This is a genomic window from Rhizobacter sp. P5_A1 (genome assembly GCF_056400745.1).
The window spans coordinates 1-43,849 of the sequence record NZ_JBFUKR010000037.1; the positions used below are offsets into that span (position 1 = coordinate 1).

Genomic DNA, 43,849 nt, shown 5'->3' on the forward strand with positions numbered 1-43,849 from the left:
GGCCCGGCCGGTGCGGCCGGCGCCGCTGCGCTTCCGAGCGTCGTGCAGGTCACGAGCCCGCCCCCGGCAAGCGCCGCCGCGTCGCTACCCGAGAGCGTCGGCCGCCGCGTCCGGCCGAACGCCGCTGCGCCGCTGGCGCCGTCGCGCCGCGACGAGGCGCTCGCTGCCGGGCCGACCAGCGCCCGCGAAGCCTGCGGCGAGCGCGGCTTCTTCGCGCTGGCCCTGTGCATCGATCGCGAATGCGAGCGCTCGCGCTATCGCGGCACGCCCGAGTGCGTGCGCCTGCTCGAGGCCAAGCGGCGCCGCGCCGAGCGCTGAGTCACGGCGGCATCGGGCAAGGGGTCGATTGACCCGCTCGAAAGATCCCTGGGCCGACATCAGCCGACCTGTGCGTTAGTCCGGATCTGCAAGCGCAGCGCTAGACTTCGCGTGACTGACGGAGCGCGCCGTGACCGACTCGACACTGCGGGAGACGCTGGCAGCGATTCTCGCCGCCGACATGGCCGGGTACTCGCGCCTCATGGCCTTCGACGAGCTCGGGACCGTGGCGGCGCTGGATGCGGCGCGGGCCGCGTTCGCGCGCTGCATCGAAGCCCACCGCGGCCGCGTGATCGACATGGCCGGCGACTCGGTGCTCGCCGTGTTCGGCACCGCGGCCGGCGCGCTGCGCGCGGCCCTGGCGGTGCAGCAAGCGCTCGACGCGAACGCAGCCACCCAACCCGAAGCGCTGCGCGTGCAGTTTCGCATCGGCGTTCACGTGGGCGACATCATCGAGAAATCGGACGGCAGCGTGTATGGCGACGGCGTCAACATCGCCGCGCGCCTGCAAGCCCTCGCGAACCCGGGCGGGATCTGCATCTCACAGGCCGTGTACGGCACGGTGCGCGGTCGGGTGCCGGCAAGCTTCGACGACGGCGGCGAACAGCACGTCAAGAACGTGGTGCCGGCGGTCCGGGTCTTTCACGTCACATCCGACGACGGGGCGGCGCCCGCGCATTCGCCGTCGCCTGCGACGGCATCGACGCTGCGCCAGACCAATCTGCCGGTCTTCAACGAACCCCTGATCGGCCGCGACGCCGATGTGGAAACGTTGACGCGTCTGGTCGACGAACACCGACTCGTCAGCGTCCTGGGCCCCGGTGGCATCGGCAAGACCCGGCTCGCGCAAGCCGTGGCCCATCGGCTCGTCAGCGACTATGCCAACGGCGTCTGGTGGGTCGACCTGGCCGCGTTGACTTCGGGCGACAAGATCGCTCCGGCCATTGCCAACGCGGCGAACCTGCAGCTCGGCGACGGCGACGCGCATGACCTGCTGTTGCGCGCGTTGGCTCAGCGTGAAACCCTGCTGGTGCTGGACAACTGCGAGCACATGATCCCGGCGGTCGCCACTCTGTGCCACGACCTGCTGACGACTGCGCCGGGCGTTCGCATCCTCGCGACCTCGCAGGAGCTGCTCAACACGCGCGGCGAGCACCTGTACCGGCTGGAGGGGCTGGCCGTGCCGCCTGCCGGCGCCACGCTCGACCTGGCGCGCGGCTTCGGCGCGCTGCAATTGCTGGAAAGACGCACGCAGGCAGTCGACCGGCACTTCGGTGTCTCCGACGCGAATCTCGGTGAAGCGATCGAGCTCTGCCGGCGCCTTGACGGGATTGCGCTGGCGATCGAGATGGCCGCACCACGCCTGCCCCTGCTCGGCGTGGACGCGGTGATCCGCAGGCTCGACGAAAGGCTGCGGCTGCTGCACGGTGCCGCGCGGGATGCGCCGCAGCGCCAGCAGACGTTGCGCGCGACGCTGGACTGGAGCCACTCGATGCTCGATGCCGAAGAGCAGGCGGTGTTCCGCAGACTCTCGGTGTTCGTCGGCAACTTTCGGCTCGAGACCGCGCAGCGCGTGGCCGCTGGCGCCGACCTCGACGAATGGGCCACGCTGGACGCCTTGGGCGCGCTGGTCGACAAGTCGCTGGTGCAGGTGCAGCGACAGGAACCGCCGCGCTACCGGCTGCTGGAAACCGCGCGGCTCTATGCCGCAGAGCAACTGCGCGAACACGGCGAATTCGAAATGACGATGCAGCGGCATGGGCACGCCATCGCGACGCTGGCGCGGGCCGTCGAGCGCGCCTACTGGATCATGCCCGACGCGCCGTGGCTGGACGACTTCGCACCGGACTACGACGACTTGCAGGCGGCCTTCGAACGCGCCTGCGATCGGCGCGACGCCGATGTGGCGGGAGTCGCCGGCAACGCGTTGCTCCGTCTGGATCACCTGCGCAACGTGAACCCGCCCGTGCGCAGCCGTGGCGAGGTCGCCAGTGTGCTGATCCCGCTGGCCCGCGACGATGCGGTGGCGTGGCTGTGGAACTGTGTCTCTCCGCACGGCTTGATTGCCGTCTCCAGCGTGCCGCGAATGACGGCAGCGCGCGAAGCGGTGGCGGCATGGCGCCGGCTCGGCCGCACGCAAGACCTGTACATCGCGCTCGGTTTCCTGGCCTTCGAGTGCGCCAAGGCCGGTGATCACGCGATGAGCGAGCGCGCGCTCGACGAAGCCGCACGCCTTCAAGACCCGGGCTGGCCGGCACGCCGGCGCATGCGCGGCGCCGCTGCGGTCGCGGGAGCGGCGATCTATCGCAAGGATGCGGCGGGGTACAGGGACGCGAGTCGACGCGAACTGGCCCTGGCCGAGGAAGCCGGTGCGGAGCGAGCTGCGGCGTGGGCCAGGCTCAAGCTGGCCGACGCCGCATTGATGGCAGGCGACACCCGGGAGGCGATCGCGCTGGGAACGCGCGCGGTGGCCCAGCTCGACGCACTCGACCAGCCGTCCAACCTCGGTCTGGCGCTGAGCAACCTGTGCGCGGCCTACCTGCTCGCGCACGACCTTCCCGCCGCGCACCGGGCTGCGCAGCAGGCGTTCCCGTTGATGTGGCAGAACGAATGGGGATACCTGCTGTTGGACCAGGTCGCGCTGATCGTGGCGCGCAGCGGCCGGCCCGAGACGGGCGCGACGATCCTCGGGTTCACGGACGCCTGGTACGCCGCCAACCACGAGCCGCGCCAGCCCAACGAGGCGGAGATGGCCAGGCTCGCCGCCGAATCTGTCGTGTCGACCCTCGGCCAGCAGGCGCACGACCGGCTCCGCGCCGAAGGGGGCACGATCGCGAAGGCGCAGGCGCAGCTGCTGTTGCAAACGGCGCTGGCTGCGCCGCTTTGATCCTGCGCGCGGCCCCGGAATGTGGCCGGGCTTGGCAGGCCGCGCGCGTTTGGCCTAAAGTCGCGCACTTCGGCGGTTCCTTGGGCATCCTGCGTGCTGCGCACTTCGGAATCCGCCTTCGGAGCGGCCTGGCGGCTCATGAGGCTGGCGCAGGAGCACTACTTGCCATGGTGTCGATGACAACAATCACAACTCTCTCGTCCCGCCCCGGCCTTGCGCCGCCGCGGCTCACCCTCGCAACTCGGCGTGGTCTGGCCATCGGGAGCTTCTCGATGCTGCTGGCCTGCATCGGCGGCTGCGGCAAGTCGGCCGATGCCCAGCCAGGCCACGGGCCGGGCGGTGGTGGCCCGCCGCCGGCGATGCCGGTCGCCGTGGTCGCGGCGAGGCTCTCGAGCGTGCCGGTGCTGATCGAGGCGGTCGGGCGCGCCGAGGGCTCGAAAGAGGTCGAGGTCCGTGCGCGCGTCACCGGTCTGATCGAGCAGCAGCGCTACCGCGAAGGCGATCGCGTGAAGGCCAATGCGCCGCTGTTCGTGATCGAGCAGGCGCCGTTCGAGATTGCGCTCGCGCAGGCGCGAGCCGCGCTCGGCCAGGAGCAGGCGCGGCTCGAGCAGGCGCGGCGCGAGGCCAAGCGGCTCGCGCCGCTGGCCGAACAACGCGCGATCAGCCAGCGCGAGTCCGACGACGCCGCGTCGACCTTGCGCCTTGTCGAAGCCTCGGTGGCTGCCGCGCAGGCGCAGGTGCGGCAGGCGCAGCTGAACCTCTCGTACACGCGGGTCGTCTCGCCGATCAACGGCCTGACCGGGCGCTCCGAGAAGTCGCAGGGCAGTCTGGTCAGCCCGAGCGACGGCTTGATGACGCGCGTGACGCAGACCGATCCGATCTGGGTGCGCTTCTCGTTCTCCGAGAGCGAACTCGCGCGACTGCGCAGCGGCACGGCCGGCGCGGTCAAGCTGCTGACGGCCGAAGGCAAGCCGCTGGGTACGAGCGGCAAGCTCAACTTCTCGGGCTCGACGGTCGACCCGCAGCTCGGCACCGTGCAGCTGCGCGCCGAGTTCGCGAATCCCGAGCTGGCCGTGTTGCCGGGCCAGTTCGTGCGCGCACAGGTCAACGCCGGCGAGGAGCGCGCCTACATCGTGCCGCAGGCCGCGGTCATCAACGGCGAGCGCGGCAAGGCCGTGTGGACCGTGAAGGATGGCAAGGCGCTGCCGACGCCGGTCGAAGTGGGCGCCTGGGTCGGCGACGGCTGGGCCGTGCGCAAGGGCCTGAACGAGGGCGACACCGTGATCGTCGACAACCTGCTGAAGCTGCGGCCCGGCGCGCCGGTCGCGCCGCACGCGGCCTCGGCGCCGGCCGCAGGCGCGTCCGCAGCGCCTGCGTCGGGCGCGGCATCCGCCGGCGCGCCGGGATCGGCGAGCGCATCGGCATCGGCGTCCACGCCTTCACGCTGAGGGGGCCGCCGTGTTCTCGCGCTTTTTCATCGAGCGGCCGGTGTTCGCCGCGGTGCTGTCCATCATCATCCTGCTGGCCGGCGCGGTCGCGCTGAAGATCCTGCCGATCGCGCAGTACCCGGAGATCGCGCCGCCGGTCGTCACCGTGACGGCCAACTACCCGGGCGCTTCGGCCCAGACGCTCGCCTCCACCGTCGCCGCGCCGATCGAGGAGCAGCTGTCGGGGGTCGAGAACCTGCTGTACTACAGCTCGACCTCGGCCTCGAACGGGCAGGCCGAGATCCAGGTGACCTTCGAGGTCGGCACCGACGTCGACAAGGCCACCTTCGACGTCAACAACCGCGTGCAGCTCGCGACGCCGCGCCTGCCCGACGAGGTGCGGCGCCAGGGCGTCACGGTCCGCAAGGCCTCCAACAACTTCCTGCTCGTGATGGCGCTGAACTCGCCGAAGAGCACCTACGACCAGATCTACATCTCGAACTACGCCACGCAGAACGTCGTCGACGACATCAAGCGGGTGCAGGGCGTTGCCGACGTCTTCATCTTCGGTGCGCGCGACTACTCGATGCGGCTGTGGCTGCAGCCCGAGAAGATGGCGCGGCTGGGCGTCACGACCGGCGACATCCGCACCGCGGTGAACGCGCAGAACGCGCAGTTCGCGGCCGGCAAGATCGGCGCCGAGCCCTCGCCCAAGGGCCAGCAGATCGAGTACACGGTGACCACGCGCGGCCGCCTGCTCGAAGCCGAGCAGTTCGGCGACATCGTGCTGCGCGCGAACGGACCGAACGGCGTGCTGCGGTTGAAGGACGTGGCCCGCGTCGAGCTCGGCGCGCAGAGCTACGACGCGACCAACAGCATCAACGGCCAGCCGGCGATCGCGATCGCGGTGTTCCTCGCGTCGGGCGCGAACGCGCTGCAGGTCGGCGACGCGGTCAAGGCGCGCATGGGCGATCTCAAGTCCGAGCGCTTCCCGCCCGACCTCGACTACTCGATCCCGTACGACACCACGCGCTTCGTCTCGGCCTCGATCAAGGAGGTGATGTTCACGATCCTCGAGGCGGCGATCATCGTGCTGATCGTCGTGTTCGTGTTCCTGCAGACCTGGCGCGCGACGCTGATCCCGATGCTCGCGGTGCCGGTTTCGCTGGTCGGCACCTTCGCAGGGCTGTGGCTGTTCGGCTTCTCGATCAACACGCTGACGCTGTTCGCGATGGTGCTGGCGATCGGCATCGTCGTCGACGACGCGATCGTCGTGCTCGAGAACGTCGAGCGCCTGATACGCACCGAGAAGATGACGCCGATGGCCGCGGCGATCGAGGCCATGCACGAGGTGCAGGGCGCGGTGATCGGCATCGTGCTGGCGCTGTGCGCGGTGTTCATCCCGGTCGCGTTCCTCGGCGGCATCGCCGGGCAGCTCTACCGGCAGTTCGCGGTCACGGTCACGGTGGCGGTCGTGCTGTCGGGCATCGTCGCGCTGACGCTGACGCCAGCGCTGTGCGCGGTGCTGCTCAAGCCCGGCGATCATGACGGCGACCACTGGCAGGCGCGCATGTTCCGGCCGTTCAACCGTGCGCTCGCCTGGGTCACCGAGCACTTCGTGCGCGGCGTGAGCTTCGTGCTGCGCAACCGGGTGCTTGCGTTGCTCGGGTTCGCCTCGATCATCGCGATCGCCGCGGCGCTGCTGTGGCGCGTGCCGAGCAGCTTCGTGCCGCCGGAGGACCAGGGCTACATCGTCGCGATCGCGGTGCTGCCCGACGGCGCCACGCTCGAGCGCACGACGCGCACGACCGAGCAGCTGCGTCACATGATGGACGGCAACAAGGCGGTCGAGAACTTCTTCAGCGTCAACGGCTTCGACTTCATCGGCGGCGGCAGCAAGGCCAACTCGGCGACGATGTTCCTGCCGATGGTGCCGTGGGAGAAGCGGCAGCAGACCTCCGAGCAACTGACCGCCGAAATGAGCGGCAAGGGCTTCGCGCTGAACGACGGCATCTCGTTCGCGTTCAACCCGCCGGCGATCCAGGGCCTGAGCCAGGCCGGCGGCTTCGAGGTGTTCGTGCAGGCGCGCAACGACCCCGATCCGCAGCGCCTCGCGCAGGTCACCGGCGCGTTCATGCAGGCACTGCAGCAGCGGCCCGAGATGGGGATGGTCAACACCTTCTTCCGGCCGACCGTGCCGCAGCTGCAGGTCGAGGTCGACCGCGAGAAGGCGATGGCGCTGGGCGTCAACGTCGACGACGTGTTCACCGCGCTGCAGGCGCAGATGGGTTCGCTCTACGTCAACGACTTCAACAAGGCGGGTCGCACCTACCGCGTGACGATGCAGGCCGACGCGCAGTTCCGCGCCAAGCCCGACGACCTCGGCGCGATCTACGTGCGCTCGGCGACGAGCAACCAGATGATCCCGCTGAAGGCACTGATCCGCGTCGACAACGTGATCGGGCCCGAGCAGCTGCAGCGCTACAACGGCTTCGTCGCGGCGCGCATCCTCGGCAACGCGAAGGAAGGCTACAGCTCGGGCCAGGCGATCCGCGCCGTCGAGGAGACCGCGAAGGCCTCGCTTCCGCCCGGCTACGACATGGCCTGGACCGGCCAGGCCTACCAGGAGAAGCGCACCGGCAACGCCTCGGTCTTCGCGTTCGGCTTCGCGATCGTGATGGTCTACCTGATCCTGTCGGCGCTCTACGAACGCTGGGGCGTGCCGTTCGCGGTGGTGCTCGCGGTGCCGTTCGCGCTGACCGGCGCGCTGCTGTTCGTTTGGATACGCAACATGGAGAACGACATCTACTTCCAGATCGGCCTGATCGTGCTGATCGGGCTGGCGGCGAAGAACGCGATCCTGATCGCCGAGTTTGCGATGCAAGGCATGGAGGCCGGCAAGCGCGCCGCCGATGCCGCGCGCGACGCGGCGCGGCTGCGCTTCCGGCCGATCGTGATGACCTCGCTGGCCTTCGTGTTCGGCGTGGTGCCGCTGGTCACCGCCACCGGTGCCGGCGCCGCGGCGCGGCAGTCGATGGGCACCGGCGTGTTCGGCGGCATGATCGTCGCGACCTTCATCGCGCCGATCTTCGTGCCGCTGTTCTTCACGCTGCTCGCGCGCAAGCCGCGGCCGCGCCACGAGCATCAGTTCCCGCACGCCGACCAGCCGGCCGTGCCGCCGGCAGTCCCGCAGGCCGACACGAAGGGCAGCACATGATGCGGTCGCCGTTCGCTGCCGCGCTGCCCGCGATCGCCGCCGCGCTGCTCGCCGGCTGCGCCGTCGGGCCCAACTACGAGCGGCCGGCGCAAGCGCTGCCGGCGCAGTATCCGGGCGGCGCCGACGTTGCCGGTGCCGCGGCCGCCGCCACGGCCGACGTGCCCGCGCAGTGGTGGACGCTGTACCACCAGCCCGAGCTCGACCGCCTCGTCGCCCAGGCGCTCGAACGCAACCGCGACATCGAGCAGGCCGTCGCGCGCGTCGAGCAGGCCGATGCGCTCGCGCGCCAGGCCGGTGCCGCGCTGCTGCCGCGCGTGGACCTGGGCGCGAGCGCCGGGCGCGCGCACGTCAGCCCGCTGACCCTGCCGCCGAACGGTGCGACCGGCAACCAGTATCAGCTCGGCCTGTCGGCCTCGTTCGAGCTCGACTTCTGGGGCAAGCTGCGCCGCACCCGCGAGGCCGCGCGCGCGTCGCTGCTCGCGACGACGTATGCGCGCGACACGGTCCACCTGAGCGTTGCGGCGCTGACCGCGCAGGCCTGGTTCGGCCTGCGCGCGCTCGACGAGCAGGTGGTGCTGACCCGCAACACGCTGCAGACGCGCGAGGAAGGCCTGCGCCTGCTGAATCTGCGCCTGCAAGGCGGCACGAGCTCGCAGCTCGACGTCGAACAGGGCGAGGGCTTGCGCGCGGCCTCGGCCGTGCTGCTGCGCGACCTGCAACGCCAGCGCGCACTGCTGCAGATGCAGCTCGGCGTGCTGACCGGCCAGCTCGACCTGGCGCTGCCCGAGGCGCCGCTCGCCGGCTTGCCGCCGCCGCCACAGCCGCCGGCCGGCTTGCCCTCGACGCTGCTCGAACGCCGGCCCGATGTGCGCAGCGCCGAGCAGCAGCTCGCTGCGGCAAGCGCCCGCATCGGCGCGGCGCGCGCCGCGCAGCTGCCGAGCGTGTCGCTGACCGGCAGCCTTGGCTTCGAGAGCGCCGAGCTCGGCGACCTGCTGAAGAGCCCGTCGCGCATCTGGTCGATCGGCGCCGGCCTCGCGCAGCCGCTGTTCGAGGGTGGGCAGCTGGCCGCGCGCACCGACCAGGCCGTTGCGGCGCACCGCGAGGCGCAGGGCGCGTACCGCGGCGTCGTCGAAGACGCGTTCAAGGATGTCGCCGATGCGCTGTCGAACCTGCAGGCCGCGAAAGGCTCGCAGGAAGACCTGGCACGCGCCGACCGCGCCGCCGCGAACGCGCTGAAGCTCGCGCAGTCGCGCTACGACGTCGGCTATTCGGGCCACCTCGATCTGCTCGACGCGCAGCGCAGCGCGGCCGCCGCGCAACTCGACCTGGTGCGCAACCGGCAGCTGCAGCTCTCCGCGAGCGTGGACCTGTTCCGCGCGCTCGGCGGCGGCTGGCGCGCGCCGGGGGCCGACGGCGCGGCGCTGTCGGCGCGCTGAGGGCTGCTCAGCGCTGCGCCGGGTTCGTCAAGCGTAGTCGCCGTCGGTGCCGACCGTGAGCGGCCGCCAATGTTCGAGTTGGGCCTGCATGTCGGCGAGCTTGGCCTTGATCGAATCGAAGGCGATCGATCCGGCGACGAAGCGCAGCGGCGGTTCGGGCTCGCTCGCCAGCCGCACCACGGCCTCGGCGAGCTTGACCGGGTCGCCGGGTTGCTGCCCGTGGCGCTGCTCGAACGAGGCACGCAGCGCGGTGCGCTGCGCGTCGTAGTCCGAGACCGCATCGGCGGCGAAGCGAATCGACTCGGCGCTCAGGAAATCGGTGCGAAACGGGCCGGGCTCGACGATCGTGACCCGGATGCCGAACGGCGCGACCTCCTGCGCCAGCGATTCCGAAAATCCTTCGAGCGCGAATTTGCTCGAGCAATAGAGCGAGCCGAACGCCACGCCGCGCATGCCTGCCAATGACGAGACGTTGAAGATGCGCCCCTGGCGCGCCGCGCGCATCACCGGCAGCACCACGCGCGTCACGCTGAAGACGCCGAACAGGTTGGTGCCGAACTGCGCTTCGGCATCTTGCACCGTGGTCTCCTCGAACAGCCCGAGGTGGCCGTATCCGGCGTTGTTGACGAGCACGTCGATCGTGCCGAATCGAGCCACCGCGGCGTCGACGGCGGCTTGCGCCTGCGCTTCGTTGTTGACGTCGAGCTCGACCGACAGCAGCTGCCTGCCGTCGGGCCCGAGGCTGTCGCTCACGGCGGCGCGGTTGCGGCCCGCGGCGACGACGCGGTCGCCGGCACGCAGCGCGGCCCGGGCGATTTCGGCGCCGAGCCCGCGGCCCGCGCCTGTGATGAACCATGTCTTTTGCATCGAGGACTCCTTGGATAGGCAAGCTTCGATTGGAGCGCGCGGCGCACCGCGCCGATAGACCGATGCTGGCGTGCTCTTGCACGATCCTGCCAACCCGGAGCGGTTCGTGCGTGCAGCCCTTGCGCCGCGGATGCGCGGCGGTTACGGTCGGGCCATGGAACCACTCGAGGAACTTCGCCTGCTGATCACCCGCCACGCCGGCTCGGCGCCGGGCATCCTGGCCGCATCCGGCATCAAGGCGGTGACGGCGGATTCGCCCACCGAACTGGCGCACCACGTGCTCGAGCCGACGTTCGCGGTCGTGGCCCAGGGCGCCAAGCGGGCAGTGCTCGGCGACAAGGTCTTCGAATACGGCGCGGGGCAGTACCTGGTGGTGTCCGTCGACCTGCCGATCGCCGGGCACGTGTTCCGGGCGAGCCGCGAGCTGCCCTATCTGGCCGCAGGCCTCACGTTGAAGCCGGCGTCCATCGCGACGCTGCTTCTCGAGATGGCCGCGAGCGAGCGGCCCGGCGTCGAAGCGGCGGGATTCGGCGTCAGCGACGCGCCGCGCGAATTGCTCGAATCGGTGGTGCGCAGGCTGCGGTTGCTGGATCGCCCGCGTGACGCGGCGGTGCTCGCCCCGATGCTCGAACGCGAGATCCTCTGGTGGCTCCTGAACGGCGAGCAAGGGGCGATGGTGCGGCAGATCGGCATGGCCGACAGCCGGCTGTCGCAGGTCAGCCGGGCGATCCGCTGGATCCGCGTACACCATGCCAAGCCGTTTCGCATCGAAGCGCTCGCCGAGATGGCGGCGATGAGCGCGTCGTCGTTTCATCGGCACTTTCGCGCGGTCACGACGATGAGCCCGTTGCAGTATCAGAAGCTGATCCGTCTGCAGGAGGCGCGCGCCAGGTTGCTCGCGGCGCCGGACGACATCGCGGCGGTGGGCTTCAGCGTCGGCTACGAGAGCCCCTCGCAGTTCAGCCGCGAATACAGCCGCCTCTTCGGCGCGCCGCCCGGACGCGACGTGGCGCGCCTGCGGACGGTTGCGGTGGACGCCCCGAGCCTCGCCTGACCGCCCGCCGGCACGCGCCTATTTGCGCGCGAACCGCACGACCATCTCGACGATGCTGTCGCGCCTGGCGCGCAGCGCGGCCGGCGTAGCGAGCGTTCTGGCGAAGATCAGCGCGAAGGTGTGCCGGTTGGCCACGTTGAAGAAGCACAGCGCCGAGATCGACATGTGCAGATCGACGGGGTCGATGCCGCGGCGAAACACCCCGGCCTTGACGCCGCGCTCGTAAACGGTCTGTACCGCGCTGATGGCCGCCATGTTGAGCTGGCGAATCGTCTTGCTTTGCGACAGGTATTCGCCGCGGTGCATGTTCTCGTTCATCACGAGGCGGATGAAGTCCTCGTTGTCGTGCTGGTAGTCGAACGTGAAGGCCACCAGTTTGCGCAGCGCGTCCTCGGGTTCGAGGTCCTCCAGGTTCAGGTGCGACTCGATCTCGCGGATGCGTCGGTAGGACTCTTCGAGCACGGCCAGGTAGAGGCCCTCCTTGCTGCCGAAGTGGTAGTAGATCATCCGCTTGCTGGTCCGGGTCGCGGCCGCGATCTCGTCGACACGGGCGCCGCTCAGCCCCTTCTCCGCGAACTCGGCCGTCGCCACCGCGAGGATGTCCGACATCGACCCTTGCGCGTCGTAGGCCCGTTTCCGCTTGCGTTCATCGGTCGCCGCCGAGGCCGAGGGTTCTTGTACTGTCTGGTTCATTCAACAAGACTAGCACGCGCATCCAAAGGTAAATCATCAGGCATTTAGGGGTTTTCACTGAGATAAACAAGCGAACTAGTTAGTACAGTCATCACTGCGGTCACGCTTCGATGGCCAGCTCAAGGAGACAGACATGACCCAGGATTCCCTCCGCGCAGGGCAGCCGCCCGTCGTCGCCGCCCCGAAGAAAGCTGCGCTCGCTAGCTGGATCGGAAGCGCGGTCGAGTACTACGACTTCTTCATCTACGGCACCGCGGCGGCGCTCGTGTTCGGCAAGATCTTCTTCCCGTCGATCGATCCTCAGCTGGCAACGATCGCGGCCTTCGCGACCTTCGGCGTGGCCTACATCGCGCGGCCGTTCGGGGCGTTCGTGCTCGGCCACGTCGGCGACAGGTTCGGCCGAAAGAAGGTGCTGACGTTCACCTTGCTGCTGATGGGCGTGTCGACCTTCCTGGTCGGTGCCTTGCCCACCTACGATCAGATCGGCATCGCCTCGCCGATCCTCCTCGTCGTCCTGCGCCTGTTGCAGGGCATCTCGGCCTCGGGCGAGCAGGCCGGTGCGAACTCGATGACGCTGGAGCATGCGCCGGCGCATCGCCGCGCGTTCTTCACGAGCTTCACGTTGTCGGGCACGCAGGCGGGCCTGATTCTCGCGACGCTGGTCTTCATCCCCGTCTCGGCGCTGCCGGAGGCCGACCTGCTCGCGTGGGGCTGGCGCATCCCGTTCTTCCTCAGCGCCATCGTCGTCGCGGTAGGCTTCTGGGTGCGGCGCACGCTCCCCGAGACGCCGGCCTTCAAGGCCGAGGAAACGCAGCATGTCACGCCGAAGCTCCCGGTCGTCGAACTCTTCACCCAGCATGGCGTGGACGTGCTGCGCGTGATCTTCGCGGCCCTGGTGTCCGTCGTCAGCACGATCTTCAGCGTCTTCACGCTGTCGTATGCGGTCAACACGGTGCACATCCCGAGAACGACGATGCTCACGGTGCTGGTGCTCGCCAATGTCATCGCGCTGGGCGCGATCCCGCTGTGGGCGATACTGTCCGACCGGATCGGAAGGCGGCCGGTGTTCGTGCTGGGCGCACTCGGCTCGGCGGCACTCATCTGGCCCTACATGTGGGCGTTGAGCACGGCCAACATCCCGATGATCTTCTTCCTCGGCCTGCTGCTCTCCGGCGTGGTCTACAGCGCGGCGAACGGCGTGTGGCCGGCGCTCTACGGCGAGATGTTCGACACGCGGGTGCGGCTCTCGGGCATGGCGATCGGTACGCAGATCGGTTTCGCGCTCGGGGGTTTCGCGCCCACCATCAGCGCGGCGGTCATGGGGCAGGGCCCCAACGGCTGGATGCCGGTCGCGGCGTTCACCACCGCGGCGGCGATGGTCTCTGCACTCTCGGCCTGGTCGGCGCGCGAGACCTTCAACGTGCCGATGGAACGGCTCGGCAAGAAGTCGCTCGTTCCCGCGTTCGCCTGAGCGCGCAAGCCTCGGAGACACCGCATGATCAACGGCAGCACCTTGCTCATCGCGCACCTCGGCTATCCCACCGAGGCTTTCAAGGCGCCGATGATCTACAACCCGTGGTTCGAGAAGCACGGGATCGACGCGGTCGTCGTGCCGATGGGCGTCAGGCCGGACGACTACAGCGCCGCGCTGGCGTCGCTGGCGCGGGTCACCAACCTGCGCGGAGCGCTCGTCACGATGCCGCACAAGGTCACGACGCTGGCCCTGGCCGACGAAGTGACGATGACCGCGCGCATCGCCGGTGCCTGCAACGCGCTGCTCAAGCGGCCCGACGGTTCGCTGCTCGGCGACCAGTTCGACGGTGCGGGCTTCGTGCGTGGTGCGCGGCGCAAGGGCTGCGCGATCGAAGGGGCGCGCGCCATGGTGGCCGGCTCGGGAGGCGTCGGCTGCGCGATCGCCGCGTCGCTGGCGGCCGCAGGTGTCGCCGAGATCGCGCTGTTCGACGCGCATCGGCCGTCGGCCGAAGCGCTGCGCGGGCGCCTGCTCGACCACTACCCCAAGCTCGTGGCGACGACCGGCTCCAACGACCCGGCAGGCTACGCCATCGTCGTCAACGCGACGCCGCTCGGCATGAACGAAGGCGACCCGCTGCCCTTCGACGTCGAGCGCATCGCGCCCACCGCATTCGTCGGCGAGGTGGTCATGAAGGCCGAGTACACGCCGCTGCTCCGCGCGGCGCAGGCCAAGGGCTGCCGCGTGCAGGTCGGCACGGACATGCTCTTCGAGATGATCCCCGCGTACCTCGAATTCTTCGGCTTCGGTACCGCCACGCCCGACGAGCTGCGCGCGGTTTCGACCATCCGCTACTGAACACCAAGGATCCTTGCCATGACCCAGCCCTGCATCATCTCCGTCGCCATCACCGGCTCGCTGCCGCGCAAGCGCGACAACCCCGCCGTGCCGATCAGCGTGAACGAACAGATCGAATCGACGCAGGCCGCCTTCGAGGCCGGCGCGACGCTCGTTCACCTGCATGTGCGCAACGACGACGAATCGCCGACCTCCGCGCCCGAGCGATTCGCCCTCGTGCTCGAGGGCATCCGAAAGCATGCGCCGGGCATCATCACGCAGGTCTCGACCGGCGGTCGCTCCGGCGCCGGGCGCGAACGTGGCGGCATGTTGTCGCTCAAGCCCGACATGGGTTCGCTGGCGACCGGCTCGGTGAACTTTCCGACGCGGGTCTACGAGAATTCGCCCGATCTGATCGAGTGGCTCGCCGCCGAGATGAAGGCGCACGACATCAAGCCGGAGGTCGAGGCCTTCGACCTGTCGATGATCTTCCAGGCCGTCGCGATGCAGCGTGCCGGCAAGATCGTCGGACCGCTGCACATCCAGTTCGTGATGGGCATCAAGAACGCGATGCCGGTCGATCGCGAGGTGTTCGAGTTCTATGTCAGGACGCTGAACCGCCTCGCGCCCGATGCCACCTGGACGGGGGCCGGCATCGGCAAGGAGCAGCTCACGCTGGCGAGGTGGTCGCTCGAGCTCGGGGGCCACTGCCGCACCGGCCTCGAAGACAACGTTCGGCTCGACCGCGACACGCTCGCGCCCTCGAACGCCGCGCTCGTCGCGCAGGTGGCCGAGCTCTGCCGCGAATACGGCCGGCGCCCCGCGACCGTCGAGGAAGCACGCAGCCTGTTGAGGCTGCCCGCCCACGTGAACGCCGACGTCTGAGCGACGAACCATGCGCAAGGCCATCGCCACCGTCTCGTTGAGCGGCACGCTGCGGGACAAGCTCGCGGCGGTGGCCGCCGCCGGCTTCGATGCCGTCGAACTGTTCGAGGCCGATTTCATCAACCACCGCGGCAGCGCGCAGGAACTGCGCTCGGTCCTCGACGATCTCGGTCTCGGCGTCGATCTCTACCAGCCGTTTCGCGATTTCGAAGGCATGCCCGACGACCTCTTCCGTCGCAGTCTCGACCGGGCCGAAGCGAAGTTCGATCTGATGCAGACCCTCGGCGCGCCGCTGATGCTGGTCTGCTCGAACACATCCGCCCATTCGTCGAACGACCGCGAGCGTGCTGTCGCCCAGTTGCATGAACTGGCCTCGCGGGCCGCGAGGCGCGGCGTTCGGATCGGCTACGAGGCGCTCGCCTGGGGGCGATGGGTCAATCGCTACGGCCAGGCCTGGGATCTCGTCAAACGTGCCGATCACCCGAACCTGGGACTGATCCTCGACAGCTTTCACACGCTCTCGTTGCAGGACGACCCGGCGGGCATCCGGGAGATTCCGGGCGACAGGATATTTTTCGTCCAGATGGCAGATGCACCGCTGATGGCGATGGATGTCCTGCAGTGGGCGCGGCATCACCGCAACTTCCCCGGCCAGGGTCAGTTCGATCTCGACAACTTCTTCGAACTGGTTCTCCAGGCCGGCTACGCCGGCACGCTGTCGCTCGAGATCTTCAACGATGTGTTCCGCTCCGCGCCGAACCGGCGCACCGCACTCGATGCGATGCGTTCGTTGCTGTTCCTGGAGAGCCAGGTGCGCGAGCGCCTGGAACTGGCGCATGACACGACGGTGCTCGGCCGCATCGAGCTGGCCGAACCGCCGAAAGCGCCTGCGCTGGGCGGCTTCGCCTTTCTCGAATTCGGTGTCGATGCGCGCAGCGGTCAGTCGCTCGGCGCGATGCTGGAGCAGTTCGGATTCACGCGCTACGGCCGCCACCGTTCGAAGGACGTGACCCTCTATCGCCAGGGCGACATTCGCATGGTCCTGAATGCCGAGCCGGGTTCGGCGGCGCAGGCTCGTTTCGAACAGCAGGGGACCAGCGTTTGCACCGTGGGGATTTCGACGCCCGACCCGCTGATGGCCGCCAATCGCGGCAGTGCGTTGCTGTCGGCACGCTGCGACAGCCCGCGCGGCGCACAGGAACTGGAATTGCCGGCGATCGTCTCCCCCGGCGGGATGGTGGTCCAGTTCGTTCCGGTGGGACAGGACATCGAGGCCGACTTCCTCGACGAGCGGCAAGCCGCGGGCGACAGCCTGCAGGGCTGCGATTTGACGGCCATCGATCACATCGCGCTGGGCCTGGCCGTCGATCAACTGGACACCTGGACGCTCTTCGGCCGTGCGGTGCTCGGCCTCACGCCGGGCGAGAGCCAGGAGCTCTCGGACCCGTTCGGGCTGATCCGCAGCCGCGGCGTCTCGAACGCCGACCGGAGCGTGCGCCTCGTCCTGAATGTCTCGATCGGAGACAACACGCGCACTGCGCGCCAGGTCAGCGCGGCCGGTCGTTCCGGCGGCGCGGTGCACCACATCGCACTGCGATGCGCCGACATCTTCGAGACGATGACCCAGCTGCGCGCTGGCGGCGCACGCTTCGTGCCGATCTCGCAGAACTACTACGACGACCTCGTCGCTCGCCTCGACCTCGACGAATCGCTGGTGCGGCGCATGCAAGCCCTCGACATTCTCTACGACGCCTCCGAGGGTGGGGGTCGCTACTTCCACGCCTACAGCGAGAACTTCGACGACAGATTCTTCATCGAGATCGTTCAGCGCGACCGGTACGACGGGTACGGCGTGTTGAACGCGCCGGCGCGACTGGCATCGCAGGCGCAGAGCTGACGATCCGCTAGGGCCTGTTAACAGGCCCTCTAGTGGATCGACGAGAGGAACTGTTTCAGCTCCGGCGTCTTCGGGTCGCCGAAGATCAGGTCCGGCGGGCCGATCTCGTGGATGCGGCCCGCGTGCATGAACACGAGCCGGTCCGACACCTTGCGCGCGAAACTCATCTCGTGCGTGACCATCAGCAAGGTCATGCCCTCGACCGCGAGCGACTCGACGACGCGCAGCACCTCGCCGACCAGCTCGGGGTCGAGCGCCGAGGTGATCTCGTCGCACAGCAGCACCGCCGGCTCCATCGCGAGCGCGCGCGCGATCGCGACGCGCTGCTGCTGGCCGCCCGAGAGCTGGTCGGGCTGCGCGTCGAATTTCTCGGCCAGCCCGACACGCGCGAGCAGCTTCTTCGCCTGCTCGGTGGCGGCCTCGGCGTGGCGCTTCTTGACCAGCGTCGGCGCGAGCATCACGTTGCGGCCGACGCTCAGGTGCGGGAACAGGTTGAAGCCCTGGAAGATCATGCCGACGTGCTGGCGCAGCGTGCGCATCGCGTTCGCGTTGCCGTGCAGCAGCGGGTTGCCGTCGACGCTCAGCGTGCCTTCGTTGAAGACCTCGAGGCCGTTGATGCAGCGCAGCAGCGTGCTCTTGCCCGAGCCGCTCTTGCCGATGATTGCGATGACCTCGCCGCGCTTGACCGACAGGTCGATACCCTTCAGCACCTCGTTCGTGCCGAAGCGCTTCTTCAGGCCCTTGATCTCGACGATTCCTGTCGCGGCTTCAACGGCGGGCATGCAACTTCCTCTCCAATGACTTGCTCCAGGCGGAGATCGGGTAACACAGCGCGAAGTACATCAGCGCGAGACACGCGTAGACCGTGAACGGCCGGAAGGTCGCGTTGGTGATCATCGTGCCGGCCTTGGTCAGCTCGACGAAGCCGATCACCGACGCGAGCGCCGTGCCCTTGATCACCTGCACCAGAAAGCCCACCGTCGGCGGCACCGCGACGCGCAGTGCCTGCGGGCCGATCACGTAGCGCAGCTGCTCGCGCAGGCTCAGCGCGAGCGCCGCCGAGGCCTCCCACTGGCCCTTGTGGACCGCGGCGACGCAGCCGCGCCAGATCTCGGTCAGGAACGCGCTGGTGTAGAGCGTCAGCGCGAGCGCGGCGGCCACCCAGGGCGACACGTTGATGCCGAACAGGCCCAGGCCGAAGTACGCGAGAAAGAGCTGCATCAGCAGCGGCGTGCCCTGGAACAGCTGCACATAGCCGCCTACCAGCGGCTCGGCACCGCGCAGCTTCGCGATGCGCGCGACCAGCAGCGCCAACCCGACGAGCCCGCCGCCGACGAACGCGATCAGCGAGAGCAGCACGGTCCAGCGCGCGGCCAGCAGCAGGTTGCGGAAGATGTCCCAGATCGAGAAGTCGACCATGGTTATCTTCCGAAGATGAACCGGGGGCCAGCCCAGTTCAGCAGCCGCCGCAGCGCCATCGACAGCGCGAGGTAGATCAGCGTGCCGATCAGGTAGGACTCGAACGCGCGGAAGTTGCGCGACTGGATCAGGTTCACCGCGTACTGCAGCTCGGGTGTCGAGATCTGGCCGCACACCGCCGAGCCCAGCATCACGATGATGATCTGGCTCACGAGCGCCGGCCAGACGCGCTTCAGCGACGGCGGCAGCACGACGCGCGTGAAGACCTGCATCTCGCTGAGCGCCAGGCTTTGCGCGGCCTCGATCTGGCCCTTCGGCGTCGTCGCGACGCCGGCGCGCACGATCTCGGCCGAGTAGGCGCCCAGGTTCACGACCATCGCGAGCACCGAGGCGATCTCGGGCGAGAGCTTCACGCCGATCTGCGGCAGGCCGAAGAAGATGAAGAACAGCTGGACGATGAACGGCGTGTTGCGGATCAGCTCGACATACGCGCCGGCGATTACCTTCAGCCAGCCCGGCCCGTGCAGCCGCGCCCACGCGCAGCCCACACCGAGCGCGACGCCGGCGGTCGCCGAGATCGCGGTCAGCCCCAGCGTGACGCCGACGCCCTTGACGAGCAGCGGCCACTCGGCGAGAACCGCCGGGAAGTCGAAGGAGATCACGAAGGCGTCAGCCGGTCGCGCGACGATTCGATGCGGCGATCAGGACGGCAGGTCGCCCAGCGGCCGGCCGAGCCACTTCAGCGCGAGCTTGTTCAGCTCGCCGGAGGCCTTGGCGGCGCCGATGATCTCGTTGACCTTCAGGCGCAGCTTGTCCTCGCCCTTGGCCACGCCGATGAAGTTCGGCGAATCCTTCAGCAGCAGCTTGTATTCGGTGCTGACCTGCGGGTTCTTCGCCATGAAGTTGCCGGCGACCGACGCACCGACACCCATCAGCTGCACCTGGCCGGCGGCATAGGCGGAGACCGTGCCGTTCATGTCCTCGAAGCGCTTGATGTCGACGCCGGGCGGGGCGATCTTGCCGACCTCCTGGTCTTCCATCGCGCCGCGCGTCACGCCGATGCTCTTGCCGGCCAGATCGGCCGGCGTCTTCACGACCAGCGCCTTCGGGCCGAAGATCGCCTGGAAGAACGGCGAGTACGCGATCGTGAAGTCGATGACCTTCTCGCGCTCCGGGTTCTTGCCCAGTGTCGAGATCACGAGGTCGGCCTTCTTGGTCTGCAGGTAAGGGATGCGGTTGGCGCTCGTCACCGGCACGAGCTCGACCTTGACCCCGAGCTTGGCGCCGATCAGCTCGGCCATATCGACGTCCAGCCCTTGCGGCTTCAGCTCGGTGCCGACGAAGCCGTAGGGCGCCGAATCGGTCGGGACGGCGATCACGATCAGCTTCTTCGCCAGCACGTCGTCGAGCGCGGTCTGCGCGAATGCGGTCGTGACGAAGGCAGGGGCCAGGGCCGCCGTCAGCGCGAGTGCGCCAGCGGCCTTCAGGAAGGAACGGGATTGCATCAACAGGTCTCCACGCGAAATGTGTCCGGCGTGGATAGCAAGGCCCGTGCCGGGCGCGCCGACACTAGGTGTTCACCAGCCGTCGGCTGCGCTGCGTGAGCGGAGCGCGCAGGCGCATCAAGGTGCGCTGCAAGACCTTGGCGTCGGAGCTCGCGCGGTGCCGCGGCAGGCGCATCTCGGTCGTGACCTGGGTCTTCACGACGCGCCAGAACGCCGCCTCCTGTTCGGTCAGCAGCGCGCGCAGGTTCTCGAGCTTGAACGAAGGGCTCTGGCCCGCGGCCTCGAACAGCACGCCGAGCCAGACGTAGTCATGCGCCCAGCCGTCGCAATACACGGTCAGCCCGTGCAGCCGCTCGTTCAGCTGGGTCGCGACCTCGGCGATGTCGCGGCCGTGCTGGATCACCGTCTCCAGCTTGATGTGGTGGATCTTCTCGGCGGCCGGGTCCCAGTGCGTCCAGTTCGGGGCCGGGCGGATCAGCGTGCAGTAGCTCTGCCCGTCGGACAACACGAAGCCGACCTCGATCGGATAGCTTTCGCGGCCGAAGCCGGAGGCCTCGATGTCCAGCACCGCGGGGGCTTCGGGGGTCGGCTCGGTGGAGAGGGTGGCGCTGACCATACCCACAGCTTAGGCGCGACCGGGCCCGAATGATTCGTGAACTAACACCGCTCGAAGGGTTCTTCTCGACGCTTCGCCAGCGGCCGCCCGGTTCGGGTTCCCGCCGTTGGACGCGCTTGCCGGCTGCGCTACCGTCGTTGATCCGCATCACAACCACTTTCGTGGAGCATCCCGTGAACCCGAACGCCGCCGCCGCCCCCGAACGCCCGCACCACAAGATCTGGCCGAAGCGGCTGCCGCGCGCGCTGACAGTGCCGAACACGACGCTGTGGTTCAACCTCGAGGTCTCGGCCACGCGCTTCCCGGACAAGCCGGCGTACCGGTTCTTCGGGCGGCCCCTGAGCTTCGGCGAGCTGAAGGCGCAGGCCGAGGCGGTCGCGGGCTGGCTGCAGAGCGTCGGCGTGCGGGCCGGCGATCGGGTCGCGATCTTCATGCAGAACTGCCCGCAGTACGCGGCCGCGCTCTACGGCATCCTGCGCGCCGACTGCGTCGTCGTGCCGGTGAACCCGATGAACCGCGCCGAGGAGTTCAAGCACTTCATCACCGACCCGCAGACCAAGGTCGTGATCTGCAGCGCCGACCTCGCGGCGATCGTCGCGAGCGCGAACGCCGGCGTGCCGGCGACTCAGCAGCTCGCGCAGGTGCTGGTCACGCGCTACACCGACGCGATGCCGGCGCACGAGATCGACCCCGCCGACGCGCCGCCGCCGGCCATGGAAGCCTGGCTGCGCAGCGACCCCGAACTGCCCGCCGGCCACCTGCGCTGGGACGACGTGCTCGGGCGCCGGCTCGTGCCCGGCCCGCACACCGCGCAGCCCGACGATCTGGCGCTGCTGCCCTACACCTCGGGCACGACCGGGCTGCCGAAGGGCTGCATGCACACGCACCGCACACTGATGTCGAACTCGGTCGGCGGCGGCGTCTGGGGTCACGCGAGCCCGGAGACCGTGAGCCTCGCGGTCGTGCCGATGTTCCACATCACCGGGATGCTGTACGGCCTGCTCGGCAACGTCTACATCGGCAGCACCAGCGTGATCCTGCCGCGCTGGGACCGCGAGCTCGCCGGGCGCCTGATCTCGAAGTACCGGATCACGCACTGGACCTGCATCCCGACGATGATCATCGACCTGTTCGGCAGCCCGAACTACAAGAGCTTCGACCTGACGAGCCTCAGCTACCTGAGCGGCGGCGGCGCCGCGATGCCGCAGGCCGTCGCGCAGCGCCTGCAGGACGAATTCGGCCTGACCTTCGCCGAAGGCTACGGCCTGACCGAGACCGCCGCGCCGACGCACGCGAACCCGTCGGAACGCGCGAAGCTGCAGTGCCTGGGCATCCCGATCTTCGGCGTCGATTCGCGCGTGATAGATCCGCTCACGCTGCAGGAGCTGCCGCCCGGCGAAGTCGGCGAGATCGTCAGCCGCGGCCCGATGGTGTTCAAGGGCTACTGGGGTCACCCCGACGCGACGCGCGATGCCTTCATCGAGGTCGACGGCCACACCTTCTTCCGCACCGGCGACCTCGGCCGCATGGACGACGAAGGCTACTTCTTCATGACCGATCGCCTGAAACGCATGATCAACGCGAGTGGCTACAAGATCTGGCCGGCCGAGGTCGAGATGCTGCTCTACAAGCATCCGGCGATCCAGGAAGCCTGCATCATCTCGGCCCGCGACGCCTATCGCGGCGAGACCGTCAAGGCCGTCGTCGTGCTGCGCGCCGAGTCGAAGGGCAAGACCACGGCCGATGACATCACGAACTGGGCGCGCGACAACATGGCCGCCTACAAGGTGCCCCGCATCGTGCAGTTCGTCGAGGCGCTGCCGAAGTCGGGCTCGGGCAAGGTGATGTGGCGGCTGCTGCAGGACCAGGAGACGCAAAGCGACGGAGCGGCGCGATGAAGCGCTTCGTCACGCACGGGCGCGCCGCGTTGTGCGTCGAGGATTCGCAAACGCCCGGCCCGGCGATCGTCTGCCTGCACGCCGGTGTCTGCGACAAGCGCATGTGGGCGCCGCAGGCCGATGCGCTGCGCGCCACGCACCGCGTGCTCGCGTACGACCGGCGCGGCTTCGGCGAGACGCGGTGCGAACCCGAACGGCACGCGCGCGTCGATGACCTGATCGCGGTGCTCGACGAAGCGCAGATCGACCGCGCGGTGCTGATAGGCTGCTCGCAGGGCGGCCGCGTCGCGATCGATGCGGCGCTCGCGCACCCGCAGCGCGTCAGCGCGCTGGTGCTGGTCGCGTGCGCGGTCAGCGGCGCACCGGACGATGCCAGCGGCCCGTTCGATCCGGCGATCCAGGCGCTGGTCGACGCGCTCGAAGCGGCCGAGGTGCGCGGCGATCGCGAGGCGCTGAACGAGCTCGAGGCGCAGGCCTGGCTCGATGGTCCGGCACAGCCGGCGGGCCGCGTCGGCGGCGCGTTGCGCGAACTCTTCCTCGCGATGAATGCGATCGCGCTCGCCGCGCCCGATCCCGGCGAAGCGATCGAGCCGCCGTCGGCCTGGGGCCGACTCGAGGAGATCCGCGTGCCGACGCTCGTCATCTGGGGCGATCGCGACTTTCCGCATTTCGAGCTACGCATGCGCACGCTCGCGCGGCGCATCGCGCTGGCCCAGGCGCTCGTGATGCCCGGCACCGCACACCTGCCGAATCTCGAGCAACCGGCGCCGTTCAACGCGGCCATCGCGCGGTTTCTGCGAACGATGTCGTCGCGCTGACGATGGTCCTCAGGCGACCTGCGCGTCGCGCAGCGCGCCGATCACCGAAGCCATCGCGTCGCGCGCCGAGGCCGGCTCCGTCAGGCGGCCGAACAGATCCTTCGGATTCGCACCCGGCGGCACCAGCGCCACGTCGTCGCCGATGTCGCGGGCCAGCGCCAACGCGTAGACGTAGCGCAGCGCCGAGTAGTCTTCGAGCGCGAAGCCGACCGAGTCGAACACCGTGACCTGCTGCGGGTGCTCGCGGCCCGCCGCGAGGCCGGCCAGCACGCGCCACAACTCGGTGACCGGGAAGTCCGCCGGCAGCTGCTGGATGTCGCCTTCGATGCGCGTCTGCGGCTCGTACTCGACGATCACGCGACTCGCCCGCAGCACGTCGGCATGCAGCTCGGTCTTGCCCGGGCAATCGCCGCCGACCGCGTTGATGTGCATGCCGGGCTCGATCATCTGCGGCGTCAGGATCGTCGCGAGCGCCTTGTCGGCCGTCACGGTCGTGACGATGTCGGCACCGCGCACCGCTTCGGCGATCGACGCAGCCCGACGCACGCGCAGCCCGGGGTAGGCGGCGAGATTGCGGATCAGCTTGTCGGTCGCGGCCGGGTCGACATCGAACGCGCGGATCTCGTCGATGCCGAGCAGCGTGTGGAACGCGAGCGACTGAAATTCGCCCTGCGCGCCGTTGCCGATCAACGCCATGCGGCGCGACTCGGGACGGGCGAGCTTGCGGGCGACCAGCGCCGAGGTCGACGCAGTGCGCAGCGCGGTCGTCAGCGTGAGCTCGGAGAGCAGCAGCGGGTAGCCGGTGTCGACCTCGGCGAGCACGCCGAAGGCCATCACGGTGAACAGCCCGCGCGCGGTGTTGCTCGGGTGGCCGTTAACGTACTTGAACGCGAAGCGCTGTGCGTCCGCGACCGGCATCAGCTCGATCACGCCGACCGGCGAATGGCAGGCCAGGCGCGCGGACTTGTCGAAGTCCGGCCAGCGCAGGTAGTCGTCGTGGATGGCCTGGGCCAGTTCGGTCAGGAAGCGCAGCACGCCGACTTCGCGCACCAGCTGGGTCATCGAAGGAACATCAAGGAAGCGCGTCATCGGTCTCTCCGGTATCGGGAGAATCTTCCCGGCCTTTGCAGCCAACGAAAAGACAGCAGACTGATCGATATGATCCATGTCTTGTGCAAATTGTTCACGAGAGGCGAACGATATGAACAACATTGACGACACCGACCGGGAACTGCTCGCGCTGTTGCGCCTAGACGCGCGCATGCCGGTCGCGACCCTCGCGGCCAAGCTGAAGGTCGCGCGCGGCACGGTCCAGAACCGCATGAAGCGGCTCGAACGCGACGGCGTGATCGTCGGCTACACGGTGCGCGTCAAGCCGCAGGCCGAAGCGCACCGCATCCGCGCGCTGATGACGATCGTCGTCGAAGGCAACCGCGGCGCCGAGGTGCTGCATGCGCTGCGCGGCCACCCGAACGTGACCGGCCTGCACAGCACGAACGGCCGCTGGGACCTGATCGCCGAACTGCGCGCCGATTCGCTCGAGGCCTTCGATCGGGTGCTCGGCAACATCCGGTTGATCGATGGCATCGCGAGCACCGAGACGAGCTTGCTGTTGTCGACGCACAAGGTGTGAGATGACCCTGCTTGCATGCGTTGGCGGGATCGCCGGCACGGGGTGGCCGCCCGGTGGGCAGACTGCTCGCCCCTCGCTGCGCGAGGGGTACCCTGCGATGCTCGGTCTCCTGGCCCGTCGCCGAACTCGCTCCGTTCGCTGCGCTCACTGCACTCAGACAGCCGCGACGAGTCAGTTGACGAAGCGCGCTGCGCGCGCGGCCACGAGCCCTGCGCTTCTCGGCGTCGCACACAGCCCACCGGCCGGCCACCCCGCACCGGCTCGGGCACCGTCGAGCGCTTCGGCGCCGCAGTCCTCAGCGGTGGTGCAAAGGCGAGAGCGGGCAGGCCGGCGAGGGCATCAGGAAGCCAGCGCCGAGCAGCGCAGCGCAGCAGGGTCGGGCCGCTTGCGGCCCAAGTCCGCGTGTTTGAGGTCCTGTACTCAGGGCCGAGTTTGCGGACTTGCCCTGCGTAGCGAGCAGCGCAGGGTACCCCTCGCGCAGCGAGGGGCGCGGCTTCAGCCCTCGACGGCCTGGTCGCTCTCGCCTTTGCCGCTCCGACGCCTGAAGGCTTGCTCGCCTCTCGCCGCGGCGGTGGACCCACAGAATGGCTGGGGTATCTCCCCGGCACCCCGCTGGATGTTCGGCCTTAGATTCGCCGACGCATGAGCAACGCCGCACTCGCCGACCGCTTCGACCTTCGCCAACTGAGCGATGCGTTCTACGATGACCCGTTTCCGACCTACCACGCGCTGCGCGAACACGCGCCGGTGAAGCGCATGCCCGACGGCAGCGTGTTCCTGACGCGCTACGCCGATGTCGTCGCGGTCTACAAGGACCCGAAGACTTTCAGCTCCGACAAGCACGAGGAGTTCGCCCCGAAGTACGGCCTGAGTTCCGCGCTGTTCGAGCACCACACGACGAGCCTGGTGTTCAACGACCCGCCGCTGCACACGCGCGTGCGCCGGCTCGTCGCGGGCGCGCTGACGCCGCGTCACGTCGCGGCGATGGAGGAGGGCCTCGTCGTGCTCGTCGACACGCTGCTCGATGCGATGCACGCGCAGGCGACTGCGGGCCAGTCGGTCGATCTCATCGAGTCGTTCGCCGCCGCGATCCCGGTCGAGATCATCGGCAACCTGCTGCGCGTGCCGCACGCCGAGCGCGGACCCTTGCGCGCATGGTCGCTGGCGATCCTCGGCGCGCTCGAGCCGGCGCTGACCGACGCGATGCACGCGCGCGGCAACGCCGCGGTGCGCGAGATGCTGGCCTACCTCGAAGGCCTGGTCGCACGCCGCGCGCAGGCGCCGGGCGACCCCGAGACCGACGTGCTGACGCGGCTGATCCAGGGCGAGGTGAGCGCGTCCGATGGTGCGACCGAGCGGCTGCTCGCGAAGGAGCTGCTGCACAACTGCATCTTCCTGCTCAACGCCGGCCACGAGACGACGACGAACCTGATCGGCAACGGTCTGAAATGCCTGCTCGATGCGCCGGAGCAGAAGCGGCGCCTGCTCGCCGAGCCCGAGCTGATCCGCAGCGCGATCGAGGAGTTCCTGCGCATCGAGAGCTCGAACCAGCTCGGCAACCGCATCACGACGGTCGAGACCGAGATCGGCGGCGTCCGGCTCGCGCCGCACACCCAGGTCACGTTGTGCATCGGCGCCGCGAACCGCGATCCGGCGCAGTTCCCGAACCCGGACACGCTCGACATTTCTCGCATGCCGAACCGGCACGTCGCGTTCGGCTCCGGCATCCACCAGTGCGTCGGCATGGGTCTCGCGCGACTCGAAGGGCGGGTCGCCATCAGCAGGTTTCTGGCGCGCTTCCCGAGCTGCCGGCTGGCCGGCGCCGCGGTGCGCTCGAAGCGCGTGCGCTTCCGCGGGCACCTCGCGATTCCGGTCGCGTTGCTCGGCTGAACGAATCCATTAACAGGAAGAAGGAGACATCGAATGAAGTCACGCCCGCTGCTCGCGCTGGCCCTGCTCGCCGCCACTGCGCTGCCCGCGCTCGCACAGATCAAGATCGGCGTCACGCTGTCGACCACCGGCCCGGCGGTCTCGCTCGGGATCCCCGAGAAGAACACGATCGCGCTGCTGCCGAAGACGATCGCGGGCAAGACGGTCGAGTACATCGTGCTCGACGATGCCAGCGATTCGAGCGCCGCGGTCGTCAACACGCGCCGCCTGACGCTCGAGGACAAGGTCGACGCGATCATCGGCTCGACGACGACGCCGAACTCGCTCGCGATGACCGACGCGGTCGCCGACAGCGGCACGCCGACGATCTCGCTCGCGTCGAGCGCCCGCATCATCGAGCCGATGAGCGCGAAGAAGGCCTGGATCTTCAAGACGCCGCAGACCGACACGATGATGGTGCTCGCGATCCTCGAGCATGCGGCGAAGCGCGGCATCAAGTCGATGGGCTACATCGGCTTCAACGATGCGCTCGGCGAAGCGTTCTACGCCGAGTTCGAGAAATTCGCGTCGGTGCGCGGCATCAGACTCGTCGCCAACGAGCGCTTCGCGCCGCGCGACACCAGCGTCACCGCGCAGGTCATCAAGCTGACCGCGGCGAACCCGGAGATGGTCGTCATCGGCGCCTCCGGCACGCCGGCAGTGCTGCCGGCACGGGCGCTGGGCGAGCGCGGCTACAAGGGCAGCGTCTACTTCAACCACGGCGTCGCGAACAACGACTTCCTGCGCGTCGGCGGCAAGGACATCGAGGGCGCTTACCTGCCGACCAGCCCGGTCGTCGTCGCCGCAGCGTTGCCGGCCGAGCACCCGGCGAAGGCGCAGGCGATGGAGTACGTGAAGCGCTACGAGGCGGTCAATGGAGCCGGCAGCGTCTCGGCTTTCGGCGCCTACACCTGGGACGCCGGGCTGCTGTTGAGCCACGCGATCCCGATCGCGCTGAAGACCGCGCAGCCCGGCACGAAGGAGTTTCGCGCCGCGCTGCGCGACGCGCTCGAGGGCGTGCGCGATCTGCGCGTCTCGAACGGCGTGACCAACATGTCGAAGAACGACCACCTCGGGCTCGATCAGCGGGCCCGGGTGGTCGTGAAGGTCGAGGGCGGGAAGTGGAAGCTGGATTGAACCTGCGGGGCCGCGCCGGGCCTCAGGTCGTCAATTCACGAGCACCTGACCGCGGATCTCGCCGCCGGGGTTTTGCGCGGTGTGCACGTTGACGTACCACTTGCCGGCCATCAGATCGGTGAGCTGCGCCGGGGTCAGCGTCGCCTGGCCTTCGGCCGGGCTCGCGGCGCTCGGGAACGGCACGACGACGCCGGCGTTCGCGCCCGGCAGGGCCGGGCCGTGGAAGTGCGCCATCGTCGCCGGGCCGGTCAGGCCCGAGTAGGTCACCTTCCAGCGCAGCACGTTGCTGGCCTTGTCGAAGGTCGCTTCCAGCGTGCCGGTGCCGGGGCTGGCGTTGGCCGGCACTTCGGCGGCGCTCGACAGCGTCGCGCGGAAGGTCTGCACCGGCATCGTCGGCGGCGCGCTGCCCTGCGACATCGGCGTCGAGCTGCAACCGGTGATCACGAGGGCCGCGGCGACGGCGCCGGCGCGAATGAGGGTGGGCAGGCTGATCATGTCGGTCTCCGGGAGTGGATGGAGTGGGCTGCGCTCATGCAGTGCCCCGCGCAGCATGAACCGCAATTCGGTACGCCGCTGTCGGACGAAGCGCCGTCTTCATGCCACCGGCCGCCGGTGACGTTGCCAGGCCTGCGGCGTCGGCGTCGTGCCCGCGCCGGGCTGCATCGGCAGGTTGAATGCGCCGTTGACGACCTCGGCCGGTTCGGTGAAGCAGTGCTTGATCCACGGGATGTACTCGAGCACCGCGACCGCCGGATGCGCATACGCGAGATGCACGTGGACCTGGCTCATGTCGCCGGCGTGCGGCGCGACCGGCAGGCGAAACGCATGCGCCGTATCGCAGACCTGCAGCACCTCGCTCAGGCCGGCCATGCGCGTCACGTCAGGCTGGACCCAGTGGATCGCCTGCTGTGCGAAGAACTCGGCGAACGCGTCGGTCGTGTAGAGCTGCTCGCCGAGCGCGATCGGGATGCCGGACTGGCGTGCGAGCTGTGCGTGGCCCTTGACGTCGTCGTACCAGAGCGGCTCCTCGAACCAGTGGAGGTCGTGCGGCTGCGCGCCGCGGCAAAAGCGCAGGCAGGTCGGCAGGTCCCACTTGCCGTTGCCGTCGACCGCGAGCGTCACGTCCGGGCCGATTGCGTGGCGCACCGCGGCGACGCGCCGCAGGTCGCGCTCGACACTCGAGCCGACCTTGATCTTGACGCCGCTGAAGCCTTGCTCGACCGCACGCGCCGCGCCGGCGACGAGTTCGCCGTCGGGGATGCTGAGCCAGCCGATGTCGGTGTTGTAGGCGCGCACGGTCGCGCGCACCTGGCCGCCGAGCAGCTGCCACAGCGGCTGACGCGCGGCCTGGGCTTTGAGGTCCCACAACGCGACATCGATCGCGGCGTGCGCCAAGGTCGTGATGCCGGCGCGGCCGACCCACTGCAGCGCCGGGTTGCGCGCGAGCTTGTGCCAGAGGCGGCGGATGTCGCGTGGGTCTTCGCCGATCAGCAGCGGCGCGTGGCAGCTCGCAATGCAGCGCGTGATCAGCTGGTCGCTGGCCAGGTGCGCGTGCGTGCCGGTGAAACCGTGGCCGGTCAGCCCGGCATCCGTCTCGATGCGCGCGCCGACGACACCCCAGTGCGAGAGCGTGTGCGTGCTGTCGGCGATCTGCGCGCCGGTGACCGGCACGTGCAGGATGAAGGGCGTGACGGCGGTGATCTTCATGGTCTCGCCGGCATCGACTCAATACGTCGCGCGCCCGCCCGACAGGTCGAATACCGCACCGGTGCTGAACGAGCATTCCTCGGACGCCAGCCACGCGATCATTGCCGCGGCCTCGCCGACCTCGAGGAAGCGCGCCATCGGGATCTTGCTCAGCATGAACGCGATGTGCTGCTCGGTCATCGAGTCGAAGATCGCGGTCTTCGCGGCCGCCGGCGAGACCGCGTTGACGAGCACGCCCTTCGTCGCGAGCTCTTTCGCGAGCGACTTGGTCAGCGCGATCAGCCCGGCCTTCGACGCGCTGTAGTGCGAGGCGTTCGGATTGCCCTCCTTGCCGGCCACCGACGCGATGTTGACGATGCGGCCATAGCCCTGCTTCAGCATCTGCGGCACGACCGCGCGGCAGGTCAGGAACGGCCCGACCAGGTTCACATCGATCACGCGCTGCCAGACCTCGGGCGCGAGTTCCCAGGTCGGCGCGTTGCCGCCGGTGATGCCGGCGTTGTTGACGAGGATGTCGATGCGGCCGTGTGCCTTGACGGCGTCGGCCGTGGCGGCGGCGATGTCGGGCGCCATCGTCAGTTCGACGATCGAGGTGCTCACCGTGCCGAGCCTGGCGAGCGCGTTCTCGGCCTGCGCGAGGCGCGCGGCGTCGATGTCCCAGAGTGCCACGCTCGCGCCGGAGTTCAGCATGCGCTCGGCCACGGCCAGGCCGATGCCTTGCGCGCCGCCGGTGATGACCGCGACGCGGCCCTTCAGGTCGATCTGGTTCATCTCGAGAGGCCCTTCAGGGTCTGGTCGGCGTTCGGCGCGGCGCTGCAGTCATCGATGTACTGGCGGATGATCTCGGCGAAGTCGGCATGCGGTTTCAGCCCGAGCCGGCCGGCGCGCGCGGCCGACGCGCCGCCCGGCCAGTTCGCGACGATGCCCGCGATGCGCTCGTCGCGCTCGAAGCGCACGCGCGCGCGCACCGCGGGGCCGGCGACCTGGGCGAGCGCTTCGAGCATGTCGGCGACGCGCACGTTCAGCGCCGGCAGGTTCAGCGCGGTGCGGCCGTTGAAGGCCTCGCGGCTGGCCTCGAACACCGCGATCAGGCCTTCGACGGTGCGGGTCGGCGACGAGACCGGGTGCGAGACGCTCGCGTCGACCGGGCAGATCGACGGGGTCCCCGCGAGCGGCTCGCGGATGATGCCGCTGAAGAACGACGAGGCCGCGCCGTTCGGCTTGCCGGGCCGCACCGTGACCGTCATCAGGCGCGCGGCGCGGCCGTCGATGTAGCCCTTGCGCGTGTAGTCGGCAACCAGGTGCTCGCAGATCAGCTTCTGTGCGCCGTACGAGGTCTGCGGGGCCGGCAGCGTGTCGTCGGCGACGATCTTCGGCAACGGCACCGCCGGGTCGGGGCCGAACACCGCGACCGAGCTCGAGAACACCAGCCGCGGCGCGCTGCCGCCGGCGTTCACGTAGGCGCGGATCGCATCGAGCAGCGCACGCGTGCTGTCGATGTTGGAGCGCAGCCCGAGATCGAAGTCGGCCTCGCACTCGCCGGACACGGCCGAGGCGAGGTGGAACACGCCGTCGAAGGCCTCCTGCCGCAGCGCGTCGGTCTGCGTCAGCAGGGCGCCGGTGCGGCCCTCGACCCGGGCGTCGGCGAGCAGGTCGGCGCGCGGCGGCGCAATGTCGGTCAGCACGACGCGGGTGATCTCGCGGCCCGCGAGCGTGCCGCGGGCGAGCAGCGCGCGCGCCAGGCGATCGCCCAGAAAGCCGCCGCCGCCGGTGATCAAGAGTTTCATGCCAGTTCTCCCGCCGGGCCGTCCCAAGGGAGAACTGCGCCCCCTTGGGGGGCAGCGAACGAAGTGAGATTGGGGGTCAACATCTAGTCTCCTTGGGGTTGGTAGGGGCGCAGCCAGCCGAGGCCGGCCGATGTGCCCCCGCGTGGCCGGTATTCGCAGCCGATGTGGCCGGTGTAGCCGAGCTCGTCGATCAGCTCGAACAGGTAAGGGTGGTGCAGCTCGCCGCGATCGGGTTCGTGGCGGTCGGGCACGCCGGCGATCTGCAGGTGGCCGACACGGCCGGTCGGCAGGTACTTGCGAAGCTTCATCGCGACATCGCCTTCGACGATCTGGCAGTGGTACAGGTCCATCTGCACGCGCAGGTTCGGCGCGTCGATCTCGGCGACGATCTCGTGCGCGTCGTCCTGGCGGTTCAGCAGGTAGCCGGGGATGTCGCGCCGGTTGATCGGTTCGATCAGCAGATCGATGCCGACCGACGCGGCCTCGCGCGCCGCCCACGCGAGGTTCGCGAGATAGGTTTCGCGCAGCGCGGCCCGCTCGACGCCGTGCGGCATCAGGCCGGCCATCACATGCAGGCGCGGGCACTTCAGCGCGAGCGCATACGGCAGCGCCTGTTCGACGAAGCCGCGGCGGAACTCGTCGCGGCGATCGGCGAGGCAGGCGATGCCGCGTTCGCCGGCCGAGGCGTCGCCGGGCGGCGTGTTGAACAGCACCTGCTGCAGACCGTGATCGGCCAGCCGCAGCGCGATCTCGGGGTGCGCGTGCGCGTACGGGAACGCGAACTCGACCGCGTCGAAGCCGTCGCCCGCGGCCGCCTCGAAGCGATCGAGGAAGGCGTGCTCCGTGTACATCATCGTCAGGTTGGCAGCGAAGCGCGGCATGCGGGTCACCATCGCGCGCCGAAGGCGCCGCGCAGTTCATCGATCTGCGCATCGGCGAGCGGCGCGGGCTTCGGGTTGGTCGTGCGCCACAGGCGCGCGGTCTCTTCGAGCTCTTCGAGCAACGCCATCGCGGCGGCGGGCGAGTCGTGCCAGAGGACGGGGCCGAGGCGATCGAGCAGCACCGCGCGGATCGGTGCGTGGCGCGCCCGCCCCGCAGCCATCGCGGCGGCGACGAGCCCGGCCACTGCCGGATCGCCTGGCCGGTGGTAGGCGATCAGCGGCACGCGGCCGACCTTCATCACGAAGTACGGCGTGATCGGCGGCAGCACCGCGTCGGCGTGCCACACGCCTTCGAGCGTCAGCGCGACCAGCTGCGTGCTGTGCGTGTGCAGCACGCAGTGCGCATCGGGTTCGGCGGCGTAGATGCCGCGGTGCAATGCGAGCGTCTTGCTCGCCGACAGACCGGCAAGCGGCTTGCCGCCGGCATCGACATGCGTGAGCTGATCGGGCCGCAGCGCGCCCAGGCAGGCATCGGTCGGCGTGATCAGAAAGCCTTGCTCGTCGGGCAGGCGCATGCTGATGTTGCCGGCGCTCGCGTGCAGGTAGCCGCGATCGAACAGCGAGCGGCCGACGCGGCAGATCTCGGCGCGTTGTGTCGCGAAGGCTGTCATGGATTGCTCCCGGCTCGCAGCGCCTCGTCGAAGAAATCGGCACCCCCGAAGTTGCCCGACTTCAGCGCGAGCTGCAACGGTGAATCGAGGCCGGTGCCTTCGGCCTGGGTCCATGGCACGCCGGGGCAGATCGCGGCACCGATGCGCAGCTGCGTGACGCCCAGCGCCTGCACGACCGCGCCCGAGGTTTCGCCGCCGGCGATGACGAGCCGGCGCACGCCGCGCGCGACGAGGCCGCGCGCGACCTGCGCGAGGCAGCTCTCGACGAGCGCGCCGGCCTGCTGCGCGCCGAGCTCGGCCTGCACGGCCTGCAGCGCCGGCGCCGAGGCAGTGGCATAGACCAGCACCGGCTCAGTGAGCGACTGCGCCCACGCGAGGGCATCGTCGGCAACCGGTGCACCGCGGGCCAGCGCGCGCGGGTCGACCGCGAACGCCGGCCGGCCGGCGGCCTGCCAGCGCGCGACCTGCGCCTGCGTCGCGAGCGAGCACGAGCCGGCGAGGATCGCGGCACGGCCGCCGGCGGGGTCGAGATCGGCGGCGTGCGCGTCGGGGGTCAGCCAGCCGCGCGCCGCGTAGACCTCGGGCAGCCCGAGCGCGAGGCCCGAGCCGGCCGTCAGCAGCGGCAGGTCGGCGCAGGCCGCGGCAAGAACGCGCAGGTCGTCGTTGCTGGTGGCGTCGGCGATCGCGATCGCGATGCCTTCGCTGCGCAAGGCCGCGATGCGCGCACGCACCGCCGCCTCGCCCTGCGCGATCGCGTCGTAGCGCAGCAGCCCGACGCGTCGTGTGCCTTGCGCCTGCAGCACGCGCACGAGGTTGGCGTCCGTCATCGGCGTCAGCGGATGCTGGCGCATGCCCGAGTCGCTGAGCAGCTCGTCGCCGACGAACAGATGGCCGCGGAAGATCGTGCGGCCGTTCTCGGGGAATGCGGGGCAGGCGATTCCGAAGTCGGTGCCGAGCGCGTCGAGCAGCGCCTCGGTCACCGGGCCGATGTTGCCGGCGGGCGTCGAGTCGAAGGTCGAGCAGTACTTGAAGTAGCACTGGCGCATGCCGGCGGCCTGCAGCCAGCGCAGCGCCGCGAGCGATTCGCGCACCGCCTCGGCGGCCGGCACCGTGCGGGTCTTCAGCGCGACGACGATCGCGTCGGCCTGCGGCGCCGGACCTTCGCTTGCACCCGGAACGCCGATCACCTGCACCGTGCGCATGCCGGCGCGCACCAGCATGCTGGCGACATCGGTCGCGCCGGTGAAGTCGTCGGCAATGACGCCCAGCGTCATGCGTCGCCCCTCGCCGAGGATCACGGCTTCTCCATGGGCTTCGGCAGCTCGATCCCGGCCAGCTCGGCGTAGAACTTGATCACCGCCGAGTCGTCCTCGGCGCCGTGCCCGGCCGCGGCCGTCGCGAGGTAGAGCTGGTGCGCGGCGGCCGCGAGCGGCAGCGGGAACGACAGCTTGCGCGCAGCGTCGAGCACGATGCCCAGGTCCTTGACGAAGATGTTGACGGCCGAGAGCGGCGTGTAGTCGCCGTCGAGGATGTGCGGCACGCGGTTCTGGAACATCCAGCTCATGCCGGCCGAGTTGCAGATCACCTCGTACAGCGCGCGCGGCTCGGCGCCGGCGCGCATGCCCAGCGCCATCGCCTCGCACGCCGCGGCGATGTGCACGCCGGCCAGGTGCTGGTTCACCATCTTCACGGTCGAGCCGATGCCCGGCCGGTCGCCGAGGCGGTAGACCTTGCCGGCGATCGCGTCGAGCAGCGGCCCCGCGGCCTCGAACGCCTCGGGTGCGCCGGAGGCCATCACGGTCATCTGCCCGGCCGCCGCCTTGGTCGCACCGCCCGAGACCGGCGCGTCGATCAGCCACAGGCCGCGCTCGGCGAGGCGCTGCTGCCAGATCGGCGGCAAGCTCGGGTCGACGGTGGCCGAGGCGATCACGACCGAGCCCGGCTTCAGCGTGCCGAGCAGGCCATCGTCGCCGAACAGCACGGCTTCGGTCTGCGCGGCGTTGACGACCAGCACGACGACCGCGTCGCACTGCGCGCCGAGTTCGGCGAGCGAATCGGTCGTGCGGCCGCCCTCGGCCTCGAAGCGCGCGCGGCCCTCGGCGCGGGTGTCGAGGCCGACCGTCGCGACGCCGTTGCGCAGCGCGGTGACGGCGGCGCCGAAGCCCATCGAGCCGAGCCCGACGATGCCGAGAACCTTGGGATTGGATGCACTGGCTGTCACTTGCTGCTCCGTGGGGGTCGATGTGCGCCGGCGGCGGCGCGGCCGGGCTTCGCGATCACGCCGCCTTCGACGAGTCGCTGCTCGCTTTGCATCAGGTGCTCGCGCGCGCGCCGCCGCGCCAGCGCCGGATCGCGCGCGGCGATCGCGTCGACGATCGCGCGGTGTTCGATGCGCACTGCCTCCATGAAGTCGAGGCGGCGTGCCTCGTTGCCGCGTGTGATGCGCATGCCTTCGCGCAGGTACTGCTCGAGAAAGCCGAGCAGCAGCGTGAACTGCGGGTTGCCGGTGGCCTCGCCGATCGAGCGATGGAAAGCCATGTCTTCGGCGACGCCGTCGTGGCCGGCGGCGGCCGCCGCGTCGATCGCCTTCAAGGCGCGGCGCATCGTCGCGAGCTGTGCGCGTGTCGCGCGCTCGGCGGCGAACGCGGCCATCTCGGCCTCGATCACGCGCCGCACCTCGACGACATGCACGACCGCCTGCAGCGAGCCGAGCACGCTCGGATCGAACGCGAGCGGCTGATGCATCGGCGTCGGCGCGACGAACACGCCCGAACCCTGGCGCGAGACGACGAGCTGGCGCGACTTGAGTTGGTGCACGGCCTCGCGCACGACGGTGCGCGAGACGCCGTGCGCGGCCGCGAGCCAGGCCTCGGTCGGCAGCCGGTCGCCCGGGCGCAGCGCGCCGGAGTCGATCTGGTCGCCGAGCAGCACCGCGAGCCGGTCGGACAGCCGCAGCGGCATCAGGCGGGGCGGGGCGACGGGCAGGGCGGCTCGCGCGGCGGCGGTGGGTGGATGAAGCATGGTTATCAGGTCATCATACAAATTCCCGGTGGCCCGCGATCTAACGGTTTGCCCTGATGGCGGCGGCGCGCGGCAATGTCGATACTGCCGCGGCGTCGTGGAAGCGCCGTGCGCAACGGCCTCCCGGCGTCGACAGCGCATCACGAACCCCTTCAGGAACCGAGTGCATGGCCAGCGTGACGATCCAGGCAGTGAAGAAGAACTTCGGCGACGTGGCCATCCTGCACGGCGTCGACATCGAGATTCGCGACGGTTCGTTCACCGTGCTGGTCGGTCCCTCGGGCTGCGGCAAGTCGACGCTGCTGCGCATGATCGCCGGGCTCGAGCAGATCAACTCGGGCGAGATCCGCATCGGCGAGCGCGTCGTCAACGACCTGCCGCCGAAAGAGCGCGACATCGCGATGGTGTTCCAGAACTACGCGCTCTACCCGCACATGACGGTGCGCGAGAACATGGCGTTCTCGCTCGCGCTGGCGAAGATGGACAAGGCGACCAGCGAGGCCAAGGTCGCGCGCGCGGCCGAGATCCTCGCGCTCGGCGCGCTGCTCGATCGCTACCCGCGCCAGCTCTCGGGCGGCCAGCGCCAGCGCGTCGCGATGGGGCGCGCGATCGTGCGCGACCCGCAGGTGTTCCTGTTCGACGAACCGCTGTCCAACCTCGACGCCAAGCTGCGCGTCGCGATGCGCAGCGAGATCAAGGAGTTGCACCAGCGGCTCAAGACCACGTCGATCTACGTCACCCACGACCAGATCGAGGCGATGACGATGGGCGACAAGATCGTCGTGATGCGCGACGGCCGCATCGAGCAGACCGGCAGCCCGCTCGATCTGTACGACCACCCGGCGAACCAGTTCGTCGCCGGCTTCATTGGTTCGCCGGCGATGAATTTCCTGCCCGGCACGCTGCGCCGCAGCGCGGGCAGCGCGCACATCGAGCTGAACGACGGCACGCAGCTGGAGGCGCCGCCGCGCACCGGCGGCGTCGACGGGCAGCCGATCGTCTTCGGCACCCGGCCCGAGCACCTGACGCTGGCCGACGCCGGCGGCATTCCGGCGCGCGTCGTCGTGATGGAGCCGACCGGCATGGACACCTTCGTCGCCTGCCGGCACGAGGGCGTCGAACTCTCGGCGGTGTTCCGCGAGCGCCATGATTTCGCGCCCGGCAGCACGATCCACCTGCTGCCCGACCTGCAGCGCGCGCATCTGTTCGATGCGACCAGCGGCCGGCGCCTGGCCGCCTGAGCTTCCGTTTTCCCGCGTTCGCAAGCCTGATCAAAACGAAGGAGACACCGATGACCGAGTTCAATCGCCGCAAGTTCCTCGAGGGTTCGGCCGGCGTTGCCGCGGCCGCGACGATGGGCACCGGCGCTGCCGTGTTCGCGCCGGCCGTGCAGGCGCAGACGATCGCGTTCAAGCCCGAGAAGGGCGCGAAGCTGCGCGTGCTGCGCTGGAGCCGCTTCGTGCAGGGCGACATCGACGCCTACATGGCGAACGTCAAGAAGTTCACCGAGAAGACCGGCATCGAGGTGCGTGTCGACAACGAAGGCTGGGAAGACGTGCGCCCGAAGGCCGCGGTCGCCGCGAACACCGGCGCGGGCCCCGACATCATCCTGTCGACCAACGATGATGCGAACCTGTACCCCGACAAGCTGCTCGATGTGACCGACCTGGCCGAGTACCTCGGCAAGAAATACGGTGGCTGGTACCCGGCGGTGCAGCAGTACCTGCGCCCCGACGGCAAGAAGTGGATCGGCCTCGGCCTGGGCGCCGCCGGCTCGATGATCGTGTACCGCCAGAGCCATGTGAAGGCGGCCGGCTTCGACACCTTTCCGAAGGACACGGCCGGGTTCCTCGCGCTGCACAAGGCGCTGAAGGAGAAGGGCACACCGGGCGGCATGGCGCTCGGCAATGCGACCGGCGACGGCCTGTGGACCAACTGGCTGATCTGGTCGCACGGCGGCAAGCTGGTCGACAAGGACAACAAGGTCGTGATCGACAGCCCCGAGACGCTCAAGGCACTCGAGTACGGCAAGGAGCTCTATGCGACCTTCATCCCCGGCACGCTGTCGTGGCTCGACCCGAACAACAACAAGGCCTTCCTCGACAGCCAGATCAGCTGCACCAACAACGGCATCTCGATCTACTACGCGGCGAAGAACTCGAAGGACGAGAAGGTCCATGAACTCGCGGCCGACATCAATCACGCGTCGTTCCCGGTCGGGCCGGTGGGCGTGCCGACCGAGTCGCACCTGTTCTTCAACCAGATGATCTTCAAGTACACGAAGTACCCGCAGGCGGCGAAGGAGTTCCTGCGCTTCATGATGGAGCAGGAGCAGTTCAACGACTGGTTGATCGGCGCTGCCGGCTACATCGGGCAGCCGCTCGCGGCGTACGAGAAGTGCCCCGTCTGGACCTCGGATCCGAAGAACACGCCGTACCGCGACTGCGTCAAGAACATGCGCCCGGCGGGCTATGCCGGCAAGCTGGGCTACGCGTCGGCAGGCGCAGGCGCCGACTTCATCGTCACCAACATGGTGGCCGAGGCGGTCAGCGGCTCCAAGACGCCGAAGGAGGCGATGGAGCGCGCGCAGAAGCGCGCCGAGCGCTACTACAAGGTGTGATCGTGCAAGAGCCCGCGGTGCAAGGACAGCTGCGCGCCGGCGCGCCGCGGGTCGCGGCGAGGCGCCTGTCGCTGCTCGAGCGATTCCAGAACAACCGCAACGCGCTGGGCTGGGCGTTCATGCTGCCGGCGACGGTGCTGCTGGTGCTGTTCCTGACCTACCCGCTTGGCCTCGGCACCTGGCTCGGTTTCACCGACGCGAAGATCGGCCGCGACGGCGAATGGATCGGCCTCGAGAACTTCAGCTTCCTCGTCACCGACAGCGTCACGCAGCTGGCGCTGTTCAACACGCTCTTCTACACGATCGTCGCGAGCGTCGTGAAGTTCGGGCTCGGGCTGTGGCTGGCGATCCTGCTGAACAAGAACCTGCCGTTCCAGAGCTTCTTTCGCGCGGTGGTGCTGCTGCCGTGGATCGTGCCGACGGCGCTGTCGGCGATCGCGTTCTGGTGGATCTTCGACGCCCAGTTCTCGATCATCAGCTGGGTGCTGCTGAAGCTCGGGCTGATCGACCGCTACATCGATTTTCTCGGCAACCCGTGGAACGCGCGCATCTCGACGATCATCGCGAACGTCTGGCGCGGCATCCCGTTCGTCGCGATCTCGCTGCTTGCCGGGCTGCAGACGATCTCGCCCTCGTACTACGAAGCCTCGGCGATCGACGGCGCGACGCCGTGGCAGCAGTTTCGCCACATCACGCTGCCGCTGCTGACGCCGATCATCGCGGTCGTGATGACGTTTTCGGTGCTGTTCACGTTCACCGACTTCCAGCTGATCTACGTGCTGACGCGCGGCGGCCCGCTGAACGCGACGCACCTGATGGCCACGCTCGCGTTCCAGCGCGCGATCTCGGGCGGCGCGCTCGCCGAGGGCGCGGCGATCGCGACGCTGATGGTGCCGTTCCTGCTCGCGGCGATCATGTTCAGCTACTTCGGGCTGCAGCGGCGCGCGTGGCAGCAAGGCGGCGACAAGTGAGCACCGGACGATGAGCGACGCCAAGAACAACGACGCCTCGCAAGGCATGGACTACCTGCAGTCGATGCCGCGGCGCTGGGTCACGGTCTACATCCCGATCATCCTGTTCGTGATTGTGCTGCTGTTCCCGTTCTACTGGATGGCGATCACCTCGTTCAAGCCCGACAACGAGCTGCTGTCGCGCGACGGCAATCCGTTCTGGATCGTCGGGCCGACGCTGGCGCACTTCGAGAAGCTGCTGTTCAAGACCGAGTACCCGGCTTGGCTGTGGAACACCGTGATCGTCTCGGTGGTCTCGACCGCGCTGTCGCTGGTCGCGTCGGTGCTCGCGGCGTATGCGATCGAGCGGCTGCGCTTCCAGGGCTCGAAGCCGGCCGGCGGCGCGATCTTTCTCGCGTACCTGGTGCCGCCGTCGATCCTGTTCATCCCGCTCGCGGCGATCGTCGTCAAGCTCGGGCTGTTCGACAGCCGCATGGCGCTGATCCTGACCTACCCGACCTTCCTGATCCCGTTCTCGACCTGGCTGCTGATGGGCTACTTTCGCTCGATCCCGTACGAGCTCGAGGAGTGCGCGCTGATCGACGGCGCGACGCGCTGGCAGATCCTGATCAGAATCGTGCTGCCGCTCGCGGTGCCCGGGCTGATCTCGGCCGGCATCTTCGCGTTCACGCTGTCGTGGAACGAGTTCATCTATGCGCTGACCTTCGTCTCGTCGAGCGAGAACAAGACCGTGCCGGTCGGCGTCGTCACCGAGCTGGTCGAGGGCGACGTCTATCACTGGGGCCCGCTGATGGCCGGCGCGCTGCTCGGCTCGCTGCCGGTCGCGTTCGTGTACTCGTTCTTCGTCGAGTACTACGTGTCGGGGATGACCGGGTCGGTGAAGGAGTGACGGCGCGGCGCGCCGAGCCGCGGTGACGCTTCGCGTCGGCGACGCCGCGTCGAACTGCCCATATCCGTCGCCTCGGTATCGCTTTGTCGCGACCTTGCGCGGCGTGACATCCGCACGACCGCACGCCCGGACTTGCTGGCAAATTGCTTCGCACGGAAACACCTGTTGCGAGGCTTGTCATGAACTTCCATCGTGCCCCCTTCGTCCTGGCGAGCTTGCTGTTCGCGCTGCTCGCGGAGCCGGCCGCGGCCCAGGCCGTCCGGAAGACGCCCCTCTCCGGCGATGCGTTCGGCTACCGCACCGGCGCCGCGCGCCACATCTACGCGACTTACGCGGATCGCATCTACAAGGGCATGCTGCCGCCGCTGGTGCATGCGATCGTCGTCATCGAGACCGAGGTCGACGGCACGGGCAAGGTGCGCGACGTTCGCGTGGTCCGCTCGCCGAGCCACGCGCCGGACGTGACGGAGACGGTCAAGAAGATGATTCTGCGTGCCTCGCCGTTCCCGGCTCCGGGCAGCGCCGCGAACACGAAGTTCGTCGAGGTCTGGCTGGTCGATCACAGCGGACGCTTCCAGCTGCACGCACTGACCGAAGGACAGCACTGAGGCAAGCGCGCGGCCGTTTGCGCCGCTGCGTCCCCCGGAAGACCGGAACCCGCCGATGCGCCGGCTCAGCGCAGCACGGCCTTCGCGCGCGCCTTGAGCCGCGGCGCCGGCAGGCCCAGCGACGGCAGCTTGCGCCGCGTGCTCAGTACCGCCTCGATGTCGTCGTTCGCGCCGTCGATCAGCACGATGATCGCGCGCTCGGCCTTCTGCGGCGAGCGTGCGATGACCGCATCGAGCACCGCGCGGTGCAGCGGCAGCGATTGCGCCGGGCCGTCGGGCCGCGAGGTCGAGATCTCGAAGCTGGTGCGCAGCAGCGCGCCGAGTGCCTTGCTCATCTGCGCGACCATGCGGTTGTGGCAGGCGCGCAGCAGGCCCTGGTGGAAGCGCAGGTCGCTGCTGACGTAGTCGCCGCCTTCGTCGATCGAGAGCTTCATGCCGGCGTAGGCGGCCTCGATCTCGGCGATGTCGTGCGGGGTCGCGCGCTCGGCCGCGAGGCGCACCGCGGCGGGCTCGACGAGCCGACGCAACTCCTGCAGGTCGCGCAGGAACTCGCGCGACAGCCCGGCGCGCGATTGCCATGCGACGACATCGGGATCGAACCAGTTCCACTGCTCCTCGGCGAGCACGCGCGTGCCGACCTTCGGCCCGGTGACGAGCAGCCCCTTCGCGATCAGCGACTTGACGGCCTCGCGGATCACGGTGCGGCTGACGCCGAGCTCGTCGCACAACACCGGTTCGGGCGGCAACGAGCTGCCGACCGGATAGCGGCCGGTGACGATCGCCTCGCCGAGCAGATCGACGGTGCCGCCGTGAACGTTCTTGATCATTGCGCGGTGCGCTCAGCAGCGCACGAAGGCGGTGACGAGCGGCTCGTCGCCGAGCTGGCGACTCCAGTGGCCGTGGATGTTCGGGTCGAAGATCGCCCCCGCGGGCAGCGTGTCGGTCGAGTAGAAATGCTGACCGGCCTTGAACACGCGCGAGCTGCCGTCCTGCAGGCCGATCTCCATCTGGCCGCCGAGGATGAACACCCACTGCGGCGTGGTCGTGACGTGGAAGCTGCTGCGAAACCCCACCGGGCTGTGGCGCAGCTGCAGACCGCCGCTGGGCATCAACGCCGACAGCATCGACATCGGCGTGCCCTCGGGCAATGCAATCTCGTGCTCGCGAAAGCGCGCGCGGCCGTCGGTGTCGGTGAAGAGGGTGACTTGCGTGAAGGTGGTCATGGGTCTTGGCGCTGCTGCTGTCAAAGCGTGGCGGTCACGCCGCCGTCGACGTAAAGGATGTGGCCGTTCACGAAGCGCGATGCGTCGCTGGCGAGAAAGACCGCCGCGCCGGCCAGATCCTCGACATCGCCCCAGCGCCGGCTCGGCGTTCGGTTGATCAGCCACGCGCTGAACGCGGGGTCGTCGACCAGCCTCTGATTCAACTCCGTCTTGAAGTAGCCCGGGCCGAGGCCGTTGACGTTGATGCCGTGCGGGCCGAGGTCGATCGCCATGCCTTTGGTCAGCATCTTCACCGCACCTTTCGATGCGGTGTACGGCGCGATGCCGGGGCGGCCGAGCTCGCTCTGGACCGAGCAGACATTGATGATGCGGCCGCGGCCGCGCGCGACCATGTGCCGCGCGACCGCCTGGCCGACATGGAACACGCTGTCGAGGTTGGTGCGCATCAGCTCGGCCCAGTCGGCCGCGGCGAACTCGTGGAACGGCGCGCGGCGCTGGATGCCGGCGTTGTTGACCAGGATATCGATCGCACCGATCTCCGATTCGATCGCCGCGACGTTCGCATCGACCGCGTCGCGCTGCGTCACGTCGAACGCGCGTGCATGCACCGTGTGGCCTTCGGCGGCGAGCAGCGCGGCCGTCTGCGCGAGCTTGGCCGCGTCGCGCCCGTTCAGCACGATGGCAGCGCCGGCCTGTGCCAGCCCGCGCGCGAGCGCCAGGCCGATGCCGGCGGACGAGCCGGTGACGAGGGCGAGCCGGCCGTCGAGGCGAAAGGTCTGGGTCGTGATCATTTCTTGCGTGTCGAATCGGGAGCGGGTCGGGCCAGCCACGCGGCCGCCTGCGCGGCGAGCTCGGCGGCCGGGAGCGCGGCGTCGAGCGTGATCGCGCGTTCGTCGGCGCCGGGTGGTTCGAGCGTCTGAAGCTGGCTGTCGAGCAGCGAGCTCGGCATGAAGTGGCCGGGCCGTGCGCGCAGCCGCGCCTCGAGCAATTCGCGGCTCGCGTGCAGGTGCACGAACGCCAGGTCGCTGGCGGCGATGCGCAGCATGTCGCGGTAGCTGTGCTTCAGCGCCGAGCACGACACGACGAGCGCGTGCCGGCCGGCGCGCGCATCGGCGAGCTGCTGTGCAATCTCGAGCAGCCAGTCGCGCCGGTCGTTGTCGGTCAGCGCGATGCCAGAGGCCATGCGTTCGATGTTGCGCGGCGGATGCAGCTCGTCGCCTTCGAGAAACTCGGCACCGAGCCGCCGTGCGAGGAGAGCGCCGACCGTGCTCTTGCCGCATCCGCTGACGCCCATCACGACGACGAGCGGGGCGTCAGTGCTCATTGCGGTTCCATTGCGCTTCGCGTGGCAAGAATGTCCCGACTGCGGTTCGCGCGTCGCGGCAGGCGGTACCCGGTGCGGGCTCATGCTGTGGCGGTCGGTGCTGCGCACCGACTGCACTGCGCTGCTCGGTCCGGGGTCGCGCCGCCGAACTCACTGCGCTCACTTCGTTCGCTGCGTTCAGACAGCCGCGGCGAGTCAGACAT

Annotated in this window: 40 protein-coding genes and 1 pseudogene; 20 read left to right on the forward strand and 21 right to left on the reverse strand. The window is 69.3% G+C overall.

Annotated elements, in window-relative coordinates:
• The 5 genes and pseudogenes from AC1DTW_RS25410 to AC1DTW_RS25430 form a co-directional block, all read left to right on the forward strand.
• Positions 1 to 318: pseudogene (locus AC1DTW_RS25410) on the forward strand (hypothetical protein); the annotation flags it as partial.
• Positions 319 to 448: 130 nt separating this feature from the next.
• Positions 449 to 3,205, forward strand: a complete 2,757-nt coding sequence (locus AC1DTW_RS25415) for a winged helix-turn-helix domain-containing protein (RefSeq protein ID WP_477984308.1) — start codon at positions 449 to 451, stop codon at positions 3,203 to 3,205.
• A gap of 272 nt (positions 3,206 to 3,477) precedes the next feature.
• A complete protein-coding gene (locus tag AC1DTW_RS25420; RefSeq protein ID WP_477984310.1) occupies positions 3,478 to 4,653 on the forward strand; it encodes an efflux RND transporter periplasmic adaptor subunit in 1,176 nt (391 codons plus the stop codon).
• A 10-nt stretch (positions 4,654 to 4,663) separates the two neighbouring features.
• Positions 4,664 to 7,849 (forward strand): efflux RND transporter permease subunit, encoded by a 3,186-nt coding sequence (locus tag AC1DTW_RS25425; RefSeq protein WP_477984312.1) that lies wholly within the window; start codon positions 4,664 to 4,666, stop codon positions 7,847 to 7,849.
• Positions 7,846 to 9,285, forward strand: a complete 1,440-nt coding sequence (locus AC1DTW_RS25430) for an efflux transporter outer membrane subunit (RefSeq protein WP_477984314.1) — start codon at positions 7,846 to 7,848, stop codon at positions 9,283 to 9,285. Before AC1DTW_RS25425 ends, AC1DTW_RS25430 begins: the two co-directional genes overlap by 4 nt.
• Positions 9,286 to 9,312: 27 nt before the next feature.
• Here AC1DTW_RS25430 and AC1DTW_RS25435 read toward each other — a convergent pair whose 3' ends face one another.
• Positions 9,313 to 10,152 (reverse strand): oxidoreductase, encoded by an 840-nt coding sequence (locus AC1DTW_RS25435; protein ID WP_477984316.1) that lies wholly within the window; start codon positions 10,150 to 10,152, stop codon positions 9,313 to 9,315.
• 70 nt (positions 10,153 to 10,222) lie between these two features.
• Here AC1DTW_RS25435 and AC1DTW_RS25440 point away from each other — a divergent pair, with 70 nt between their 5' ends.
• The gene (locus tag AC1DTW_RS25440; RefSeq protein ID WP_477984318.1) at positions 10,223 to 11,206 is read left to right on the forward strand and encodes an AraC family transcriptional regulator; all 984 of its coding nucleotides are present in this window, start codon (positions 10,223 to 10,225) and stop codon (positions 11,204 to 11,206) included.
• An 18-nt stretch (positions 11,207 to 11,224) separates the two neighbouring features.
• On the opposite strand, the gene AC1DTW_RS25445 is transcribed toward AC1DTW_RS25440, so the two are convergent.
• Positions 11,225 to 11,899 carry a TetR/AcrR family transcriptional regulator gene (locus AC1DTW_RS25445; RefSeq protein ID WP_477984320.1) on the reverse strand — a complete coding sequence of 225 codons (675 nt, stop codon included), beginning with the start codon at positions 11,897 to 11,899 and terminating at the stop codon, positions 11,225 to 11,227.
• 133 nt (positions 11,900 to 12,032) lie between these two features.
• Here AC1DTW_RS25445 and AC1DTW_RS25450 point away from each other — a divergent pair, with 133 nt between their 5' ends.
• From AC1DTW_RS25450 to AC1DTW_RS25465, 4 genes are read left to right on the forward strand one after another with little or no spacing between them, the layout of a single operon-like run.
• Positions 12,033 to 13,370: an MFS transporter gene (locus AC1DTW_RS25450; protein ID WP_477984322.1), complete on the forward strand. Its 1,338-nt coding sequence runs from the start codon at positions 12,033 to 12,035 to the stop codon at positions 13,368 to 13,370.
• A gap of 24 nt (positions 13,371 to 13,394) precedes the next feature.
• Positions 13,395 to 14,228 carry a shikimate dehydrogenase family protein gene (locus AC1DTW_RS25455; protein WP_477984324.1) on the forward strand — a complete coding sequence of 278 codons (834 nt, stop codon included), beginning with the start codon at positions 13,395 to 13,397 and terminating at the stop codon, positions 14,226 to 14,228.
• Positions 14,229 to 14,246: 18 nt separating this feature from the next.
• Positions 14,247 to 15,092 (forward strand): 3-oxoadipate:acetyl-CoA acetyltransferase, encoded by an 846-nt coding sequence (locus AC1DTW_RS25460; protein WP_477984326.1) that lies wholly within the window; start codon positions 14,247 to 14,249, stop codon positions 15,090 to 15,092.
• Positions 15,093 to 15,102: 10 nt separating this feature from the next.
• Positions 15,103 to 16,989 carry a bifunctional sugar phosphate isomerase/epimerase/4-hydroxyphenylpyruvate dioxygenase family protein gene (locus tag AC1DTW_RS25465; protein ID WP_477984328.1) on the forward strand — a complete coding sequence of 629 codons (1,887 nt, stop codon included), beginning with the start codon at positions 15,103 to 15,105 and terminating at the stop codon, positions 16,987 to 16,989.
• Between the two features lie 29 nt (positions 16,990 to 17,018).
• On the opposite strand, the gene AC1DTW_RS25470 is transcribed toward AC1DTW_RS25465, so the two are convergent.
• From AC1DTW_RS25470 to AC1DTW_RS25490, 5 genes are all read right to left on the reverse strand, one after another.
• Positions 17,019 to 17,771 carry an amino acid ABC transporter ATP-binding protein gene (locus AC1DTW_RS25470; protein ID WP_477984330.1) on the reverse strand — a complete coding sequence of 251 codons (753 nt, stop codon included), beginning with the start codon at positions 17,769 to 17,771 and terminating at the stop codon, positions 17,019 to 17,021.
• A complete protein-coding gene (locus tag AC1DTW_RS25475; protein WP_477984332.1) occupies positions 17,758 to 18,408 on the reverse strand; it encodes an amino acid ABC transporter permease in 651 nt (216 codons plus the stop codon). Before AC1DTW_RS25475 ends, AC1DTW_RS25470 begins: the two co-directional genes overlap by 14 nt.
• Before the next feature lie 2 nt (positions 18,409 to 18,410).
• The gene (locus tag AC1DTW_RS25480) at positions 18,411 to 19,067 is read right to left on the reverse strand and encodes an amino acid ABC transporter permease (protein ID WP_477984382.1); all 657 of its coding nucleotides are present in this window, start codon (positions 19,065 to 19,067) and stop codon (positions 18,411 to 18,413) included.
• Between the two features lie 42 nt (positions 19,068 to 19,109).
• Complete coding sequence (locus tag AC1DTW_RS25485) at positions 19,110 to 19,913, reverse strand: transporter substrate-binding domain-containing protein (RefSeq protein WP_477984334.1); 804 nt, start codon at positions 19,911 to 19,913, stop codon at positions 19,110 to 19,112.
• Positions 19,914 to 19,977: 64 nt separating this feature from the next.
• Positions 19,978 to 20,529 (reverse strand): hypothetical protein, encoded by a 552-nt coding sequence (locus tag AC1DTW_RS25490; protein WP_477984336.1) that lies wholly within the window; start codon positions 20,527 to 20,529, stop codon positions 19,978 to 19,980.
• Between the two features lie 173 nt (positions 20,530 to 20,702).
• Between AC1DTW_RS25490 and AC1DTW_RS25495 the strand changes: the two genes are divergently transcribed.
• Both AC1DTW_RS25495 and AC1DTW_RS25500 read left to right on the forward strand, forming a co-directional pair.
• Positions 20,703 to 22,427: a long-chain fatty acid--CoA ligase gene (locus tag AC1DTW_RS25495; RefSeq protein ID WP_477984338.1), complete on the forward strand. Its 1,725-nt coding sequence runs from the start codon at positions 20,703 to 20,705 to the stop codon at positions 22,425 to 22,427.
• Positions 22,424 to 23,245: an alpha/beta fold hydrolase gene (locus AC1DTW_RS25500; RefSeq protein ID WP_477984340.1), complete on the forward strand. Its 822-nt coding sequence runs from the start codon at positions 22,424 to 22,426 to the stop codon at positions 23,243 to 23,245. Before AC1DTW_RS25495 ends, AC1DTW_RS25500 begins: the two co-directional genes overlap by 4 nt.
• A gap of 9 nt (positions 23,246 to 23,254) precedes the next feature.
• On the opposite strand, the gene ocd is transcribed toward AC1DTW_RS25500, so the two are convergent.
• Positions 23,255 to 24,334 (reverse strand): ornithine cyclodeaminase, encoded by a 1,080-nt coding sequence (ocd, locus tag AC1DTW_RS25505; RefSeq protein ID WP_477984342.1) that lies wholly within the window; start codon positions 24,332 to 24,334, stop codon positions 23,255 to 23,257.
• Between the two features lie 112 nt (positions 24,335 to 24,446).
• On the opposite strand from ocd, the gene AC1DTW_RS25510 reads away from it, so the two are divergent.
• The 3 genes from AC1DTW_RS25510 to AC1DTW_RS25520 all read left to right on the forward strand — a co-directional run bounded on the left by AC1DTW_RS25510 (position 24,447) and on the right by AC1DTW_RS25520 (position 27,944).
• Complete coding sequence (locus AC1DTW_RS25510; protein ID WP_477984344.1) at positions 24,447 to 24,878, forward strand: Lrp/AsnC family transcriptional regulator; 432 nt, start codon at positions 24,447 to 24,449, stop codon at positions 24,876 to 24,878.
• A 642-nt stretch (positions 24,879 to 25,520) separates the two neighbouring features.
• Positions 25,521 to 26,768, forward strand: coding sequence for a cytochrome P450 (locus AC1DTW_RS25515; RefSeq protein WP_477984346.1), 1,248 nt, complete (start codon positions 25,521 to 25,523; stop codon positions 26,766 to 26,768).
• Positions 26,769 to 26,801: 33 nt separating this feature from the next.
• Complete coding sequence (locus AC1DTW_RS25520) at positions 26,802 to 27,944, forward strand: ABC transporter substrate-binding protein (RefSeq protein ID WP_477984348.1); 1,143 nt, start codon at positions 26,802 to 26,804, stop codon at positions 27,942 to 27,944.
• A gap of 30 nt (positions 27,945 to 27,974) precedes the next feature.
• On the opposite strand, the gene AC1DTW_RS25525 is transcribed toward AC1DTW_RS25520, so the two are convergent.
• The 9 genes from AC1DTW_RS25525 to AC1DTW_RS25565 form a co-directional block, all read right to left on the reverse strand.
• Complete coding sequence (locus AC1DTW_RS25525; RefSeq protein ID WP_477984350.1) at positions 27,975 to 28,439, reverse strand: CHRD domain-containing protein; 465 nt, start codon at positions 28,437 to 28,439, stop codon at positions 27,975 to 27,977.
• A gap of 99 nt (positions 28,440 to 28,538) precedes the next feature.
• A complete protein-coding gene (locus AC1DTW_RS25530; protein WP_477984352.1) occupies positions 28,539 to 29,651 on the reverse strand; it encodes a mandelate racemase/muconate lactonizing enzyme family protein in 1,113 nt (370 codons plus the stop codon).
• Positions 29,652 to 29,669: 18 nt separating this feature from the next.
• A complete protein-coding gene (locus AC1DTW_RS25535) occupies positions 29,670 to 30,422 on the reverse strand; it encodes an SDR family NAD(P)-dependent oxidoreductase (protein WP_477984354.1) in 753 nt (250 codons plus the stop codon).
• Positions 30,419 to 31,438 carry a D-erythronate dehydrogenase gene (gene denD / locus AC1DTW_RS25540; protein WP_477984356.1) on the reverse strand — a complete coding sequence of 340 codons (1,020 nt, stop codon included), beginning with the start codon at positions 31,436 to 31,438 and terminating at the stop codon, positions 30,419 to 30,421. The genes AC1DTW_RS25535 and denD overlap by 4 nt, the downstream gene beginning before the upstream one ends.
• An 83-nt stretch (positions 31,439 to 31,521) precedes the next feature.
• Positions 31,522 to 32,319, reverse strand: coding sequence for a 2-oxo-tetronate isomerase (otnI, locus tag AC1DTW_RS25545; protein WP_477984358.1), 798 nt, complete (start codon positions 32,317 to 32,319; stop codon positions 31,522 to 31,524).
• Between the two features lie 5 nt (positions 32,320 to 32,324).
• Positions 32,325 to 32,990, reverse strand: a complete 666-nt coding sequence (locus AC1DTW_RS25550; RefSeq protein WP_477984360.1) for a class II aldolase/adducin family protein — start codon at positions 32,988 to 32,990, stop codon at positions 32,325 to 32,327.
• A complete protein-coding gene (otnK, locus tag AC1DTW_RS25555) occupies positions 32,987 to 34,264 on the reverse strand; it encodes a 3-oxo-tetronate kinase (RefSeq protein WP_477984362.1) in 1,278 nt (425 codons plus the stop codon). The genes AC1DTW_RS25550 and otnK overlap by 4 nt, the downstream gene beginning before the upstream one ends.
• 20 nt (positions 34,265 to 34,284) lie before the next feature.
• Positions 34,285 to 35,211 (reverse strand): L-threonate dehydrogenase, encoded by a 927-nt coding sequence (gene ltnD / locus AC1DTW_RS25560; RefSeq protein WP_477984364.1) that lies wholly within the window; start codon positions 35,209 to 35,211, stop codon positions 34,285 to 34,287.
• Positions 35,208 to 35,951, reverse strand: a complete 744-nt coding sequence (locus AC1DTW_RS25565) for a FadR/GntR family transcriptional regulator (RefSeq protein ID WP_477984384.1) — start codon at positions 35,949 to 35,951, stop codon at positions 35,208 to 35,210. Before AC1DTW_RS25565 ends, ltnD begins: the two co-directional genes overlap by 4 nt.
• A 227-nt stretch (positions 35,952 to 36,178) precedes the next feature.
• Here AC1DTW_RS25565 and AC1DTW_RS25570 point away from each other — a divergent pair, with 227 nt between their 5' ends.
• The 5 genes from AC1DTW_RS25570 (at position 36,179) to AC1DTW_RS25590 (ending at position 41,099) form a co-directional block, all read left to right on the forward strand.
• On the forward strand, positions 36,179 to 37,252 hold the full coding sequence (locus tag AC1DTW_RS25570) for an ABC transporter ATP-binding protein (RefSeq protein ID WP_477984366.1): 1,074 nt from the start codon (positions 36,179 to 36,181) through the stop codon (positions 37,250 to 37,252).
• Between the two features lie 50 nt (positions 37,253 to 37,302).
• On the forward strand, positions 37,303 to 38,631 hold the full coding sequence (locus AC1DTW_RS25575; protein WP_477984368.1) for an ABC transporter substrate-binding protein: 1,329 nt from the start codon (positions 37,303 to 37,305) through the stop codon (positions 38,629 to 38,631).
• Between the two features lie 71 nt (positions 38,632 to 38,702).
• Positions 38,703 to 39,602 carry a carbohydrate ABC transporter permease gene (locus AC1DTW_RS25580; protein WP_477984386.1) on the forward strand — a complete coding sequence of 300 codons (900 nt, stop codon included), beginning with the start codon at positions 38,703 to 38,705 and terminating at the stop codon, positions 39,600 to 39,602.
• 10 nt (positions 39,603 to 39,612) lie between these two features.
• Complete coding sequence (locus AC1DTW_RS25585) at positions 39,613 to 40,491, forward strand: carbohydrate ABC transporter permease (RefSeq protein ID WP_477984370.1); 879 nt, start codon at positions 39,613 to 39,615, stop codon at positions 40,489 to 40,491.
• A 179-nt stretch (positions 40,492 to 40,670) separates the two neighbouring features.
• Positions 40,671 to 41,099: an energy transducer TonB family protein gene (locus tag AC1DTW_RS25590; RefSeq protein WP_477984372.1), complete on the forward strand. Its 429-nt coding sequence runs from the start codon at positions 40,671 to 40,673 to the stop codon at positions 41,097 to 41,099.
• Between the two features lie 65 nt (positions 41,100 to 41,164).
• Here the strand turns inward: AC1DTW_RS25590 and AC1DTW_RS25595 are convergent, their stop codons facing one another.
• The 4 genes from AC1DTW_RS25595 to AC1DTW_RS25610 are packed head-to-tail and all read right to left on the reverse strand — an operon-like array spanning position 41,165 to position 43,646.
• Entirely contained in the window at positions 41,165 to 41,926 is a 762-nt protein-coding gene (locus AC1DTW_RS25595; RefSeq protein ID WP_477984374.1) for a FadR/GntR family transcriptional regulator, read from the reverse strand.
• Between the two features lie 12 nt (positions 41,927 to 41,938).
• Entirely contained in the window at positions 41,939 to 42,322 is a 384-nt protein-coding gene (locus tag AC1DTW_RS25600) for a cupin domain-containing protein (RefSeq protein WP_477984376.1), read from the reverse strand.
• A gap of 20 nt (positions 42,323 to 42,342) precedes the next feature.
• Positions 42,343 to 43,113 carry a glucose 1-dehydrogenase gene (locus AC1DTW_RS25605; protein ID WP_477984378.1) on the reverse strand — a complete coding sequence of 257 codons (771 nt, stop codon included), beginning with the start codon at positions 43,111 to 43,113 and terminating at the stop codon, positions 42,343 to 42,345.
• Entirely contained in the window at positions 43,110 to 43,646 is a 537-nt protein-coding gene (locus AC1DTW_RS25610) for a gluconokinase (protein ID WP_477984380.1), read from the reverse strand. The genes AC1DTW_RS25605 and AC1DTW_RS25610 overlap by 4 nt, the downstream gene beginning before the upstream one ends.
• Positions 43,647 to 43,849: the final 203 nt, after the last annotated feature.

Coding starts and splice junctions, on each gene's coding strand:
- AC1DTW_RS25510 (WP_477984344.1), top strand. CDS start 24,447: ATGAACAACATTGACGACACCGACCGGGAACTGCTCGCGCTGTTGCGC.
- AC1DTW_RS25465 (WP_477984328.1), top strand. CDS start 15,103: ATGCGCAAGGCCATCGCCACCGTCTCGTTGAGCGGCACGCTGCGGGAC.
- AC1DTW_RS25500 (WP_477984340.1), top strand. CDS start 22,424: ATGAAGCGCTTCGTCACGCACGGGCGCGCCGCGTTGTGCGTCGAGGAT.
- AC1DTW_RS25450 (WP_477984322.1), top strand. CDS start 12,033: ATGACCCAGGATTCCCTCCGCGCAGGGCAGCCGCCCGTCGTCGCCGCC.
- AC1DTW_RS25605 (WP_477984378.1), bottom strand. CDS start 43,113: ATGATCACGACCCAGACCTTTCGCCTCGACGGCCGGCTCGCCCTCGTC.
- AC1DTW_RS25490 (WP_477984336.1), bottom strand. CDS start 20,529: ATGGTCAGCGCCACCCTCTCCACCGAGCCGACCCCCGAAGCCCCCGCG.
- AC1DTW_RS25550 (WP_477984360.1), bottom strand. CDS start 32,990: ATGACAGCCTTCGCGACACAACGCGCCGAGATCTGCCGCGTCGGCCGC.
- AC1DTW_RS25470 (WP_477984330.1), bottom strand. CDS start 17,771: ATGCCCGCCGTTGAAGCCGCGACAGGAATCGTCGAGATCAAGGGCCTG.
- AC1DTW_RS25600 (WP_477984376.1), bottom strand. CDS start 42,322: ATGACCACCTTCACGCAAGTCACCCTCTTCACCGACACCGACGGCCGC.
- AC1DTW_RS25515 (WP_477984346.1), top strand. CDS start 25,521: ATGAGCAACGCCGCACTCGCCGACCGCTTCGACCTTCGCCAACTGAGC.
- AC1DTW_RS25585 (WP_477984370.1), top strand. CDS start 39,613: ATGAGCGACGCCAAGAACAACGACGCCTCGCAAGGCATGGACTACCTG.
- otnI (WP_477984358.1), bottom strand. CDS start 32,319: ATGCCGCGCTTCGCTGCCAACCTGACGATGATGTACACGGAGCACGCC.
- AC1DTW_RS25435 (WP_477984316.1), bottom strand. CDS start 10,152: ATGCAAAAGACATGGTTCATCACAGGCGCGGGCCGCGGGCTCGGCGCC.
- AC1DTW_RS25530 (WP_477984352.1), bottom strand. CDS start 29,651: ATGAAGATCACCGCCGTCACGCCCTTCATCCTGCACGTGCCGGTCACC.
- AC1DTW_RS25485 (WP_477984334.1), bottom strand. CDS start 19,913: ATGCAATCCCGTTCCTTCCTGAAGGCCGCTGGCGCACTCGCGCTGACG.
- otnK (WP_477984362.1), bottom strand. CDS start 34,264: ATGACGCTGGGCGTCATTGCCGACGACTTCACCGGCGCGACCGATGTC.
- AC1DTW_RS25430 (WP_477984314.1), top strand. CDS start 7,846: ATGATGCGGTCGCCGTTCGCTGCCGCGCTGCCCGCGATCGCCGCCGCG.
- AC1DTW_RS25535 (WP_477984354.1), bottom strand. CDS start 30,422: ATGAACCAGATCGACCTGAAGGGCCGCGTCGCGGTCATCACCGGCGGC.
- AC1DTW_RS25520 (WP_477984348.1), top strand. CDS start 26,802: ATGAAGTCACGCCCGCTGCTCGCGCTGGCCCTGCTCGCCGCCACTGCG.
- AC1DTW_RS25445 (WP_477984320.1), bottom strand. CDS start 11,899: ATGAACCAGACAGTACAAGAACCCTCGGCCTCGGCGGCGACCGATGAA.
- AC1DTW_RS25570 (WP_477984366.1), top strand. CDS start 36,179: ATGGCCAGCGTGACGATCCAGGCAGTGAAGAAGAACTTCGGCGACGTG.
- AC1DTW_RS25610 (WP_477984380.1), bottom strand. CDS start 43,646: ATGAGCACTGACGCCCCGCTCGTCGTCGTGATGGGCGTCAGCGGATGC.
- AC1DTW_RS25420 (WP_477984310.1), top strand. CDS start 3,478: ATGCTGCTGGCCTGCATCGGCGGCTGCGGCAAGTCGGCCGATGCCCAG.
- AC1DTW_RS25590 (WP_477984372.1), top strand. CDS start 40,671: ATGAACTTCCATCGTGCCCCCTTCGTCCTGGCGAGCTTGCTGTTCGCG.
- AC1DTW_RS25460 (WP_477984326.1), top strand. CDS start 14,247: ATGACCCAGCCCTGCATCATCTCCGTCGCCATCACCGGCTCGCTGCCG.
- AC1DTW_RS25565 (WP_477984384.1), bottom strand. CDS start 35,951: ATGCCGCTGCGGCTGTCCGACCGGCTCGCGGTGCTGCTCGGCGACCAG.
- AC1DTW_RS25475 (WP_477984332.1), bottom strand. CDS start 18,408: ATGGTCGACTTCTCGATCTGGGACATCTTCCGCAACCTGCTGCTGGCC.
- denD (WP_477984356.1), bottom strand. CDS start 31,438: ATGAAACTCTTGATCACCGGCGGCGGCGGCTTTCTGGGCGATCGCCTG.
- AC1DTW_RS25525 (WP_477984350.1), bottom strand. CDS start 28,439: ATGATCAGCCTGCCCACCCTCATTCGCGCCGGCGCCGTCGCCGCGGCC.
- AC1DTW_RS25595 (WP_477984374.1), bottom strand. CDS start 41,926: ATGATCAAGAACGTTCACGGCGGCACCGTCGATCTGCTCGGCGAGGCG.
- AC1DTW_RS25455 (WP_477984324.1), top strand. CDS start 13,395: ATGATCAACGGCAGCACCTTGCTCATCGCGCACCTCGGCTATCCCACC.
- ocd (WP_477984342.1), bottom strand. CDS start 24,334: ATGACGCGCTTCCTTGATGTTCCTTCGATGACCCAGCTGGTGCGCGAA.
- AC1DTW_RS25575 (WP_477984368.1), top strand. CDS start 37,303: ATGACCGAGTTCAATCGCCGCAAGTTCCTCGAGGGTTCGGCCGGCGTT.